This window comes from Streptomyces tendae (genome assembly GCF_014650435.1).
In the GTDB taxonomy this organism is placed as follows: domain Bacteria; phylum Actinomycetota; class Actinomycetes; order Streptomycetales; family Streptomycetaceae; genus Streptomyces; species Streptomyces tendae.
This window is the reverse complement of record NZ_BMUY01000002.1, coordinates 56,561-112,427: the sequence shown is the minus strand read 5'-3', so window position 1 is coordinate 112,427 and position 55,867 is coordinate 56,561. Positions and strand designations below refer to the sequence as shown.

Here is a 55,867-nt window from a genome sequence, read left to right as displayed (position 1 = left end):
GGTGCTGCCGCTGTCCGAGGCCGAGATCAAGGCCCAGGAGGAGGCGCGCCGCAAGGCGGAGGAGGAAGCCCGCCGCAAGGCCGAGGAAGAGGCGGCCCGCAAGGCCGAGGAGGAGCGCCTGGAGCGCGAGCGCCTCGAGGAGGAGGCGCGGGTGCGCGCCGAGGAGGAGGAGCGCAAGCGGCGCGAGCTGGAGGAGGCGCAGCGGCGCGAGGCCGAGCGGCAGGCCGAGGAGGCCAGGCAGCGGGCCGAGGAAGCCCGTCGCAAGGCCGAGGAGGAGCGGGCCCGGCTCCTCGCGGAGGAGAAGGCGCGCGCCGAGGAGGAGGCGCGGCTGCGGGCCGAGGAGGAGCGGCGCCGCAAGCAGGCCGAGGAGGAGGAGCGGCTGCGCGCCGAGGCCGAGGCCCGGCGCCTGGAGAAGCAGCGCAAGGCCGAGGAGGCCCTGCTGCGCGCCGAGGAGGCACGCCGGGCGGCGGAGCAGGCGGCGGCCGCGGCCGCGGCCGGTCCCAAGTCGGCGGCCCCCGCGGCGGCGGACGCGCCCCGTCCGAAGCCGGCCGCCTCGACCCCCACCGACGCGGCGACCGTGCCGACCCCGATCGTGACCCCGACCAACGCCTCCGGCGGTCCGGTGGAGGACACCGCCGTACTGCGGCCGGTGCGGGACACGCCCGACGACGACCGTGCCGACGACGCCGAGGACGGCACCGACGCCCGGGGAGCTCGCGGCGACGGCGGCCGGGCGTCCGGCGAGTCCGAGTCCGAGGTGACGACCGAGCTGCCCAAGCCGCCGGTGCCGTCCGGCGCCGCCGACGAGACGGCGGTGCTTCCGGCGGTGGAGCCGCGCGACGCCGAGGAGACGGCCGTACTGCCGCCCGTGGCGCCGTCGGGAGCCGCCGACGAGACGGCCGTACTGCCGCCCGTGCGCGGGGACGACCCCGCCGACCGGGTGCCGCCGGGCTACTTCCGGGAGGATTCCCCGGCCGAGGAGGCCCAGGACCGCACGCGCGAGCTGCCCCAGATCGACCCGGACGAGGCACCGCCGTCCCGCAGGCGCCGGTCCGACTGGGCCGAGGAGACCCCGCTGGACGACCTGCCGACCCTGGCGGACGAGCTGCTCGGCCCGCACGACGAGGCCGAGGGCGGCCGCGACGACGACGGCCGCGGTGGCCGGGGCCGGGGCAGGGGCCGAGGACGACGCTGAGCACCGGGACCGCCGGGGCCGTGCGTGCTCCGGCGGCCCGCCGCGTTGTCAGTGCCGACCCGCACAATGGAGGGCGCGACGCGGATCAGCGCGGCGGCTCGGTGTGACGGTTCGGTGTGACCGGCTCTGTGTGACCGGCTCTGTGTGAGGGAAGGACGGCGTGACCCATGACCGTATGGGACGACCTCGTCGGGCAGGAGAAGGTGTGCGAGCCGCTCGCCGCCGCCGCCCGGGACGCCGACGCCTTCGTCACCGCCGCCGCGGCCGAGGGCCCGCTGCCGCAGGCGACGAGCATGACGCACGCCTGGCTGTTCACCGGCCCGCCCGGCTCCGGCGTGGCGCAGACGGCCCGGGCGTTCGCCGCCGCGCTGCAGTGCGTGAGCCCCGACCGCGCCCTCGGCGGCGTCCCCGGCTGCGGCTTCTGCGACGGCTGCCACACGGCACTGGTCGGCACCCACGCGGACGTCAGCACCGTGGTCGCGCTGGGCGCCGAGATCCGCGCCCAGGACATGCGGGACACCGTCCGCAAGTCGTTCACCTCACCCGCGAACGGCCGCTGGCAGATCATCCTCGTAGAGGAGGCCGAGCGGCTGAACGAGAAGTCGGCCAACGCCGTCCTGAAGGCCGTGGAGGAGCCGGCGCCGCGCACCGTGTGGCTGCTGTGCGCCCCCTCCGTCGAAGACGTCCTGCCCACGATCCGCTCCCGCTGCCGCCACCTGAACCTGCGCACGCCGTCGGTGGAGGCCGTCGCCGACATGCTCGTACGGCGCGAGGGCATCGAACCGGACGTCGCAGCCGCGGCGGCCCGTGCCACCCAGGGCCACATCGACCGCGCCCGCCGACTGGCCACCGACAAGGCCGCCCGCGACCGCCGGGCCGCCGTGCTGAAGCTGCCGCTGCGGGTCGAGGACGTCGGCGGCGCCCTCAAGGCGGCCCAGGAACTGGTCGACGCCGCGGCGGAGGACGCCAAGCAGCTCGCCGAGGAGATGGACGCCAAGGAGACCGAGGAACTGAAGGCGGCCCTGGGCGCGGCCCAGGGCGGCCGACTCCCGCGCGGCACGGCCGGCGTGATCAAGGATCTGGAGGCCGACCAGAAACGCCGCAAGGCGCGCACCCAGCGCAACAGCCTCGACCTCGCCCTGAGCGAGCTGACCGGCTTCTACCGCGACGTCCTCGCCCTCCAGCTAGGCACCCGCGTGGCGATCGCCAACGCCGACGCGGAGGACGCCCTGGAGGGGCTCGCCCGGGGCAGCACGCCCGAGTCCACGCTGCGCCGCATCGAGGCGATCGCCGCGTGCGGAGAGGCCCTGGACCGCAACGTGCCGCCACTGCTGGCGGTGGAGGCGATGACGATGGCGCTCAGATCGGGCTGAGCATCCGCCCCCGGACCGTGCCGGGGCCCGGCCGGGCGCCGCCGACGTCCCGCCCGGTTGACGCCGTAACACGTACGAGGCACGCGAACCACGCACCGCAACGAGGTCGTCGCGGAGAGTTACGCTCGCTGAATGCACACAAGGCGCACTCACCGCAGGACCCGCACCGGCAGCACCCGTTTCCGAGGCGCGCTGCTCGCCGCCGCGCTGCTCGCCACCGCCTGCTCGGCCGGGGGCGCGTCGACGTCCGCCGGCTCCCCCGCGGCCCAGGCGGTGGGCTCGACGGAGGCGGCCACGGCGGCCCTGACCCCACTGCCGCAGGCCACGCCCTCCGAGCTGTCGCCGTACTACGAGCAGAAGCTCGCCTGGCGCGACTGCGGCGTCCCCGGCTTCCAGTGCGCCACCATGAAGGCCCCGCTCGACTACGCCAAGCCGGGCGAGGGCGACGTCCGGCTCGCGGTGGCCCGCAAGAAGGCCACCGGACCGGGCAAGCGGCTCGGCTCGCTGCTGGTCAACCCGGGCGGACCGGGCGGCTCGGCGATCGGCTACCTCCAGCAGTACGCGGGCATCGGCTACCCGGCGAAGGTCCGCGCCCAGTACGACATGGTCGCGGTCGACCCGCGGGGCGTGGCCCGCAGCGAGCCCGTCGAGTGTCTCGACGGCCCCGAGATGGACGCGTACACCCAGACCGACGTCACACCGGACGACGCGGGCGAGACGGACGAGCTGGTCGACGCCTACAAGGAGTTCGCCGAGGGCTGCGGGGCGGACGCGCCGAAGCTGCTGCGCCACGTCTCCACGGTCGAGGCGGCACGCGACATGGACGTCCTGCGCGCCGTGCTGGGCGACGAGAAGCTGACCTACGTCGGAGCGTCGTACGGCACGTTCCTGGGCGCGACCTACGCCGGTCTGTTCCCCGACCGGACGGGCCGTCTGGTCCTGGACGGCGCGATGGACCCCTCGCTGCCCGCCCGCCGCCTGAACCTGGAGCAGACGGAGGGCTTCGAGACGGCGTTCCAGTCCTTCGCGAAGGACTGCGTACGGCAGCCGGACTGCCCCCTCGGCGACAAGAACACCGCCCCCGACCAGGTCGGCAAGAACCTGAAGTCCTTCTTCGACGACCTGGACGCGAAGCCCCTGCCCGCCGGAGACGCCGACGGCCGCAAGCTCACCGAGTCCCTCGCCACCACCGGCGTGATCGCGGCGATGTACGACGAGGGCGCCTGGCAGCAGCTGCGCGAGTCCCTGACCTCGGCGATCAAGGAGAAGGACGGCGCGGGCCTGCTGATCCTCTCCGACAGCTACTACGAGCGCGAGGCCGACGGCGGCTACAGCAACCTGATGTTCGCCAACGCCGCCGTGAACTGCCTCGACCTCCCCGCCGCCTTCTCCTCCCCGGACGAGGTGCGCGACGCCCTGCCCGAGTTCGAGAAGGCGTCCCCGGTCTTCGGCGAGGGCCTCGCCTGGTCCTCCCTGAACTGCGCGTACTGGCCGGTGAAGCCCACGGGGGAGCCGCACCGCATCGAAGCGGCCGGCGCCACCCCGATCGTCGTGGTCGGCACCACCCGCGACCCGGCCACCCCCTACCGCTGGGCCGAGGCCCTCTCCGCCCAGCTCGCCTCCGGCCGCCTCCTCACTTACGAGGGCGACGGCCACACCGCCTACGGCCGCGGCAGCACCTGCATCGACTCCGCGATCAACACGTACCTGCTGCGCGGCACCGCACCGGAAGACGGCAAGCGCTGCTCGTAGCTCCACCCCGCCGCCCCGGAGCTCACGCCTCCGGGGCGGGTTCGGAGCACCCCGGGAAACTGTGTAGACTTACCGACGTTGCTGATCGCACCATGGGTGCACAGCGCGCCGCCTTAGCTCAGATGGCCAGAGCAACGCACTCGTAATGCGTAGGTCTCGGGTTCGAATCCCGAAGGCGGCTCCAGTCGAAGCCCAGCTCGGATGTTTCTGAGCTGGGCTTTTTCGTTCCGCGGCGGTGAGGGCTGCGCTGTACAAGCAGCGGTCAGTTCAGCCGGTCGGTGTAGGTGACGTAGATGACCTCGGAGACGGTGTCCAACTTCTCGCTCACGGCGTCGGCTATGAGGGACTCCCAGGCGGACGTATCGGCGAGTCCTGCAGTGGCGAAGACTTCGGAGGGGGCTGCGACGGTGATGTGCAGCCGGGACTGCCGGCGCTCGACGCCGGCGACCCGGCATCTGCGGAACATCTCCGCCTCCGTAGGTGGCATGCCCTTCTCCTTCCATTGCTGCCGGTCGAAGAGGGCGGTCCATACCTCCTGGACGGTGCGCTCCGCGTCGTTGTCGCACTGCGTGCACTGTTTCGTGCGGCCGTCAGCCTGGTCCGAGAGCCTGATCCGCTTCACCGCGGTGCACACCTGGCAGCGCACCGTCCAAGGCACGTGGTAGCCCCGGTAGCGCTCGGCGGGGGCGTAGCCCGCGGAGGACAGGAGTTGGGCGGCCTGCTCGGCTGTCACCCGCCCGGAAGGGTCCTCCGCCGCCTCGGCCTCCTGCAGGTCGAGCAGGGTTTTGGAGGCGTTGAGCTCCACGGCCTGGTGCCGTCGAACGCGTGCCCATGCCTGGAGCCATTCTGCGTGGTCCCTCTCGGGTACTTCACAGGCGCGCAGGAAGGCCACCAACTGCTCGGGTGAGCTGGGTACCTGCCGACGGCTGACGATGCGCTGGGCGGCGCTGCTGGAGAGCGTGGCTCCGGCGGAACGGGCTCGGCGCTCCATCTCGCGGCGCGAGGGTGCTCCCGCTCGCTCGTGGACATCGGCCAGTCCGGTGCCGAGGTCTGCCAGATCGCGCATCATGCGCGGCTTGGGAACGGATCGGCGCTTCGTGACGTGAGCCTCCGCGTGTTCCTCACGGCGTGCTTCCAGCCATAACCGGTCCGTTTCATCCACGTCCAGGCCACAGGCCGCGGCATACGCGCGAGCCACTTTGCGTCCCGGCACGCTCCGTCCGCCGGCCGCGCGCTGCAGTGTCGCTGCGCTGTATGCCGAAGTCCGTTGGGCCAGTACCGCGTAGCTGAGCCCTTTGCGGGATCGCCCCTCGCGCAAGAACACGGCGAGTTCGGCTCTGGCTGTGCCCGGCCAGGGCACCGCTCGTTCTGGTCTCCCCACGTCCGTTGCCCGTCACTGGCACGTCGCCGCGGCACGCCCGCAGCTCGAGGGCCGCACCCGGTCGTTGCCGGCGAGCGCTGCCAGGGCGGCGATGGCCGTCGCGGCCTGTGCGGCCACAGCGATGGTGCTGGTCAGGGTGAGGCCTGACAGCACAAGAACGATCACGACAACGACAACTGCGCCAGCGGCTGTTGCCGGCACGCACGCCTGCCTGGAGAAGCAAAGCGCTCGGCGTGACCGGGCGATGAGAGAATGCTTGGGCACGGGGTCCTCCTGACCTCTGAAAAACGGATGTCGGCAGTGGCCGCACGACCACGCTCCTGACTCCGAAGTGATCCGGCCGGTGAGGAGTAGGCGCTCCTGAACGGCTCCCGAAATCCTGCCAGGAGCAGCACCACCGCAGGACCGAGCCGGGTGTGTTGGCGCATTTCTGAGTCAGCCCGCAAATCAGACCCAGTCGTCTGGCGACCGCCACGTATGCCACCAGCAGCCCGCATTTCGCTATGGCACGGTCTGAGTCAATTCGCTGACCAGGAACTCCGCTTCATGACCGTCGGGACACACCACACCTTGATCGTTTCAGGGTCATCGGAAAAGTCACTTCGGTCCACCACCACTTGTCCCAACGCACCCCGTTTGACACGCTCATGGCTGCCGATGTCCAGAACATGGGCTCCTCCCTGACGCTCCTGGCTCCACCATCAGCGGTACGGGAACTCCCGGCAGGCCAGGTTGGCGCGTGGCTTGCTTCGGGGCCGGCCCGCGCAGTGGTCCGGCCCCGTTTTCGAGACCCGTAGGTCGGACATCCGGCCTGCGGGTCTTCTTTTTCTCCTCGGTGCTCGCGGGGCGGGCCGATCGGACCGGGAGTCTGGCCGGTTGGCAGGCGCGGGGGTGGGGTGGGGGTGCCTAGCGTCGTTCGCGTAGTCGGGGCGGAGCGCCGCGTGGTGAGGAGAGGTTCGATGGGGCAGCGAGGGACGACGGCAGATCTGGCCGGGCTCGGGGTGACGACGGAGTTCGAGCCGGACGTCATGGAGGTGCTCGTCGCGACGGTGCGCCGGGCCGTTCGGGGCGAGTCGGCGTTCGCGGGGACGGACACCCTGCTGGCGGAGCTGGTGATGGGGGACTCGGAGGCGGGGGCGGTGATCGCTCCGGGGATGCGGAAGTCCGGTGGGCTCAGTGGTTTCATCCAGGCCCGGGCGGGTCTGGGCTGGGTCAGTGAGGACGAGGCGAGCGGTGGGTCGGGCGTGCGGGCCGACGAGGTCGAGGTCGAGGCCGCCTGGCGTGAGGCGTGGTGGCGGTTCGGGCGGGGGCTGCGCGAGTCGGCGCGGGAGGGCATCCCGGCCGTGCCGCCCGTGTTGAGCGGGGCGATGCGGAGCTGCCTGCTGCGCGCGCTGGCGTCCGCGCGTGCCGAGGGCACGGTCTCCGTGCGCTGCCGGCATGTGGCCAGGGCGCTGCTGGAGCTGCCGGACAGCAGGGCGCGGGAGGCGCTGCTGCTCCGGCGACTGGACGCGTCCGAGGCGCTGACCCGCCTTGACCGGCTGGACGCCGAGGCCGCGGGGTCGGACGAGGCGAGCGAGCGGCCGGAGTCGTACGGCGTGCTGCTGCTGCGCAGGGCCGGGACGGTGGGCAGGAGCGGCAACCGGCTGTCCCGCGCGTTCACTTCGTGGACCGCTCAGTCCGGGCTCAACGGCTCACCGGTGCTGTTCGCCGTGAACGTCGAGGCCACGCGCCAGGCGGTGCGGTGCGGGCGGGACACGGCGGAACCGGTGGATCTGCTGCTGGGGGCGCTGGCCCTGGACCGGGGGTTGGCCGTGGCGGGGCATGCCCTTCCGGAGGATCTGGTGGAGGCCAATGCCGCCTCGGCCGTCCTGCGCCGGCACGGGGTGCGGCAGGTGTCTCTCGTCGCTGCGGCCGGGACTGCGATTTCGGCCGGTCCTGTCGCCTCGGCCGGTCCCGTCGCTTCGGCCGGGATTGCCGTTTCGGCCGGTTCCGGCGCTTCGGCCGCGTCGGTCGGCGGTGGGGCCGAGCAGGCCGGGGGAGAGCGGGCGAGGCTGTCCGCCGCTGCCGAACGTGTCATCGCGGGCGCCCGGCTGCGGGCCGCCGAGCGGGGGGCGCCCACCGTCGGTACCGTCCATCTGCTGTCCGCGCTGCTCGACGATGCCGGTGCCGCGGAGTTGCTGGTCGCTGCGCAGGTCGATCCGGCCGCGCTGCGGGGCGAGCTGGACGGCCTGCCGGGTGCGTGAAGGCGGGGACGGCCGGGCCGATAGCGTTCCGGGGATGCGGGTGCGTAGCAGTGGTCAGGACTCCGGCGGCGGGCACGCGCCCCGGCCGTCGGCCCGGGTGCGGCGCGCGACGGCCGGTGCGGCGCGCCGGGTGCGGCGGGAGGCGGTCGCCGGCTGGGCCGCGGTGCGTGGGGCCGGACGTCGTACGGTCGTCGTCGAGGGGCTGCTCTGTCTCCTCACGGCCGCCTTCGGGCTGGTGCCCCTGTTGCTCGTGGTACCCGCGCGGCCGGGGCTCGCGGTGGCGGAGGCCCTCTGGGCGGTACTGCTCGTAGCCTTGCGCCGCGGGAGACCGGTCGCCGCCGTCCTGGGGTCCTCCCTGCTGGTCGTGGGGGTCAACGTGTGGACGCTGGCGGTTGCGCCGCTCGTCGTGATGTCCGCGACCCGGCGCATCGCACCGACGCGGCGTGCGTGGGAGGTCGTCGGGGCGGCCTCGGCCGTGGTCGGGGTGCTGACCGTCGCCACCGTGCCGTTCCGGACCGAGCCCCTCGCGTTCCAACTGGTGGGCAACGCCATCTCGTTGGCGCTGCTCCTGGTGCTTCCCGCCCTGGCCGGGACGCTGTTGGGGCAACGGCGGCCGCTCGTCAGCCTGTTGCGTGAACGCAACGCCTATCTGGAGCGGGCACGCGCCCTCACCGCCGAGGCGGCCCGGGCGGAGGAACGGAACCGGATCGCGGGCGAGATGCACGACCTCCTGGGCCACCGGCTGAGCCTCATATCCGTGCACGCGGGGGCACTTGAACTGGCGGCCGCGCGGCAGGCGCCGGCCCTCGCCGGGCAGACCGAGCTGCTGCGTACGACCGCCGGTACGGCGATGGAGGAACTGCGCGAGATCCTCGGCGTCCTGCGGCACGCCGACTTGGCCGGTGCGGGGGACGACCGGCCCGGCGACGAGCGCGGGACCAGGGAGGACATCGCCGCGCTGGTGACGGAGTCCCGGCGGACCGGCAGCGCCGTCGAGCTGGACTGGTCCCTCCCGGACGGGGCGGAGCTGGGACCACGGACGCGGCAGGCCATTCACCGGGTGGTCCGCGAAGGGCTCACCAACGTGCTGAAACACGCCTCCGGCGCGCCCACCCGGGTGCAGGTGACGAGCGTCGGCGGCGGGATCGAGGTCTCCGTCACCAACGCCCCGCCGCCCGTGGCCGGGCCCTCCCGCGGCGGCAGTCGCAGCGGACTGGCCGGCTGCCAGGAGCGGGTCGGGCTGCTCGGCGGCACGTTCGAGGCGGGCGCCCTGGTGAACGGCGGCTTCCGCGTTGCCGCCCGGCTGCCCGCGCAGGGGCACCGGGGCCAGGGAGGCGACGGCGCCGCACAGGGTGCCGCCGACCGGGCTGTGCTTGAGCGCCCCGCGCTCGACCGCCCCGCGCTCGACTGGCCTTCGGCCAGCACGTCTGCGGCTTCTCCTCACCCCATCCTCCGCCCCGGGGCTGAAGGAGCCCGTGCCCCGCTGCCGGACGAGATCCTGACCTGGCCGCGCGTCCTCGGCTCGGGCTGCGCGGCACTGGCCGTGGTCCTGCCCACGGCGGGCTTCCTCGTCGTCCTGCTGGTGCTGGCGGTCCTGGGATGAACGGAGGACGCGGGGTCGGTACGGAGGAATGAGCGCGGATGACCGCGGATGGGCGCGAATGACCTAGCGACCTGCGGTCCTAGGATGAGCTGATGATCCGAGTCCTGGTCGCCGACGACGAGGCGCTGATGCGCGCCGGAATCCGGCTCATCCTGGAGAACGCCGACGACATCGAGGTGGTCGCCGAGGCAGGCGACGGCAGGGAAGCCGCCGCGGCCTGTCGCGACCAGGACGTCGACGTCGCCCTGGTCGACGTCCAGATGCCGGTCCGGGACGGTATCGCCGCGGCCGAGGACATCTCGCGACTCTCGCCCCGCACCTGTGTCGTGATGCTGACGGCCTTCGGGCAGGACGCGCACGTGACGCGGGCCCTGCGGGCCGGGGCCAGTGGCTTCCTCCTCAAGGACACCGGCCCCGCCGACCTGATCCGCGCCGTCCGGCTCGCCGCCAGGGGCGAGCCGGTGCTGGCCCCGCGGATCACCCGGCGGCTGCTGGAGCGGCATGTGCGGTCGGGCCGCGACACCGAGGCCGCGCTCACCCGGCTCGACGGGCTGGCCCCGGCCGAGCGCGACGTGCTGCGGTTGCTCGGCACGGGTCTGTCCAACGTGGAGATCGCCGACCGGCTGTATCTGAGCGCCGGTACGGTCAAGGCGCACATCAGCCGCATCCTCACCCGCACCGGCTGCGCCAACCGCGTGCAGGCCGCCGTCCTCGCCCACGACGCGGGGCTCCTCGACGAGCCGTAGGCCGATTCGCGCCGGCCAGGGCGCCGCTCACTTCGCGTCCGCGTAGCACTCCACCACCGCCGTCGTGAACGGGAACCGCACCGGCGTCGTCCCGAACGTCAGACGTCCCGCCAGCTCCGCCGCGTCCCGGATCGCCGCGACGACGGTCTCGGCCTCCTCCTCGGGACAGTGCACGATCACCTCGTCGTGCTGGAAGAAGACCAGCTCGGCCGCCATGTCCGCGCAGGTCCGGCGCAGCGCGGCGAGGAGCAGCAGGGCCCAGTCGGCGGCGCTGCCCTGGACGACGAAGTTGCGGGCGAAGCGGCCCCGTGCGCGGGCGTTGGTGGAGGCGTACCCCGGCACCCACTCCTGGGGGCGGTCCCCGGCGTCGGCGGGGTCGTCCTGCGGCAGGCCCGCCTCCTCGGTACCGTCGGCCGCGCCGGCCGCGGGCGGGCAGGTGCGGCCCAGCCAGGTGCGCACCAGCCGCCCCTCCTCGCCCGCGCGGGCCGCGTCGTCGACGTACGCCACCGCCCTGGGGAAGCGGCGTCTGAGCGCGGCGAGGTTCTTCAGGCCGTCGCCGGACGTCTGGCCGTAGACCGCGCCGAGCACGGCGAGCTTGGCCTTGGCGCGGTCGCCGGAGAAGGCGCGGTCGGAGACGGACTGGTAGAGGTCGCTCTCGCGGCCGGCCACCTCCATCAGACCGGGGTCCCGGGAGATCGCCGCCAGTACGCGCGGCTCCATCTGGTCGGCGTCGGCGACGACCAGCCGCCAGCCGGGGTCGGCGACGACGGCCCGCCGGATCACCTTGGGGATCTGCAGCCCGCCCCCGCCGTTGGTGACCCAGCGCCCGGTCACGGTGCCGCCGGCCAGGAACTCGGGGCGGAACCGGCCGTCGCGCACCCAGTCCTGGAGCCAGGACCAGCCGTGGGCGACCCAGATCCGGTACAGCTTCTTGTACTCGATCAGCGGCTTCACGGCCGGGTGGTCCAGCGACTCCAGCTCCCAGCGGCGGGTGGAGCGGACCTTCACGCCCGCCTGCCCGAACGCCTTGACCACGTCCGCGGGCAGGTCGGGCCGCACCCGGCGGCCGAACGCCGCCGACACCTCCTCGGCCAGCTCCGCCAGGCGGCGCGGCTCGCCCCCGCCCGCATACCGCTCGCCCAGCAGGTCGTGCAGGACCTCGCGGTGGACGTCGGCCCGCCAGGGCAGCCCCGCGCGGTTCATCTCCGCGGCCACCAGCATCCCCGCCGACTCGGCGGCCGTCAGCAGGCGCAGCCGCTCGGGCTGCGCCGAGCGGTCGTGGCGGCGCTGCTGCTCGGCGTAGACGGCGAGCAGGTCGGACAGGGGGAGGTGGACGGTCTCGGGTTCGAACAGCGAGGACTGCGCGCCGGGCTCGGCGGAGCGCTGCGGTGGGTCGGGCGGTACGGGTCCGCCGCGCAGCCGGGCCAGGGCGGCCGCCGCCGAGTGCGGCTCCCCGTACCGGCCCTCGTGGCCGAGCAGGAGGGTCTCGGCGGCCTCCATGTCGTAGCACCGCTCCACTCGCACCCCCGTGGCGAGCAGGCGCGGTGCGATCTCGGCGGTGGACCGCCACACCCAGCGCGTGACCTCCGGTCTGCTCCGCACCGCCGCGGCGAGGTCGGGCTCCCGCCGCACCGGCCCGGCGGGCAGCCCGTCGGCGCCGAGGGCGGCGACCTCCACGCCACCGCCCTCGGCCACCGCGAGCGCGCACCTCTCGGCCATGTCGCGAGTGTCGCAGGCGGGTCTGACAACGCCCGCGCGGCGCGGCCGGCCTCAGCCCTCTTCGGGCGTGGGCCCCGCCGACCCGGTCTCCACCGTCTCCTCCGCCGTCTTCTCCTGCGCGAGCTGGATCAACTCCGCCAACGCCTCGACCACGTACCGCTCGGTCGCCGCCTTGTCGAGACCGAGCCCGCTCAGCACGCCGGCGCCGTCCTCGTGCTCCAGCAGGGCGAGCAGGATGTGCTCCGTGCCGATGTAGTTGTGACCCAGGCGCAGGGCCTCGCGGAAGGTGAGTTCGAGGACCTTCTTGGCCGCGGCTCCGTAGGGCACCAGCTCCGGGACCTCCGCGGCGGCCGGCGGGAGCGCCGCGGTCGCCGCCTCGCGGATCGCGTCCAGGGTCACGCCCTGCGCGGCGATCGCCTTGGCGGAGAGGCTCTCGCGCTCGGTGACCAGGCCGAGGACGAGGTGTTCGGGCAGGCCCTCGGTGTTGCCGGCGGTCTTGGCCGCGTTGTGGGCGGTCATCACGACGTTGCGCGCGCGGGGCGTGTAGCGGCTGAAGCCCTGGCTCGCGTCCAGGTCGGCCGACTCCTTGGTCACGAAGCGCTTCTGCGCCGCCTGGCGGGTGACGCCCATGCTCTTGCCGATGTCCGTCCAGGAGGCGCCCGAACGCCGAGCCTGGTCCACGAAGTGGCCGATGAGGTGGTCGGCCACTTCGCCGAGGTGCTCGCCGGCGATGACGGCGTCCTGAAGCTGTTCCAGCGGCTCCGGGTGCACCTTCTTGATCGCGTTGATGAGTTCGTCGAGGCGTACGGAAGACGTGATGCTCGGGTTCGTCGTCATGTGTCAACCGTAGGTTGCACCCCATAGGGTGTCAACTGTCGGTTGACACCCTATGGGGTGCACTGCTCGGTCGCTGCTCGGCCTACCGCTCAATCCACCGCTCGGTCCACCGTCACTTCGGCGACGCCACCACCAGACGCACCGCCAACCCCGTGAACACCGTCCCGGAGACGATGTTGAGCCAGCGGTTCACCCGGGCACTGCGCCTGAGGTGATTCGCCAGCCGCCCCGAGAGCAGCCCGACGAAGCCGTCCCACAGGAAGCCCATCACCACCAGCGTTCCGCCGAGCACCAGCAGCTGGCCCGGCACGTGCCCGAGCGAGGGGTCGACGAACTGCGGCAGGAACGCCACGTTGAAGAGGATCACCTTGGGATTGAGCAGGTTGGTGATCGCGCCCTGCCAGAAGGCCCGCCGCATGCCCGCGACCCTCGGCGCCGCATCGTCCCCGCCCGGCACCGACCGGTCCCGGAATGCCTTCACCGCCAGATACAGCAGGTAGGCGGCGCCCGCCCAGCGCAGCACGTGGTACAGCGTGGGCAGCGTCGTGAAGAGGGCCGACAGCCCGAGTGCCGCGGCGACCGCGTGCACGAGCATCGCGCAGGCCACCCCGAACGCGGCCATCACCCCCGCCGTGGGCCCGCCCCGGCCGCCCATCGCCACGATGAACATCATGTCGGGGCCCGGAGTGATGCACAGGGCGAAGGCGGCGACGAGGAACGCCGTGTAGAGAGTTGTGTCCACCATGCCGGTCATGGTTGGCCCCGGCGGGCGCGGACCCGGCCGAATTCCGCGGAGTGAGACGGGCCGGGCTGCCGTGGCACCATCGCCGGGTGAGTACGCCCCGAACCGTCGACCGTGCCTTCGAGACCGCCCTGTACGACACCGCCGACGACGCCCTCGACACCGCCGCCTCGCTGCTCGCGGCCGATCCCGCGGCGGACGCGGAACTGGCCCGGCGCGGCGAGGAGTTCGTGGCCACGGCCTGGCGGCGCGGCTGGCAGCCCGCCGACCTCGTACGCATCGTGCGCCGCGAACTGGACGACGTGCACGTACGGCTGGTGGCCGCGCTGATCCGCGCCCAGGCGCCGCACGACCGTGCGCGCGGTCCCCGCTGGGCCGCGCAGCTCGACGACCTGCCGGACGCGGAGGCGACGGTGCCGCCCCGCGCCGACCGCTTCTCGCACGCCACCGCCGTACTCGAGCTGTACCGCCTGCTGCTGCGGCTGCCCGGCCTCGAGCCCCTGGAGACGGGGGCGGCGGGGGAGGCGCCGCGTCGGGACCGGGAGAACCGGCCGGAGTCCCGCGCCCTCGCCCGCATCCGCGCGCTGCTCGCCAAGGCGGAGGCGACCGGGTATCCCGAGGAGGCGGAGGCACTGAGCGCAAAGGCGCAGGAGCTGATGGCCCGGCACAGCGTCGACGAGGCGCTGCTGGCCGCGCAGGCGCAGGGGTCGGCGACCTCGCCCGACACGCCGGGGGCCTGCCGGATCGGAGTGGAGCCGCCCTACGAGCAGGCCAAGGCGGTGCTGCTGGACGCGGTGGCCGACGCCAACCACTGCAGGGCCGTGTGGAACGAGCCCTTCGGCTTCTCCACCGTCGTCGGTTTCGAGGCCGACCTGGAGGCGGTCGAACTCCTCTACACCTCCCTGCTGGTGCAGGCCGAGGCCGCGATGACGAAGGCGGAGGCCGGGCAGCGGGCCGGCGGTCGCAAGCGCACCAAGACCTTCCGGCAGTCGTTCCTCGCCGCCTACGCCCACCGCGCGGGGACCAGGCTGCGGGCCGCCGCGGAGGCGGCCACGGAAGCGGCCGCGACGGGGGCGGCGGACGCGAACCTCCTGCCGGTGCTCGCCTCCCGCGAGGTCGCGGTCACCGACCGCGTGGAGCGCATGTTCCCGCAGACGACCACGACCCGGCTGCGCGGCGCCGCGGACGCGGCCGGCTGGACGGAGGGCACCCGCGCGGCCGACGCCGCCCGGGTCGGCCACCACCGGCCACTGAAACAGGGCTGAGGCTGAACCGGATCCGGCCCTACAGCCGGGGGGGGGAACCAGCTCCGGCCTTACGGCCCGAGGCTGAACCGGCACCGGCCGTACGGCCCGTTCAGGACCCGAGGCCGGCGGTCGGCAGGCCGGGCGGGAGCGAGCCGCCCTCGGACCTGGTGTACGTCTCCTCGCCGAGTTCGCCCTCCCAGGCCACCGTGAGCGAGGTGGCGTCGACGGCCCCGACCTTGCCGGTCGACCGGTCGTCGTCGCCGGCGGTGCACTTGAGGTGGATCGTCCGGGTGCCGGAGGTCTCCTCCGTCGTACCGCTGCACACGGTCCCGCCGGTGGCGAACAGGGCCGCCTTGCCGCCGGTGACCATCAGGGCGACGGCCTGGCCGTCGGTGGTCGCCAGCCAGCTGCCCTCCAGCTCCCCGGCGGCACCGGCGGACGGGGACCCGCCCCCGGCGCCGCCCGGGTCCGTGCTCGCGGACGCGCCGGGCGCCGCCGAGGACTTGTCGCCGCCGGCCGAGCCCTCGCCCGAGCCGCTGTCGGAGCCCCCGTCGTCGGTGCAGGCGGTCAGGACCAGCGCGCCCGCCAGGCCGAGGCCGAGCGCCGCGGCGCGCACGGACGGGCGGCGCGCCCGCCGGTGCGGGGCCCCGCCGCGCGGAACGTCCGCACGCGGCACGGTCGCCGTACCAGCCGCAGCCGCACCAGCCGTACCAGCGGTATCCGCTGTATCCGCCGTATCTGCCGTACCCGCCGCATTCGCCGCACCCGTGACCCGCGCCGCCCCCGTGGTCGGCATCGTGCGCGTCGTGTTCTCCGTGCTCGCCCTGTTCCCCGCAGTCACCCACGTCACCGGAAGCTCCAAGCTGTAGCCGGACGGCCGTTCGGCCCCGAACAGCCGCAAGCTACCAGGAGGACTTGCGCACCCCGGGAAGATGCCCGGCATGCGCCTGCTCGCGCAGATTCACCCGGGAGAGCCCGAAGACGCGGAAGTATCCGCGCGGGCGTCCGTCCACCTGGTCGCGGTTGCGCACCCGCGTGGGGCTCGCGTCGCGCGGCTGCCTGCGCAGTTCCCGCTGGGCGGCGAGCCGTTCGGCCTCCGTCGACGAGGGCCGGCGGAGGATCTCTTTCAGCTCGGCCCGGCGTGCCGCGTACCGCGCGACGATCTCCCGCCGCTGCTCGTTCTTCGCGATCTTGCTCTTCTTCGCCATCAGATCCTCACCCCACGGGCACGGATGCGCGCCACGGCCGCCTCGACGCCGATCGAGTCGACCGTCCGGATCCCCTTCGTGCTCAGCCGCAGCCGTACGTGCCGGTTCTCGCTCGGCAGCCAGTAGCGCTTGGTCTGGATGTTGGGGTCGAAGCGGCGCGAAGTGCGCCGGTGGGAGTGGGAGATGCGGTTGCCGAAGCCGGGCCGGGCCCCGGTCAGCATGCAGTGGGCGGACACGGTGACGTACCTCTCCTCCGGGCCGGACGGGCCCTAGCTGTTAATGGAATTCATTTTCAGTAAGATAGCAGCATGGCACGCACCGAACTCCGCCCGGTCGTCAAGCTCCGGTCCACCGCCGGGACCGGCTACACCTACGTCACCCGCAAGAACCGCCGCAACGATCCGGACCGCCTGGTCCTGCGCAAGTACGACCCGATGGCCGGCCGCCACGTCGACTTCCGAGAGGAGCGCTGAGACGCCGTGCGCAAGGGAATCCACCCCGAGTACCGCCCCGTCGTCTTCCGGGACCGGGCCGCGAACTACGCCTTCCTCACCCGCTCGACCATGACCAGTGAGCGCACCGTCGAGTGGGAGGACGGCCGCACCTACCCGGTCGTCGACGTCGAGGTCTCCCACGTCAGCCACCCCTTCTACACCGGCACCGCCCGCGTCCTGGACACCGCCGGACGCGTGGAGCGCTTCGAGCGCCGGTACGGGAAGCAGGACGGGGCATGAGCGGGCAGGGCCGCTTCCCCGAACCGCCGGTGGTGATCGTCGGCGGGCTGCACGCCGACGCGCGCAGGGCGGCCGTGGCCCGGCTGCTCGCCGACGTGCCGGGCAGCGTCGTCCTCCACCACGACCTGGCGACGGCCACCGCGGGGACGGTCGTACGGACCGTGCGGGACGCCACCGGCATCCTCGCCGCGGGCGAGGCGCCCCTGGTCAACGACTGCGCGTGCTGTGCGCTGCGCGAGGACCTCGTCCCCGAGCTGGTCCGGCTCGCGGAGGCCGGGGGCACCCCGCTGGCGGTCGTCGAGCTGTGGGACTCCGTCGAGCCCAAGGCGATGGCGGAGGTGGTGACGGCCGGCGGCTTCACCGTCGCCGGCGTGATCACCGCCGTCGACCCCGCCCTGGTCCTGCCGTACCTCGGCAACGGCGACGACCTCGCCGAGGGCGGCCTCGCCGCCGCGGCCACCGACCAGCGCACCGTCGCCGACACCTTCGCGCGGCAGCTGGAGTACGCCTCCGTCCTGGCGCTCGCCGACTCCCTCCCCGGCTCGCCGGAGGCCGACGAGGAGGACCGCGAGCTGCTGGCCCAGCTCCATCCGACGGCCCGCCGGGTCCCGATCGGCCACGGGAACCCGGCGGGCGCACCCCACGCGAGCCCGGAGCTGGCGCGGGCCGCCCTCGCCGGGTTCGACGTGGAGGCCGCGGCAGCCGCCCAGCACCCGGCCTGCGCCCTGCTGCCCGCCGAGGCCGACGCGCACGGCGTCGCCACCCTGGTCTGGCACCGCCGCCGCCCCTTCCACCCGGAGCGGCTGTACGCGGCGCTCGAGGACCTGACCTGCGCCGCGGCCCGCAGCCGGGGGCGGTTCTGGCTGGCCGGCAAGGGGGACACGCTGCTGCACTGGGACGCCGCCGGCGGTGCGCTGTGCGTGGAGAGCGCGGGACCGTGGCTCGCCTCGCTCCCCGACGCCGCGTGGGAACTGGTGCCGCCCGTGCGCCGCGCCGCCGCCGCGCTGGACTGGCACCCCGAGCACGGCGACCGCTGCCAGCACCTGGTCTTCACCTCCCCCGGCCTCGACCGGGACGGCCTGGAACGGCTCCTGGAGTCCTGCCTGCTGACCGACGCCGAGTACGCCGCGGGGCAGGCCGCCTGGGACCGGCTGCCGCCCGCCTTCGACACCCTCCTGGAGGTCTGACCCCCATGCCCCGACCCCGCAAGAACGACCGCACGCCCGCCCGGCAGCGTCCCAACCCCCTGGACCAGGCGGGAGTGACGTACGTCGACTACAAGGACACCGAGCTGCTGCGGAAGTTCATCTCCGACCGCGGCAAGATCCGCAGCCGTCGCGTCACCCGCGTGACCTCCCAGCAGCAGCGGCAGCTGGCCAGGGCGATCAAGAACGCCCGCGAGATGGCGCTGCTGCCGTACGGCACGCGCTGACCCGCCCGCCGTACCTCACGCACCAGCGACAACACCGGGGCGCGCCCGTACCGGTCGGGCCCCGGTGTTGTCGCATGTTGTTGCATATTCTTCGAATTCGGGGGCACATGCGGGAACGACTTCCCGGGCCCCGGCGTCGTAGAGGGCAGGGCTCGGTAAAGCGGTCGTCAAAGCTGTAACCGCGGGAACACCGCGCGTGCACGTGCATTTGCTCATGCATCTGCACGTGAACAGGGTTATGATCCGGATCAGTTGACCACTGCATCAATGGCCACATCAGCCAGTGCACACCGGGGAGCGACCTGTGGACCACGACGTGTACGACGTGTACAACGGCATGGCCGCCACGCAGTTGCACGATGCGGCCTGGCAGAAGAGCCGGCGCAGCAACTCGCAGGGATCGTGCGTGGAGTTCGCGCGCCTGCCCGACGGCGCGGTGGCGGTGCGCAACTCCCGCTTCCCCGACGGTCCCGCGCTCGTCTACACGCGTGCCGAGATCGAGGCCATGCTGCTGGGCATCAAGGACGGCGAGTTCGACCACCTGATCGCGAGCTGACCCGGGCGTCCGGCCCGCCCGGACAGGTCCTAGACGCGGAACAGCGCCCAGACCACCTTGCCGTTGAGCGTCCCGGCGAGCGGGTGCCAGCCCCAGCTGTCGCTGAAGGAGTCGACGAGGAACAGGCCCCGGCCCGATTCCGCCGAGAAGTCGTCGGTCTCGCGGGCCACCGGGCTGTCGTGGCTGGGGTCGCGCACCGCGCACACCAGCCGCTCGGTCCAGCGCATCAGGTGCAGCCGCACCGGTCCGTGCTGTTCGTCGTGGCGCGGGGTGTCCGCCGGCAGCGCGTGCCGCAGGGCGTTGGTGACCAGTTCCGAGACCACCAGGCAGACGTCGTCGAAGCGGTCGCCGGTCTCCCAGCCGTCGAGCGTTCTGCGGGTGAACCTCCGGGCCTCGCGCACCGCTTCGAAACGGGGTGGCAGGGCGCAGGAGGCGGCGTTGGACACGGCCGCGGGGTCGAGTGGCGGAAGGCCCTGCCGTAACGGCTCGAGCATGGTCGATCCATTCGTCCCCATGCGAGGCACTCCCGGGAATTCGCGGTCGTAGCGATGCGGCGCGGTGGTGCGGGGACCATGGTTTCGGATGCGTACCTCAGATGCAAGGGCAGATGCACGTGCACGTGACCGAAATGGACCTGCCCGTACCGCTTGTTGGTCAATTTTTCCGTCGTCTTCGCCTCCCTTTCATCTCCTGCGGAGGCCGGTTCCGACCCGCGGCGTGCATGATCCTGCCCATTTCCTTTGGCTCGATTCCGTTTCCGTAACCGGACGAGTACTGCTCGAAGTGTTTTAGTGGCAGACTGCGGCCCCTGAAGACGGTTGGGGAGGCTGGCGAACGTGAGCGCGGGAGAGCCCGGATCGGTGGTGCGGCGCATGCTGCTCGGATCACAACTCAGGCGACTGCGTGAGACGCGGGGGATCACGCGAGAGGCCGCGGGCTACTCGATCCGCGCCTCCGAGTCGAAGATCAGCCGGATGGAGCTGGGCCGGGTGAGCTTCAAGACGAGGGACGTCGAGGACCTGCTGACGCTGTACGGCATCACGGACGAGCAGGAGCGCGCCTCCCTGCTCTCCCTGGCCAAGGAGGCCAATGTCGCGGGCTGGTGGCACAGTTACTCGGATGTGCTGCCCAGCTGGTTCCCCACCTACGTGGGGCTGGAGGGCGCCGCCTCGCTGATCCGTGCCTACGAGGTGCAGTTCGTGCACGGCCTGCTGCAGACCGAGGAGTACGCCCGCGCGGTCGTCCGGCGCGGCATGAAGGGCGCCGGCGAGGCGGACGTCGAGCGGCGGGTGGCGCTGCGCCTGGAGCGGCAGAAGCACCTGGTCGCGGAGAACGCCCCGGAGTTCCACATCGTGCTGGACGAGGCCGCCCTGCGCCGCCCGTACGGCGACCGCGAGGTGATGCGCGGCCAGCTCCAGCACCTGATCGAGGTGTCCGAGCGCCCCAATGTGCGCCTCCAGGTCATGCCGTTCGGCTTCGGCGGGCACTCCGGCGAGAGTGGCGCGTTCACGCTCCTCAGCTTCCCCGAGTCCGACCTCTCGGACGTCGTCTACCTGGAGCAGCTCACCAGCGCGCTGTACCTGGACAAGCAGGAGGACGTCACCCAGTACGAGACGGCGCTGAAGGAACTCCAGCAGGACAGCCCGGGGCCGGACGAGAGCCGGGACCTTCTGCGGGGACTCCTCCAACTCTCCTGAAACGTCAGTACGATGACGCCCAATCAGGCGGCTCGCTCGCGGCGGCTGCGGCAGCTAAGGGGATTGAGGAACACATGTCGTCGTACTTCACCGACCTCGCCCAGCAGTACATCGACGGCGAGTGGCGTCCGGGCACCGGCTCCTGGGACATCATCGACTTCAACCCGTACGACAACGAGAAGCTCGCCTCGATCACGATAGCCACGGCCGACGAGGTCGACGCCGCCTACCGGGCCGCCGAGCGCGCGCAGAAGCAGTGGGCCGCGACGAACCCGTACGCGCGCCGCGCGGTGTTCGAGAAGGCGCTGCGCCTGGTGGAGGAGCGCGAGGCCGAGATCAGCGAGGCGATCGTCGCCGAACTGGGCGGCACCCGGCTGAAGGCCGCCTTCGAACTGCACCTCGCCAAGGAGTTCCTGCGCGAGGCGGTCCACCTGGCGCTGCGCCCCGAGGGCCGGATCATCCCCTCCCCGGTCGACGGCAAGGAGAACCGTGTCTACCGGGTGCCGGTCGGTGTCGTGGGCGTCATCAGCCCCTTCAACTTCCCCTTCCTGCTCTCCCTGAAGTCGGTCGCCCCGGCCCTCGCCCTGGGCAACGGCGTCGTCCTCAAGCCGCACCAGAACACGCCCATCGTCGGCGGCACGCTGGTCGCGAAGATCCTTCAGGACGCGGGACTGCCGGGCGGCCTGCTCAACGTCGTGGTCACCGACATCGCGGAGATCGGCGACGCCTTCATCGAGCACCCGGTCCCCAAGGTGATCTCCTTCACCGGCTCCGACAAGGTCGGCCGCCACGTGGCCACGGTCTGCGCCGCCAACTTCAAGCGCTCGGTCCTCGAACTGGGCGGCAACAGCGCGCTGGTGGTCCTGGACGACGCCGACGTCGACTACGCGGTCGACGCCGCCGTCTTCAGCCGCTACGTCCACCAGGGCCAGGTCTGCATGGCCGCCAACCGCGTGCTGGTCGACCGCGCGGTGGCCGACGAGTTCACCGAGAAGTTCGTCGCCAAGGTGAGCACCCTCAAGACCGGCGACCCGCGCGACCCCGAGACCGTCATCGGCCCGGTGATCAACTCCTCGCAGGCGGACGCGCTCTCCGGCGTCGTCGAGCAGGCCCTCGCCGAGGGCGCCACCGCCCTGGTGCGCGGCACGGTCACCGACAACCTGGTCGAGCCGTCGGTCCTCACCGGCCTGCCCGCCGACTCCGCGCTGTTGCGGCAGGAGGTCTTCGGACCGGTCGCCTTCCTCGTCCCCTTCGACGGCGAGGAGGAGGCCGTACGCCTCGTCAACGACACGCCGTACGGGCTGAGCGGCGCCGTGCACACCGGGGACGTCGAGCGCGGGGTCAACTTCGCCAAGCAGATCGACACCGGCATGTTCCACGTGAACGACGGGACCGTGCACGACGAGCCGATCGTGCCCTTCGGCGGTGAGAAGCACTCCGGCATCGGCCGTCTCAACGGCGACACCATGATGGACGCCTTCACCACCCAGAAGTGGATCTCCGTGCAGCACGGGCGCAGCGGCTTCCCGTTCTGAGGCGCGTTCCGACGCCTGCCGCGGGCGGACACCGGCGCCGGGGAGCGACGGGCGGGTCATAGGCTGGAGCCATGTCAGCGATCCGTCTCCTCGTGCTCGGCGCCGTCCGCCAGCACGGGCGGGCCCACGGCTACCAGGTGCGCAACGACCTGGAGTACTGGGGCGCGCACGAGTGGTCCAACGCCAAGCCCGGTTCGATCTACCACGCGCTGAAGCAGATGGCGAAACAGGGGCTGCTCCTCGCGCACGAGATCGCGCCGTCCACGGCGGGCGGGCCGCCGCGGGTGGAGTACGAGATCACGGAGCAGGGCACCGAGGAGTACCTCACCCTGCTCCGCGCCTACCTCACCGCCTACGACCAGCGGCCCGACGTGCTCACCGCGGCGCTCGGCTTCATGGTCGACCTCCCGCGCGAGGAGGCGCTCGCTCTCCTCGAGGAGCGGGTGCGGAAGATCGGGGAGTGGCGCGCCGCCGTCACCGAGTACTACATGCCCGCGGAGGGGCCCGGACAGTACGGGCACATCGGCGAGATCATGAACTACTGGGTGCATTCGGCGGACTCGGGTGCCGAGTGGACCCGCGGCCTGATCGAACGCGTCCGGGGCGGCGCGTACACCTTCGCCGGCGAGGGCGAGCCGTTCGTCGGTGTGCTGGCGGAGGGGGAGGAGAACCCCTTCGCGGCGGGGCGGCCGCACTACGGGGAAGCTCGCTAATCAAGTTTGACCAATGGAAGGGCGGAGACTATCTTCTGGGTCAGTAGTCAAATTTGCTTAGCTGAGTGGGTCCTTCCGAGGGCCGGATGGGGGAGCGACAGTGGCCGACACGGCGATCACCGTCGAAGGCGCACGCAAGAGGTACGGCAACAAGAACGCACTGGACGGGCTCGACCTGACCGTCGCACGCGGCACGGTGCACGGTGTGTTGGGCCCGAACGGAGCGGGCAAGACGACCCTGGTCCGCATCCTGTCCACCCTGCTGCGCCCCGACGCGGGCCGCGTCGAGGTGGCCGGGCACGACGTCGTCGCCGAGGCGTACGCGGTACGGCTGCGCATCGGCCTGCTCGGCCAGCACGCGGCGCTCGACGAGGAGCTGGGCGGTCGGCAGAACCTGGAGATGTTCGGCCGTCTCCACCACCTGGGCGCACGACGGGCACGCGCGCGTGCCGACGAACTGCTCGCCCGCTTCGACCTCGCCGACACCGGACGCAAACCGGTCACCGCCTACAGCGGTGGCATGCGGCGCCGCCTCGACCTGGCCGCGTCCCTCATCACCGAACCGGAGGTGCTCTTCCTGGACGAGCCGACCACCGGCCTCGACCCGCGGGGCCGCGCCGAGGTGTGGGACTCGGTCCGCTCCTTGGTCGGCGCCGGTACGACGGTCCTGCTCACCACCCAGTACCTGGAGGAGGCCGACCAGCTCGCCGACCGCATCTCGGTCGTCGACGCCGGCCGCGTCGTCGCCGACGGCACGGCGGACGAACTCAAGGCCGCCACCGGCGGCGACCGCGTCGACGTCGTCCTGCGCGACGCCGGCCAACTGGGCGCCGCGGTGGCCCTGCTGCCGCTCACCGGCGTCCGCGTGGATGCCGACCGCCGACTGCTCAGCGCCCCGGTCACCGACCGGATGGCGGCGCTCTCCGGCGTCGTACGGGCGCTGGAGGAGGCCGGTATCGAGGCCGAGGACGTGGCGCTGCGCCGGCCGACCCTGGACGAGGTGTTCCTGCACCTCACCGACCGCACGAAGGAGGCCGCGTGAGTACGAGCACCCTCACCCCCATGACCCACGCCCTTTCCGACTCCTGGACCATGACCCGCCGCGAGCTGGCCCGCTGGGGACGGCAGCCGGTGGCGGTCGTCGTCAACCTGGTCTTCCCGGTGATGCTGCTGCTGATGTTCGGCTACCTGGTCGGCGGCGGCCGGGGCCTGAGCGGCGACTACGTCGACTACCTGGTCCCCGGGATGCTCGCCCTCACCATGGCCTTCGGCCTGGAGGGCACGATGATCGCCGTCACCCGGGACCTCGACAAGGGCGTCGTCGACCGCTTCCGCTCCCTCCCGATGGCCAATGGCGCGGTCCTGGTGGGCCGTTCCGCCGCCGACATGCTCCAGTCGGTGCTCGGACTGGTCGTGATGATCGGCGTCGGGTACGCGCTCGGCTGGCGTGCCCACGGCGGCCCCGGCGCCTTCCTGGGTGCGGTCGGCCTGCTCCTGCTCTTTCGCTTCGCCATGCTCTGGATCGGCATCTTCCTGGCCCTGGTGGCCGGGAAGCCGGAGCTGGTGCAGGCGGTGCAGATCCTGGTCTGGCCGGTCGGTTTCCTCTCCAACGCCTTCGCCACCCCCGACTCCATGCCCGGCTGGCTGGGCACGGTCGTCGAGTGGAACCCGATGTCGCAGACCGCCACGGCCGTCCGCGACCTCTTCGGCGGCCCCGGCGGCGAGGCGGGGCACGTCTGGGCGGCCGTCGCCTGGCCGCTGGCACTGCTCGCGGTGTTCTTCCCGCTGGCGGTGGCCAGGTTCGGGCGGCTGAGCCGCTGACGACCCCGGCCCGGGACGGGCGCTAGTGGTGGAATCCGGTGGCCGCGCCCTTGTCCCGGGTCAGTGGGTGCGGCTGCCGGCGCAGCTCCGGCAGCAGCCGTTCCAGGTCGTCCAGGAGCAGGTCCGCCATGTCGGCCGAGAAGCCGTTGCGGCACACCACCCGCAGCACGGAGAGGTCCTCGCGGTGCGGCGGGAAGGTGTACGCCGGCACCAGCCAGCCGCCCTCGCGCAGCCGCCGGGAGACGTCGAAGACGTCGTACGCCGTCACGTCGTCGGCCGTCGTGAAGGCGAACACCGGCAACTGGTCGCCGTGGGTCACCAACCGGAAGTCGCCCAGCGCCGCCACCCGCCGGGCGACGGAGCCCGCGATGTCGCGCGCGTTCTGCTGCACGGCCCGGTAGCCCTCGCGGCCCAGCCGCAGGAAGGTGTAGTACTGCGCCACCACCTGTGCGCCGGGCCGGGAGAAGTTCAGCGCGAAGGTCGGCATGTCGCCGCCCAGGTAGTTCACGCGGAACACCAGCTCCTCGGGCAGCGCCTCCGCATCCCGCCACAGCGCCCAGCCCACGCCCGGATAGACCAGCCCGTACTTGTGCCCAGAGGTGTTGATCGAGGCGACCCGGGGCAGCCGGAAGTCCCACACCAGGTCCTCGTCCAGGAAGGGCGCGACCATGCCGCCCGAGGCGCCGTCGACGTGTACCGGGACGTCCAGTCCGGTCCGCTCCTGGAGGGCGTCCAGGGCGGCGCACAGGTCGGCGACCGGCTCGTAGGAGCCGTCGAAGGTGGAGCCGAGGATGCCGACGACCCCGATGGTGTTCTCGTCGCACAGCTCCGCGGCCGCCTGCGGGTCCAGGTGGAAGCGGTCGCCCTCCATCGGGACCTGGCGGGCCTCCACCTCCCAGAAGTTGCAGAACTTCTCCCAGCAGACCTGGACGTTCACGCCCATCACCAGATTGGGCCGCACGTCCTTCGCCGGGTACCGGTCGGCGTTGCGCAGCGCCCAGCGCCGCTTCAGCGCCATCCCGGCCAGCATGCACGCCTCGCTCGACCCGGTCGTCGAGCAGCCCACGGCCGCCGACGGGTCGGGCGCGTGCCACAGGTCGGCGAGCATCGCCACGCAGCGCCGCTCCAGCTCGGCGGTGCGCGGGTACTCGTCCTTGTCGATCATGTTCTTGTCCCGGCACTCGCTCATCAGCACCCCGGCCTGCGGTTCCATCCAGGTGGTGACGAAGGTGGCCAGGTTCAGCCGTGCGTTGCCGTCCAGCATCAGCTCGTCGTGGACGAGGCGGTACGCGGTCTCCGGCGGCAGCGGGGAGTCGGGCAGCCGGTGGGAGGGCGGGGCCTCGGTCATGCCGCCGAGCGGGTTCGCCGCCGCGTGGAAGGGGTTCACGGCGAGCCGGCGCCGGTCGCGGTCGTCGCCGTGGGGCGGGCGGGGACCCTTGTGCAGTGACATGCGACCGACGGTAGGCCCGGGCCCCGTACCCCGCATCCGGGACGGGATCGTGCCGGACTCGTGCCGGACCTTCAGCGGACCGGTGCGAGACGGTCGGCGTCCGGGCGTCCGGCGCCCAGGTGGGCGGTGAGGAAGCGGGCGGCGCGGTCGAGTGCGGCGTCCGCCTCCTCGAGGCGGCCGTAGTGGAGCTGGTAGACGTGCGGGAGGCCCGGGCCGACTTCGAGTGTGACCTCGACGTCGTCGGCGCCCGCACGGCCGGCCAGCCGGACCGCGTCGTCGAGCAGCACCTCGTTCGCACCGGCCTGCACGAGCAGCGGGGGCAGTCCGGCGAGGTTGGCGAAGACCGGGCTGGCCAGGGGGGCCGCCCGGTCGCCCGCGCCGACGTAGAGATCGGCGTACGCGCGCACGTCGGCCTCGGTGAAGATGGGGTCGGCGCCCTCCTTGGAACGGATGCTCCCTCCGGCGAGGGTGAGGTCGGCCCAAGGGGAGAAGAGGGCCACGGCGGCGGGCTGCGGCAGCCCTGCTTCCCTGGCCGCGAGCAGTGTGGCTATGCCCAGTCCGCCACCTGCGGAGTCACCGGCCAGGACGAGGTCCCGTGGGTCGGTCCCCTTCGACAGCAGCTCGCGGTAGGCGGCGAGCCCGTCGTCCACGGCCGCGGGGAAGGGGTGCTCGGGCGCCAGGCGGTAGTCCACCGACACCGTGCGCAACCCGGCGCGGCGGGCCAGTTCACCGGCCAGCCCCGCGTGGGTGGCCGGTGAACCGACGACGTAGCCGCCGCCGTGCAGGTAGAGCAGCCGGCCGGGGCCGGAGGCCGTGTCCGGCTCGAGCTCCAGGGCCGGCCGCCCGCCCAGGACGGTCCTGCGGGTGGCCACTCCTTCCGGGGCGGGGCGGGCGAGGGCCGCGGCGAAACCCTCGCGCTGCTCTTCGGGAGTGGGCGGCGTCTCGGCGCGAGGGGCGGAACGGAGTATGGCGTCCAGGGCGTCGCGCTGCTGTCGGGACATGCGGGGCCTCCATGGGTCGGCGTGCGAGAATGGATTCCTAGGAATCCATCTGTTCGGGCCAACCGTATTCCGAGGAATATGATTCTCAGGAATCTATTGGAGGATTTGTGAACTACGTCACCCCGGCCTTCGTCGACCTGGTCCGCGTCGAGACCCGTCTCTACAACGCGGTGAGCGCCCGGCTGCGGGCCGAACAGGGGGTGACTCTGGGACAGTTCGAATTTCTGGAGATCATCGACCGCGTGCCGGGGTGCCGTGTGCTCGACATCGTCGGCGAACTGGCGATCACCGTGGGTGCCGTCAGCAAGGCGGTCGACCGGCTGGTCGCCGCGGGCTGGTGCGTGCGGGCCGTGAACCCCCAGGACCGCCGCTCGTCCGTGCTCCGCCTCACCTCCGAGGGCGATCGGCGGCTGGCGGCTTCCCGCCCGGTGGTCGAGAGCGCGCTCGTCTCGTTGACCGCGGGGGTTTCGCCCGAGGATCTGCGCCGTGTCGCCTCGACCCTGGCCGTGCTTCGCGCGAGCCTCGAAGCGGGCTCCCACGGCTGCCCGGGCTGACGGAGCCCCTTCCGGCGACGGGTGTTCAGCGGCGCCCGCGGCGCATGGGGACCAGGTTGCCGCGCCGGTGGGCGGCGACGAGCATGGGGATCGCGATCAGCAGGCTGACGACGACGGGCACGATCGACGCCTCCAGGCCGAAGTCTCCGCCGGTCAGCAGCTCGGGGCCGGTCGGGTTGGTGGTCATCAGACCCTCCGAGGCGTGGCCGGAGACCGGGATGCCGATCAGGCCCAGGGTGGTGTTCCAGGCGAAGTGCAGGCCCACGGCGAACCAGATGTTGCGCGTCCACAGGAACGCGGCGCCGAGCAGGACGCCGGCCTCGACGGCGATCGCGGTCGAACTCCACAGGGTGGCGTCCGGGTTGGCCAGGTGCAGCCCGCCGAACAGCACCGCGGTGATCGCCAGAGCCGCCCAGCTGCCGCACAGCTTCTCCAGTGCCTGGAGGGCGAGGCCGCGGAAGATCAGTTCCTCGGTCACGGCGGCGCCGAGCTGCATCGCGGCCATGCTCGCCACGATCGACAGGGCGCTGCCGGGCCGTTCGGTGAACGAGAACTCGGTGAGGAGCATGAGCATCGACACGGTGATGAACCCGAAGCCGATCGCGGCGCCGGACAACGCCTGTGCCACGGCTCCCGGCCTCGCGATCTCCGGCATGCTCCGCCGGGCGACGAAGCGCATGACCGCCCAGTAGGCGGCGACCGCCACGACCGCGCCGACGACGGCGACCACCCCGCCGGCCGAGGCCAGCCCGGAGGCCAGACCCACACCCACGATCCCGGTCAGCATCCAGACGAGGGGAGACTGGACGAAGCGGCCACCCTCCCGGCGGGTGGGCAGGGGCGAAGCGGTGCGAGTCGTACTCATGGTGACCTCCGGGTGGCATCGGCCGCGTGCCTTCCGGCGACCTGCCGAGAACGCTACGGAGACGGCCACGTTCCCGAATCACCCCCGAGTGGACAGTCCCCCGTAGCTCCCGCGGGGGACACGGGGCGGCGGGTGCCGAGAAGGGCGGGGCCGGTCACGGCGTGGCTCGCGGAACGTCCCGGCTTGCACCTCACGTCACGTGAGGAGGCAGCGTGGAGGACGTCAGAGAAGGGAGCGGAAGTGAGCTACTCCGTGGGACAGGTGGCCGGCTTCGCCGGAGTGACGGTGCGCACGCTGCACCACTACGACGACATCGGCCTGCTCGCACCCGGCGGGCGCAGCCACGCGGGCCACCGGCGCTACAGCGACGCCGACCTCGACCGGCTGCAGCAGATCCTGTTCTACCGGGAGCTGGGCTTCCCCCTCGACGAGGTCGCCGCCCTGCTCGACGACCCGGCCGCGGACCCGCGCGCGCACCTGCGCCGCCAGCACGAGCTGCTGACCGCCCGGATCGAGAGACTGCAGAAGATGGCGGCGGCCGTGGAGCAGGCCATGGAGGCACGCAGCATGGGAATCAATCTCACGCCGGAGGAGAAGTTCGAGGTCTTCGGCGACTTCGACCCCGACCAGTACGAGGAGGAGGTCCAGGAACGCTGGGGCGACACCGACGCCTACCGCCAGTCCAAGCAGAAGACCGCCTCCTACACCAAGGAGGACTGGCAGCGCATCCAGGACGAGGCCGACGAGCTGACCCGCCGCTTCGTCGCCCTGATGGACGCGGGCGAGCCCGCCGAGTCCGAGGGGGCCATGGACGCCGCCGAGGACCACCGGCAGGGCATCGCCCGCAACCACTACGACTGCGGGTACGAGATGCACACCTGCCTGGGCGAGATGTACGTCTCGGACGAACGTTTCACGCGAAACATCGACGCCGCCAGGCCGGGCCTCGCCGCCTACATGCGCGACGCGATCCTCGCCAACGCCGTCCGGCACACCCCCTGAGCGGTGGTCGTGACCCGGGGACTCGTTCCGGGGGGCCCGGCCCCTGGGGGCTCACTCCCGGGTCACGACCACCGCCGTCCCGTACGCGCACACCTCGGTGCCCACGTCCGCCGCCTCCGTCACGTCGAAGCGGAAGGACAGCACCGCGTTCGCGCCACGCGCGCGTGCCTGCTCGACCAGCCGGTCCATCGCCTGGTTGCGGGTCTCGACCAGTGTCTTGGTCAGGCCGCGCAGCTCACCGCCGACCAGCGACTTCAGCCCGGCCCCGATCTGGCTCCCCAGGTGCCGGGAGCGCACGGTCAGCCCGAAGACCTCCCCGAGCACCTCCTGCACCCGGTGGCCCGGTAGATCGTTCGTGGTCACCACGAGCACATCGGGCTGCGGGTCCTGGCCGCCGCCGTATTCTTCAATACCCATGGTTCTCAGGTTTCCCCGGGGAACGTCACAGCGCACCCCAAGAAACCCCGTGGAACCTGGGACACCGCGGCTGCGTTGTACGTTTGGGCAGCCAGGTCCAGCCCGCCTCCCCCAGCAGCAGGAGCCACAATCCCGTGACCACCCTTGCGCTCGGTCCCGAGTGGATCAGCCCGGACTATCTGATCGAGACGTTCAGCCTGCCCGGCATCCTGCTCATCGTCTTCGCCGAGTCAGGACTCTTCGCGTTCCTGCCCGGCGACTCGCTGCTCTTCACCGCGGGCCTGTTCGTCGCCCAGGGCGAGTACATCAGCCAGCCGCTGTGGCTGGTGTGCACCCTGATCGTGGCCGCCGCCGTCATCGGCGACCAAGTCGGTTACATGATCGGCAAGTTCTTCGGCCCGAAGCTCTTCAGCCGCCCCAACTCCAAGCTCTTCAAACAGGAGAACCTGGAGAAGGCGCACGAGTTCATGGAGAAGTACGGCCCCAAGGCGATCGTCCTGGCCCGCTTCGTGCCCATCGTGCGCACCTTCGCCCCCATCGTGGCGGGCGCCGGCCGCATGAAGTACCGCACCTTCCTCACGTACAACGTGATCGGCGGCGTGGCCTGGGGCACCGGCGTCACCCTCGCGGGCTACTGGCTCGGCCAGATCGAGTTCATCCGGACCAACGTCGAGGCCATCCTCGTCCTGATCGTCGTGGTCTCGGTCGTCCCGATCGCCATCGAGTACCTGCGCGAGCGCAAGAAGAAGCGGCGCGCCGCGGCTGCGGAACCGACCCTGGCCGTGTCCCAGCAGCACCAGCCCCAGCCGCAGTACCCGGTCATGGACGACGCCACGACCCAGCTCCGCCGGCTGGACCCCTACGACCAGCCGCAGCAGTACCAGCAGCCGCACCAGCAGTACCAAGAGCCTCAGCAGTACCAGGAGCCTCAGCAGTACCAGCAGCCCCCGCAGCAGCCGTACGCCCAGCAGTACCCGCAGGGCTACGGCGACCAGCCTCAGCAGTACGGCGACCAGTACCCGTACAACCAGGGGCGCTAGAACCCCCGCGTCCGCTTGGCTGCCCGGCGTCCCGCCGCACTCGCGGCGCCGGGCACCTTCAGGAACAGCCGGGAGATCTCCCCACCCAGGTTCACCCCGATCGCGATGGCCATCGCCAGGGCGACCGCGTTGGACAGCGACAGCAGTCCCGAGTCGACCTCGCCCTGCGCGATGCCCAGCAGACCGAAGTACGTCGCCGAACCGGGCAGCAGCGGCCCGATCGCCGCGGTCGTGTACGGCAGCGCCGACGCGAACCGGTACCGGGACATCAGCTGCCCGAACAGGCCCACGAGCCCCGCCGCGGCGGCCGTGGAGGCCACCGGCGAGATGTCGCCGGCGTAGTGCATGGCGCCGTACACGCACCAGGCGATGCCGCCGTTCAGGGTCACCGCGAGGACGGTGGCCCGTTCCTGCTGGAGCAGGATCGCGAAGGCCAGCGAGAGCAGCATCGAGGCGAAGATCTGCACGAACGGTTCGTCACCGGTGCCGAGCTTGGCGTCCGGATTCAGCTCGGCACCCAGCTGGACCCCGAAGTACAGCACCACCAGCACCCCGGCGACGATGCTGACGAAGAAGTACATGACCTCCAGCAGACGGGCGGCGGCGGTGATGTAGAACCCGGTCAGACCGTCCTGCACCCCCGCCACCAGCGCCCGTCCGGGCAGCAGCGCGAACAGCCCACCGGTGATGACCGCGGACGCCTTCACGTCGACGTGCGTCACGGTCAGCGCGACGCCCATCGCGGCGGGCGGCATCGCCGCCACCGCGAACTGGTAGAACTCCGGCAGCCCGCGCCCGGCGCACAGCCACGCCAGCCGGTCGCCGAGCATCGAGCCGAACATCGCCGCGAAGAACACGGTCAGCCCACCGCCGACGAGCAGCGAGGCCCCGCCCGCGAGGAGCCCGCTCGCCATGGTCAGCACCCAGGTGGGGTAAGGGTGCCGGTTGCGGCGGATCTCCGCGAGGCGCCGGTATGCCTCCTCCAGGGAGATGCTCGTGTCGGGGTCGCTGAGGTCGTCCACCAGGTGGAAGACGGCCGCGAGCCGCGTGTAGTCGGTGCCGCGGCGGCGTACCGTGCGCGACGCCGTCACCGGGTCGTCCACCAGGGACGGCTGGTGGGAGATCGACAGCAGGGTGAAGGTGACGTTCGGCTCGCAGCGGTCCAGGCCGTAGGACCGGCAGACGGCGAACATGGCCGCCTCCACGTCCTCGGCGCCCTCACCGCCCGCCAGCAGCAGCTCCCCGATACGCAGCGTCAGGTCCAGCACGCGCGGCACGGCGGGGCCGGTCTCGTCGTCGTGCTTCTGCGAGGGCTCCGGCGCGGGCCGCTCGGCCACCGGCATGCGCAGCATGGCGCGCATCCGGTCCTGCCAGGGCACGTCCGTCAGGTTCACCGCCGGGAAGCCGCTCGCCGGGGTGAAGGCGGCCGGCGCCGTCCAGGCACTGTGGGTGCTCGGCATGGTGAACGCCGAGCCCTCGGCGTCGGCGGGCGGGGCCTGCGGGACCTCCAGGCCGTCGGGGAGCGAGAACTCCGAGGTCGTCTCGGACTCGGTACCGGCGTGCCGCGGGACCGCGAGCCCCTGCGGGATCTCGAACTCGGACGTCGTCGACGACTCGCCGTCGATCGACGCCGCGATCCCACTGGGCTGCCGGAAGGCACTGCGGGCCTCGTCCGACTGCGGTTTGGGCTCCTCCGCCTCCGTCACCTGCGCAACGCTCCCTGGTACCGACACACCCTCCTGTTGACCTCAGTATGGTCACTCAAACACGAACGGGCCGCACGCGTGTGCGTGCGGCCCGTTACGGGTGTCCGGACTGCTCAGTGGCCGCCCTGGTCCTTGAAGCGCTTGTAGGACCGCTCGATCTCGGCCTCGGCGTCGGTGCGGCCCACCCAGTCGGCGCCCTCGACGGACTTGCCGGGCTCCAGGTCCTTGTAGACCTCGAAGAAGTGCTGGATCTCCAGGCGGTCGAACTCCGAGACGTGGTGGATGTCACGCAGGTGCTCCACACGCGGGTCGGTCGACGGCACGCACAGCAGCTTGTCGTCGCCGCCGGCCTCGTCCGTCATCCGGAACATGCCGATCGCGCGGCAGCGGATGAGGCAGCCAGGGAAGGTCGGCTCGTCCAGGATGACCAGCGCGTCCAGCGGGTCGCCGTCCTCGCCGAGGGTGTTCTCGACGAAGCCGTAGTCGGTCGGGTAGGCGGTCGAGGTGAACAGGCGGCGGTCCAGGCGGATACGACCGGTCTCGTGGTCCACCTCGTACTTGTTCCGCGAACCCTTCGGGATCTCGATCGTGACGTCGAACTCCACCGGACGCTCCTCCATGATCAGCACATAGTTCTGGTGGTTAAGTGTCCCTCACGCAGGTGTGTGATCGCGAAAGGGGCTGGTGACAGTGCCAGAGCTGAGGCCTTGGCGGACCGCGGGACCGCACGTGGCGCGGGCCGCGAGTGCCGTTCGTCCCCGTCTGGCACGCTTCGCCCGGACCGCCAAACCGCGGGTCGCACGGTTCGCGCGGGCCACGGGACCGCAGCTCGCCCGGATCACGGGGCCGAAGACCTGGCAGTACACCGCCGGTGCCGCCACTGCCGGGCTGGCACTGGCCGCCGGTGTGGTGACCGCCGCCGGCCCCTGGGACTCCACGGGTCAGCGTACGGCCGAGCGGGACCGGGCCGTCGCCCTGGAGCAGACGGGTGGCACAGATCACGGCAGCGGATCCGGGGCCTCCGGTACGTCGTCCGGTTCGCCCCGTCCCGCCCCCAGCGCCGGGGCGGTACTGACCGGACTCGGCGGCACCACCACACCCGGCGGCGTCAAGGCGGCACCCGGCGGCAAGGACCTCGCCGGCCTCCTCGACCCCCTGCTGAAGGACGACCCCGCGCTCGGCGAGCACCGCGCGGCGGCCGTCGTCGACCTCACCACCGGCAAACGCCTGTACGGCCTCGGCGGCGACGCCCCGCTCATCCCCGCCTCCACCACCAAGATCGCCACCGCCGTCGCCGCCCTCACCGCCCTCGGCCCCGACCACCGCCTCACCACCCGCACCGCCCTGGAGGCCGACACCGGCGAACTCGTCCTGGTCGGCGGCGGCGACCCCACCCTCACCGCGCGCAAGGACCCCCGCGGCCTGGCGAGTCTGCGCACCCTCGCCGAGAAGACCGCCGCCGCCCTCAAGAAGCGCGACGTGCGCAAGGTGACGCTGTCGTACGACACGACGCTCTACGCCGGTACCGAGATGCACCCGATCGGGGTCAACGACAACCTCGCCCGCGTCACCGCCCTGATGGCCGACGAGGGCCGCACCGACGACTCCACCAGCGGCCCCGCACCGCGCGTGCCCGACCCGGCCGCCGACGCCGCCCGCACCTTCGCCGGCCTCCTGAAGGAGCACGGCGTCACCGCGTCGGCCCCCGGCCCCTCCAAGGCCACGGCCCGCGCCGACACCCTCGCCACGGTCTCCTCGCCCCCGCTGTCGGCGCTGGTCGAGCGGATGCTGACCAACAGCGACAACGACCTCGCCGAGGCCCTGGCCCGCCACACCGCCGTGGCGACCGGCAAACGCGCCGACTTCGACGGTGCGGGCGCCGCCGTCACGGCCCGCCTGGGGCAGCTCGGCCTACCGGTGCAGGGGGCACGCTTCCACGACGGAAGCGGCCTGGACCGCACCGACCTGATCAGCGCCGACCTGCTCACCGCCCTGCTGGCCGAGGCGGCCGACCCGGCCCGACCCCAGCTGCGCCCGGTCCTCACCGGTCTGCCCGTCGCCCACTTCACCGGCACCCTGGCCGGCCGTTACACGGACGGAGCAGCGGGCCTGGTCCGCGCCAAGACCGGCACCCTCACGGGCGTGAACACCCTCGCCGGCACGGTCGCCACCCCCGACGGCCACCTCCTGGGCTTCGCCTTCCTGGCCAACGCCACGACGGACCCCTGGACGGCCCAGACAACCCTGGACCGAGCGGCAACAGCACTGGCGTCGCCGATGCCCTAGCTGCGGGCAGTCGCCTGCCGCCCCAGCTGCGGGCAATCGTGCCGCTGGGGCGATGGGGGTCCCCCCGCTCGAGCGAAGCCGAGAGTGGGGGAGGGTGGGCGCAGCGGCACCGCAACGCCGGGCGCCCAGGCAACGGACCTCAAGCCCGCCGACCTGGCACCCGGCACCCACCCCGCCGCACGACTGCCCCCCAGCGGCAGCGCTCCCGTACCGTTGACCCATGACGAGCATCGGCGCAAATTCCGGCATGGTCGACTGGAACCTCGCGGTGGCGACCGCGACCCGGCTCGTACGGCCGGGCCCCGAGGTGAGCCGCGACGAGGCCAGGGCCGTCGTCGCCGAGCTCCGCCGCCATGCCAAGTCCTCGGAGGAGCACGTCCGCGGTTTCACCCGGATGGGTACCGAGGAGACCCACGACACCCCCGTCCTGGTGGTCGACCGGCCCGGCTGGGTCCGGGCCAACGTCGCCGGGTTCCGGGAGATCCTCAAACCCCTGCTGGAGAAGATGCAGGAGCGGCGCGGCGGCGGCGCGGGCAACGCGGTCCTCGGCGCCGTCGGCGGCAAGGTCACCGGCGTGGAGCTGGGCATGCTGCTGTCGTTCCTGTCCTCCCGCGTCCTCGGCCAGTACGAGACCTTCGCCCCCGCCACCCGCGAACTGCCCGCCGGCGCGAACGGCGGCGGACGGCTGCTCCTGGTCGCGCCGAACATCGTGCACGTCGAGCGCGAACTCGACGTGGAGCCCCACGACTTCCGCCTGTGGGTGACCCTGCACGAGGAGACGCACCGCACGCAGTTCACCGCCGTGCCCTGGCTGCGCGACCACCTGGAGGGCGAGATCCAGTCGTTCCTGTCCGAGACCGACGTCGACCCCATGACCGTCCTCGAACGGGTCCGCGAGGCCGCCCAGACGCTGGCCGGGGGCCGTCCCGAGGCGGAGGAGGACGACGGCGGCCGCTCGCTCGTGGAACTGGTGCAGACCCCGGCCCAACGGGAGGTTCTCGGCCGCCTCACCGCCGTGATGTCCCTCCTGGAGGGGCACGCCGACTTCGTGATGGACGGCGTCGGACCGGCGGTCGTGCCGAGCGTCGGGGAGATCCGCGAGAAGTTCCAGCAGCGCCGCGCCAAGGGCGCCTCCCGCCTCGACATGGCGCTGCGCAAACTGCTCGGCCTGGACGCCAAGCTCCGCCAGTACCGGGACGGCGAACGGTTCGTGCGGGCCGTCGTGGAGGAGTGCGGCATGGACGGCTTCAACCGCGTCTGGACCTCGCCCAACACACTCCCCACCAAGTCGGAGATCGCCAAACCGGCGGACTGGATCGCGCGGGTGCACCGCAAGCCGGAGGCGTGAGCCGCGCGGGCGGGGCGTGAAACGATTCCGGCCGACGGCAGGCGAACGACCCTCCAATCACCCGTCCGAGGGACCGTGAGCCATCGGCAGGCGTGCGATGCTCAGGGAACGGCCCGTTTCTGTCACCATCTACACACTCTGCGTGACCGAACCTCGGGCTCACCCCCGACAACTTCATGAAGGGCACCGGACATGGGTCCCCATCCTGCGGTCGCGGCGATACGCCTGGCGGTCCGCCGCGTCCTCCACGACATCCTCACCGAACTGAACACTCCGGCCGGCGTCCCCGCCGCGACGGCCGTCGAGCGTACGCCCGAACGCCCGCCCGGACTTCCGACGGCACCGCTCGTGCTCGTGGCCTGCTCCGGCGGTGCCGACTCCATGGCGCTCGCCTCCGCCCTCGCCTTCGAGGCCCCCCGGCTCGGCGTCCGGGCCGGCGGGGTCACCGTCGACCACGGCCTGCAGAGCGGCTCCGACCTGCGCGCCGAGGAAGTCGTCCTGCGCCTGCGCGAGTTGGGCCTCGACCCCGTGGAGGCCACCGCCGTGACCGTGGGCCGCGAGGGCGGCCCGGAAGCCGCTGCCCGCGACGCCCGCTACGCCGCGCTGGACGCCGCCGCCGCCCGTCACGGCGCCGCCGCCGTGCTGCTCGGCCACACCCGCGACGACCAGGCCGAGACCGTCCTGCTGGGCCTCGCCCGCGGCTCCGGCATCCGCTCCCTGTCGGGCATGGCCGCGGTCTCGGGGGCCGGCGGCCGTTACCGGCGCCCCTTCCTCCAGGTCGACCGCCAGACCGCTCGCAAGGCATGCATGGTCCAGTCCCTGCCCGTCTGGGACGACCCCCACAACGCCGACCCCGCCTACACCCGCTCCCGGCTGCGCCACGAGGGCCTGCCCGCCCTGGAGAAGGCGCTCGGCAAAGGCGTCGTCGAGGCCCTCGCCCGTACGGCCCAGCTCTCCCGGGACGACGCCGACGCCCTCGACACCTGGGCCCGCCAGGCCGAAGCCGGCGTCCGCGACGCCGCCGGCGGACTCGAATGCGCCAAGCTGTACGCCCTGCCGCCCGCCGTACGCCGCCGGATCCTGCGCCGCGCCGCCCTCGAAGCCGGTGCCCCCGGCGGCGCCCTGTTCGCCCGCCACATCGAGGAAGTCGACCGGCTGATCACCGGCTGGCGCGGTCAGGGGGCCATCAACCTCCCCGGCAAAGTCGTCGCCCGGCGGCAGGGTGGCAGACTGGTGATTCGGCAAGGCTGAATCCGGACCCTCCCACCGATCCGCACACGGATCGCCGGGGTGCTCCGGTGTGGCCGGTGGGACGACCGAAAGTGATGCGGGTGGACGCGAACGACATGGGTGCCGACCTCGAGAAGGTACTCATCACCAAGGAAGAGATCGACGCGAAGCTGGCCGAGCTGGCCGCGAAGATCGACGCGGAGTACGCGGGCAAGGACCTGCTCATCGTCGGCGTCCTCAAGGGCGCCGTGATGGTCATGGCCGACCTGGCGCGCACGCTGTCCACCCCCGTCACGATGGACTGGATGGCGGTGTCCTCGTACGGCGCGGGCACCCAGTCCTCCGGTGTGGTGCGGATCCTCAAGGACCTCGACACCGACATCAAGGGCCGCCACGTCCTGATCGTCGAGGACATCATCGACTCCGGCCTGACCCTGTCCTGGCTGATCTCCAACCTCGGCTCGCGCGAGCCCGCCTCCCTCAAGGTGTGCACGCTGCTGCGCAAGCCCGACGCCGCGAAGGTCGCCATCGACGTGGAGTGGGTCGGCTTCGACATCCCCAACGAGTTCGTCGTCGGCTACGGCCTCGACTACGCCGAGAAGTACCGCAACCTCCCGTTCGTCGGTACGCTCGCGCCCCACGTGTACGGCGGCTGACGCAGCCCTGTAACGGGCTTCACGGTGTTTCGGCGGGTCACCCGGGAACCCCTCGGGGCCCCGCGCCGTTGGAGCATGCAGACGGGACGTCGGCCCGCCCGTGCGGCTGAGGGCCGCCACGCTGGGGTACCGTCAGAAGAACTGTCTTATCAAACTCACTATGGCAGGAGGGACGGGGCGACACCGCTCCGTGTGGATGGACGTGAAGCGATACTTCCGTGGGCCAATCATGTGGATCGTGCTGGCCGTCCTTGCCGTGGTCGTGTTGATGCAGGTCGTGGGCTCGTCCGGTGGCTACAAGACGGTGGACACGGGCCAGGTCGTCCAGGCGATCAACGACAACCGGATCGAGTCGGCCAAGCTGACCACCGGTGACGAGCAGACCATCAAGGTCCAGCTCAAGGACGGCCAAAAGGTCGAGGGCAGCTCGAAGATCCAGGCGAGCTACATCGGCGACCAGGGCGTGACCCTCGCCAACACACTTCAGAACAAGTACCAGGACAAGCAGATCCCCGACGGCTACACCGTGTCGCCGTCGAAGCAGAACCCGTTCGTCGGGATTCTGCTCTCCCTGCTCCCGTTCGTCCTCATCGTCGTCGTCTTCCTGTTCCTGATGAATCAGATGCAGGGCGGCGGCTCCCGGGTCATGAACTTCGGCAAGTCGAAGGCGAAGCTCATCACCAAGGACACCCCGAAGACGACGTTCTCCGACGTCGCGGGGTCCGACGAGGCCGTCGAGGAACTCCACGAGATCAAGGAGTTCCTCCAGGAGCCGGCCAAGTTCCAGGCCGTCGGCGCCAAGATCCCCAAGGGCGTGCTGCTGTACGGCCCGCCCGGCACCGGCAAGACCCTGCTCGCGCGTGCCGTCGCGGGCGAGGCCGGCGTGCCGTTCTACTCGATCTCCGGGTCCGACTTCGTCGAGATGTTCGTCGGTGTCGGTGCCTCCCGAGTGCGCGACCTGTTCGAGCAGGCCAAGGCGAACGCCCCGGCCATCGTCTTCGTCGACGAGATCGACGCGGTCGGCCGCCACCGCGGCGCCGGCCTCGGCGGCGGTCACGACGAGCGCGAGCAGACCCTGAACCAGCTGCTCGTCGAGATGGACGGCTTCGACGTCAAGGGCGGCGTGATCCTCATCGCCGCGACGAACCGGCCCGACATCCTCGACCCGGCGCTGCTGCGCCCCGGCCGCTTCGACCGGCAGATCGCCGTCGACCGGCCGGACATGCAGGGCCGTCTGGAGATCCTCAAGGTCCACCAGAAGGGCAAGCCGGTCGCGCCCGACGTCGACCTGTCGGCCGTCGCCCGCCGTACGCCCGGCATGACCGGTGCCGATCTGGCCAACGTGCTGAACGAGGCCGCCCTGCTGACGGCCCGCAGCGACCAGAAGCTGATCGACAACCACATGCTGGACGAGGCGATCGACCGCGTGGTCGCGGGCCCGCAGAAGCGGACCCGGATCATGTCGGACAAGGAGAAGAAGATCACCGCGTACCACGAGGGCGGCCACGCCCTGGTCGCGGCGGCCTCACCGAACTCCGACCCGGTCCACAAGATCACGATCCTGTCCAGAGGCCGGGCCCTCGGCTACACGATGGTCCTTCCGGACGAGGACAAGTACTCGACCACGCGCAACGAGATGCTCGACCAGCTCGCCTACATGCTGGGCGGCCGCGCGGCCGAGGAGCTGGTCTTCCACGACCCGACGACCGGCGCGGCCAACGACATCGAGAAGGCCACCGGCCTGGCCCGTGCGATGGTCACGCAGTACGGCATGACCGAGCGCCTCGGCGCCATCAAGTTCGGCGGCGACAACAGCGAGCCGTTCCTCGGGCGTGAGATGGCTCACCAGCGCGACTACTCGGAAGAGGTCGCCGCGCTGGTCGACGAGGAGGTCAAGAAGCTCATCGAGACGGCGCACAACGAGGCCTGGGAGATCCTGGTCGAGAACCGCGACGTCCTCGACAACCTCGTCCTCGCGCTGCTCGAGAAGGAGACGCTGGGCAAGGAGGAGATCGCCGAGGTCTTCTCCCAGATCGTCAAGCGCCCCTCCCGGCCCGCCTGGACCGGTTCCTCCCGCCGCACGCCCTCGACGCGTCCGCCGGTGCTCTCCCCCAAGGAGCTGGCACTGACGAACGGTGCGAACGGCGCGACGGCGGCGATCTCCACCACCAAGAGCACCACGGTGGAGCCCGCTCCGGCACCCGAGCGGGCCCCGGAGGACCGCCCGGAGAGCTGACACCCGGCCCACCCGGCCCGGAATGTATGCCGCGCCCCCCAGGTTCTAGCCTTGGGGGGTGCGGCATTTTCGTATGCCGTCGCAGGACGGATCAGGAACGAGGCATCAGATGACCGACCCCGTGACGCTGGACGGCGAGGGCCAGATCGGCGAGTTCGACGAGAAGCGTGCCGAGAACGCCGTACGCGAACTGCTGATCGCGGTCGGCGAGGACCCGGACCGCGAGGGCCTGAGGGAGACACCGGCGCGCGTGGCGCGGGCGTATCGGGAGCTTCTGGCGGGACATGAGCAGGAGCCGGAGGACGTACTGACGACGACGTTCGACATCGGCCACGACGAGATGGTGCTGGTGAAGGACATCGAAATCGTCAGTCTGTGCGAGCACCACATGCTGCCGTTCCACGGTGTGGCACACATCGGCTACATCCCGGCTGCGAGTGGCAAGATCACCGGTCTGTCGAAGCTCGCACGGCTGGTGGAGGTCTTCGCGCGCCGCCTGCAGGTGCAGGAACGTCTCACTACGCAGGTCGCCGACTCGCTGATGCGGATCCTTGAGGCCCGGGGCGTGATCGTCGTCGTCGAGGCCGAACACATGTGCATGTCGGTACGCGGGGTTCGCAAGCCCGGCGCCAAGACCACGACGTCCGCGGTGCGCGGTCAGCTTCGGGATGCGACGACGCGTGCCGAGGCAATGAGCCTGATACTGGCGCGCTGACCCGATTGTCGGTGGTGCCCGATACCGTCCTTGATCAGTGAGTGGGTCACTGATCAAGGGGGGGCGCTGTGGGGTACGGGCTGCCCAGCAAGCAGACGGTGAACGCGGTCGAGGGGCGCCTGCGGGCGCGGGATGTGCGAGTGGGCTGCCGGCTGTGGACGGTGGACGGTCAGCGCACGGTTCCGACCACGGTGACGGCCGTCGCCACGGCCCGAGCTCGTGAAGTCATGGACGTCGTTACCGACAGTGTCAGCTTCACCGTGGCGCCCGACCAGATGCTGGGTACGCCCGACGGCTGGGTTCACGCGAGGGACGCCACCGGGACCGTGCTCGCCTGGACGCATGCGCGGAAGCTGTGCCGCACGAGGCTGACCATCAAGCCGGGCTACGAGCTGGGCTACCTGATCGGAGCCAACTGCGCGGACGGGACCGTCGGCAGAAACTACGTCTCGTTGGTGGTCAATGACGAGGCATTCGCCTCGCGCTATGCGGCGTGCCTCACGGCGGTGACCGGACTGCCCGCCCGCCTGGAGGCGGTGACGCGACCTTCTGGTTACCTCCAACGGGACGTTCCGGGCCTTCGCGTCCGTGTCGTGTCGTCCTACCTGGCCGATCTGATGAGGCAGTACGTGGGTGGCGATGCGCACCACATGCGGCAGCGGTTTCCCAGGGTGGTCCTTCGGGACAGGGAAACCTTCGAGGGCTTCCTGGACGGCTACACGGACGGCGACGGGTTCCGTTCCAAGAGGTGGGCGGGTCGAGTGCTCGTGAGCGGGAACGTGGCGTTCCTTTCGGACCTGGCGCAGGTGCTGGGCGCGCGGTTCACTCCGCGGACCAATGGTCTGGCGTCACATCTGGTCGTGGTCGACGGTTGGTCCTCGCGCGGTGCGTTCAAGGCCGAGCGGCACCCTCTGCAACTCCGGGAGTCCTGCTGGACCCAGGTTCACGAGGTGCGGCTGCGGACCACCGTGAACAAGCCGTTCACCCTCTACAGCTACCGACTCGACCCCCGTCCCGGATTCCTGGTCAACGGACACCTGGCCCGCCAGCCCTGGTGAGCCGCGTGCGTCACGCCGCTGTTGCTGCGCCCGGGTGGTCGTCGTCCTCGTCTTCCGGGAGTTTGCAGACGCGTTCCATGAAGACGGCGGCCGCTATCACGGCGATGCCTGCGACGACCGAGGCGCCCGCGTAGATGGCCTGGTCGCGGCGGGCCGGGATGTCGAGGTACTCCAGCAGGAAGACGCCCGTGCCGCCGTACATGCCGGCGACCAGGGCGGCCACCAGGGCGCTCGCCTGGCCGAAGACCACGGCGCGGGCCGCCATCATCGGGTCGACGCCCTTGGCGCCGGGGACGCGGTCCCGCTGGGCCTTGAGGCGGGCGCGGATCGAGAGGGCCGTGGCCAGCAGGATCACCGCGATCAGGGCGAGGACGACGGGGGCGGCCAGGGGGACGCTCGGGAGGGTCCCCACCGAGTTCCACAGGCGGGCGCCGGCCCAGGACAGGATTCCGGCGACGACGAACACGCCGGCCAGCACCCTGATGCGCAACTCTTTCACGGTGTCCCGGTGTCCCTTCGGCTTCCCGGCGCGGTCGTCCTGACCTCGTCGTCCTCGTCGACCTTAACGACTACTCGGGCAGCCGGAGTTCCAGATCGGTGCGGAGCGCGACGCCGTCGCGCGTGACGGCCGACAGGAGGTCGGCGACCCTGCCCTGCCCGGGCAGCGCGGCTTCGGGGTCCACGTCCAGCCAGGGGGCCAGCACGAAGGCGCGTTCGTGGGCGCGCGGGTGGGGGAGGGTGAGCTGCGGATCGTGGGAGACGACCTCGGCGTAGGCGACGATGTCGACGTCCAGGGTGCGCGGGCCCCAGTGCTCGTCGCGGACCCGGTGGAATGCCTCCTCGACCGCGTGCGCCCGCTCCAGGAGGGAGGACGGGGGCAGGGTCGTCTTCACGATCAGGACCGCGTTGAAGTAGGAGGGCTGGCTGTCGGGTGCGACGCCCCACGGCTCGGTCTCGTAGACCGGCGAGACCCCTTTGACGCGTACGCCCGGGGTGTCCTCCAGGGCGTCGATCGCGCCCTGGAGGGTTTCCAGGCGGTTGCCGAGGTTGGCGCCGAGGGCGATCACCGCGCGCTTGGGGTTGGACAGGGTGGTGTCCGCGGCGTCGACCTGCTCGATGACGGAGGCGGGCACGGGCTGTACGGTCGGGTCGCTCGAACCCTTGGCGAAGGGGGCGCTCATACACGGCTCCGGATGATGGTGACGGTCACGTCGTCGAAGGGGACGGTGATCGGCGCGTCCGGCTTGTGGACGCAGACCTCGACCTCCTGGACCCCTTCGTGCTTCAGACAGACCTGGGCGATGCGTTCGGCGAGGGTCTCGACGAGGTTGACCGGCTCGCCCTCGACGACGGCCACGACCTCTTCGGCCACGATGCCGTAGTGCACGGTCTTCGCCAGGTCGTCGTCGGCCGCGGCCGGGCGGGTGTCCAGGCCAAGGACGATGTCCACGAGGAAGGTCTGGCCGTCCTCGCGCTCCTTGGGGAACACACCGTGGTGCCCACGGGCCTTCAGGCCGCGCAGCGCGACACGATCCACGCGAATCACTCCTGCAGTCGTCGGTCTCGGCCGGTCGTGCCACGTGCGGGTGGTACGGCGGCCCCAGTCGAATCTACCCGCGTGCACCGACAGCGCCGGGACACGGGGTGTGGGGCGGGGTGGGGCGCCGGCAGGTTTCACCGGGCGTTTTCCCTGGCGGTCCCGGTGGATCACGGGTTGGTAGGCGCGCATACCCGCCGGGTCGTGATTCCAACCACTTCCCCGCCCTGCCCGGTCAGCCTGTCAGCCCGGTCAGCCTGTCTGCCCGGTCAGGGTGGGGTGTCCTCGCCGTCCTCGTCCTCGGTTTCCGCGAGTACGGGGGAGGCGTGGTGCGACCAGAGTTTCCAGCCGGCGGGAGTGCGGCGGAAGGTGTTGGTGGCGACGACGAGCTGGCCGACGAGCGGGCCCAGCTCCTCGCCGCCGTCGGGGGCGGGGCCGCCGCTGAGGATGTTCTCCGTGCAGGTGACCAGGGCGGTGTCGCCGGTGACGGAGACGTGCACGTCGGTGAGGAAGAACTGGATGTAGTCCGTGTTCGCCATGATCAGGGCGTACGAGCGGAGGACCTCGCCGCGGCCGGTGAGCACCGGCCAGCCGGGGTGCACGCAGGAGACCACGCCGGCGTCGGCCGGGTCGTGGTACGACTCGTCGACGCCCAGGTCGGAGGGGGTCAGCCAGAACTCGGAGACCTTCTCGAAGTCGCCCTCCTCGAGTGCCTCGTAGAAGGCGGTGTTCGCGGCCTCGACCTGTTCGACGTCGAGGTGGGGCGCGTTCACCGGGCTCCTTCGACGGCGCGGGCGACCCGGACGGCGTCGGCCGTGGCGCGGACCTGGTGGACGCGGACCGCCCACGCACCGGCGTGCGCCGCGAGGGCGGAGACGGCGGCGGTGGCCGCGTCGCGCTCGCGCGCGGGGGGCGGGGTGGCTTCCGGGCGGCCTGCCAGGACCCGGCCGAGGAAGCGCTTGCGCGAGGCGGCGACGAGGAGGGGGTGGCCGAGGGCCAGCAGGCGGTCGAGGTGGGCGAGGAGGACGAGGTCGTGCTCGGCGTCCTTGGAGAAGCCGAGGCCGGGGTCGACGACGATGCGGTCGGGGGCGATGCCGCCGTCGAGGACGGCCTCCACGCGTGCGTGCAACTCGTCGACGACCTCGGTGACGACGTCGGTGTAGGTGCCCCTGACGTTGCCGCCCTCCAGGAGGCCGCGCCAGTGCATGACGACGAAGGGGGCGCCCGCGTCGGCGACGACCGGGATCATCCGGGGGTCGGCAAGACCGCCGCTCACGTCGTTGACCAGGGCGGCGCCGGCGGCGAGGGCCTGCTCGGCGACGGAGGCGCGCATGGTGTCGACGGAGACCGTCACGCCCTCGGAGGCGAGGCCGCGCACGACCGGGACGACGCGCCTGAGCTCCTCGTCCTCGTCGACGCGGGTGGCGCCGGGGCGGGTGGACTCGCCGCCGACGTCCACCAGGTCGGCGCCCTCGGCGACCAGGTCGAGGCCGTGTTTGATGGCGGCGGTGGTGTCGAAGAAGCGGCCGCCGTCGGAGAAGGAGTCGGGGGTTACGTTGACGACTCCCATGACCGCGCAGCGGTCCCATGCGGTCAGTCCCGCCAGATGGCGTCGGCGGCCGGTCTGCTTGCTCATGTGTTCAGCGTAGGCGGTGGGCTGCGGCGGCTGCGCGGGTGCCTGCGGCGCCTGTGCGGGTTGGGTGGGGGTGCGCGTAGCGCGGTGCGTCCGGTGGGTGGGTCGGGGCCGCGCCGGGGGGTGTTCGTCCTCGGAACGGCGCGGAATCGGTCGGCCAAGTAGTCCCCGGCGTTGACGCGCCAACCGCTGCGGGCGAACACCCCCCGACACGTCCCCTTCCCGCCGTACGCGCCTGCGGGCCGTCGCCCCCTAGCCGCGGGCAGTCGTGCCGCTGGGGCGGCACGGGTGGGCGCGGCGGCACCCCGGCAGCGCCGGGACGCGCGACCCACCCCCGCGGCCACACCCGCGCCGGGAGCACGCCGGGCCACCGTCCCTCACGCCGCCCGCGCGGGCGCCTGGTGGGCGCAGGGGCGGCGTGCCGGCGTCCGGCGGCGCAGGGCTCGCGGCAGCGACACCGTGACGAACCCCTCCGCCTGCATCGCGGCGAAGCCGATGCGCGGGAGGTCGGCGGAGCGGCGGTAGACGACGAAGCGCGGCTCCCACCGGGGCCGGAACTTCGCGTTGAACTTGTACAGGGACTCGATCTGGAACCAGCGGGAGAGGAAGACCAGCAGGCCGCGCCATGCGCGCAGGACGGGGCCCGCGCCGATCTTCTCGCCCCGTGCGAGCGCCGCGCGGAACATCGCGAAGTTCAGGGACACGCGGGCGATGCCCAGCTTCGGGGCGGCCTGGAGCGCGGCCACGATCAGGAGTTCGTTCATGCCGGGGTCGGCCGTGCGGTCGCGGCGCATGAGGTCGAGGGACACCCCGTCCGGCCCCCACGGCACGAAGTGCAGGACCGCCTTCAGGTCGCCGTACTCGCCGGGTTCCGAGTCCTGTTTGTGGGCTGTCGCTATCAGGCAGTCCCCGTCGGACGGGTCGCCGACGCGGCCCAGGGCCATGGAGAAGCCGCGCTCGGTGTCCGTGCCGCGCCACGCGTCGGCGGCGCGGCGGACGCGGTCCAGTTCGGCGTCGGACAGGTCAGCCACGCGCCGTACCCGGGTCTCGTAACCGGCGCGCTCGATGCGCTTGACCATCTGGCGCACGTTGCGCATCGCGCGGCCGGCGAGGGAGAAATCCGCCACGTCCACCACCGCCTCGTCGCCCAGTTCGAGGGCGCCGAGGCCCGTTTCGCGGGTCCAGACCTCGCCGCCGGTCTCGGAGCAGCCCATCACGGCCGGGGTCCAGGAGTGGGCGCGGGCCTCGTCCATGAAGCGTTCGATGGCGCCCGGCCATGCCTCGACGTCGCCGATCGGGTCGCCGCTGGCCAGCATCACGCCCGAGACGACGCGGTAGGTGACGGCGGCCTTGCCGCTGGGGGAGAAGACGACGGCCTTGTCGCGGCGCAGCGCGAAGTGGCCGAGGGAGTCGCGGCCGCCGTGCCGGGCGAGGAGGGCGCGCAGGCGGGTCTCGTCGTCCTCGGTGAGGCGGGCGGCGGGGTGCTCGGGGCGGAAGGCCAGGTAGATCGTGGTGATGGCGGTCAGGAGGCCCAGGGCGCCCAGGGAGAAGGCGACCGTCCAGGAGGTGTTGCCCCGGTAGTCGACCGGGCCCTCGACGCCGAACAGGCCGTACAGGACCTGGGTGAGGCGGTCGGCCAGGCTCGGGTCGCCGAGCATGCGGTGCGGGTGGGCGTTGACGACGAGCAGGCCGAGCAGGACGGAACCCGCGCTCATGAGGACGAAGTTGGCGAGTGCCCGCCAGCGGCTGCGCGGGTCGGGGAGCGCCGCGAACTGGTCGCGGTGGCGCAGCAGGGGGGCGAGCAGGGCCAGGGAGATCAGTACGCCGAGGAGGGAGTGGCGGTAGGTGAACTGCGCGACGGCGCCCAGGGGGAGGAGGGCCACGGCCGCCCGCCAGGCCCGGCGCTTGCGGCGCTTGAGGCCGTGGGCGAGCAGGAGCAGCAGGACGCCGGCGCTGAGCGAGAGGGCCGCGGCGAAGGGGCCGAAGGAGCCGGGCAGGACCTCGGCGAGGGCGTGCATGCGGCTGTGCCGGAAGCGCGGGAAGGAGCCGGCCGCGATGTCCAGCAGGCCGACGAGCACGCAGGCACGGCCGACGAGGAGGGGGATCCGGTCCGGGCGGGGGGCGCGCAGTGCGCGGCGTATGCGGGTGGGCCTCGTCGGAACCTCGCCCGACATTTCCTCATCTGTCCTGACAGACATCGCACCTGTTTGTTCTGCGAGAGACCGTGGATCCGGGCCCGTTTCGGGCATCCGGCGACATTGCGCCCTCTAGGACGGTGTCTCGGAGGGAGAGGTTCACTCCCCTGATCGGAAAGCCCGGACGGACGGGCGTAGGGAAAGCGCGGGCAGGTAGCAAGACATGGGGCTCACGAGCGACAAGGTGCTCGCGCTGGCTGTGGCGGTCGGCGTGCTGCTGTTCGCCGGGACGGTGTGGCTGTGGCCGCGGCTGGCGCGGCGGAGCGTGCGGGCCGTTCTGGGGAGGGTCGGGCTGCTGTTCGCCACCCAGGTGGCGGTCTTCGCGGCGGTGGGGCTGGTCGCCAACCAGTCCTTCGGGTTCTACGGCAGTTGGGCCGACCTGTTCGGGCGGGAGGACGGGCAGGGAGTGGTCGTGGACCACTCGGCCGGTGGGGGAGGTGGGCCGCTGCGGGTCGTCGGGGACCGGCGGGTGACGCCCGCGGGCGGGGCGCGGCCGGACGTCTCGGGGCGGGTGGAGGAGATACGGGTGGTCGGGCGTACGTCGCGGATCGCGTCACCGGCGTATGTCTATCTGCCGCCGGAGTACTTTCAGGCGCGGCACCGCGGCCGTACGTTTCCCGCGGCTGTCGTCCTGACCGGTTATCCGGGGACCGCCGAGGCGCTGGTCGACAAACTCCATTACCCGCGAACGGCGCTGGAGCTGGCGAAGGCCGGTCGGATGCGGCCGATGATCCTGGTGATGCTGCGGCCCACGGTGGCACCGCCGCGCGACACGGAGTGCGTGGACGTACCGGGCGGACCGCAGACGGAGACGTTCTTCGCCAAGGACCTCCCGCAGGCGGTGAGCGCTCACTACCGGGTGGCCAAGGAGCCGCGGAGCTGGGGCGTCGTCGGCAACTCGACCGGCGGCTACTGTGCCCTGAAACTCGCCGCGCACCATCCGGAGGTGTACGCCGCCGGGGCCGGGCTGTCGCCGTACTACGACGCGCCGAACGACCCCACCACGGGTGATCTCTTCCAGGGGGACGAGGGGCTCGAGAAGCGGGCCAGTCTGTGGTGGTACCTCAAGAACGCGCCCGCGCCCGACACTTCACTGCTCGTCACCAGCAGCAGGACCGGCGAGACGAACTACAGGGACACGCTGAAGTTCATTGATCTGGTGAAGGGCAAGAGGCCGACCCGGATCTCGTCGATCATCCTGGAAAGCGGCGGGCACAACTTCAATACCTGGCGGCGGGAGATTCCCGCGACCCTGCGGTGGCTCGATGAGCGGCTGGGTGGCGGGCGGGACTCTTGAATGATCTTGGAATCCGTGGCTAATTCGTCCGTCGTCGGGGATGTGGATTCCCCGCTCCCTGTGAACACGTCGGAGATGGCCGTGTTTTTACGGGGCGGGGCGCCAAGATTCGCCTACGCGCGGTAAGTTTCTGGCCATGCCACGTGGACGTCATCGCCATTCCCCGCCTCTGCACAGGCTGCTTCCTCCGTCGGCGATCGCAGGTGTTTCGGTCGTCTGCGCCCTCGGGCCCTGGTTGTTCAGCGAGACCATGCTCCTTCGCGTCCTCGCCGCGGCCGCCGCGGTGACGGCCGTGGTCGGCGCGGTCGTCATGCGGCACTGGGACGCGCAGGCGGGCCGGCAGGTCGCCGACCTCACCCGGGCGCGTGCGAGCGACGAGTGGCGCTTCGAGGAGCGGGTCGCCGAACTGGAGTCCGACCTGGAGGAGTCGCGCGAGCTGCGGCAGAAGCTGGAGCACCGGCTGCGGGCCAAGCGCACTGAGCTGGCGGGGCTGCGCAACGAGCACGCCTCGCTGCTGCGGCGCTACGCCACGGCGGAGACCGAGCGCGCCAGTGCGCTGGAGGGCCGTCGGCTGCTGGAGATCGAGGCCGCGCCGCAGGCACCCGCGCTGCCGGCCGCCCGGACCGCCCCGGCTCAGGAGACGCCGGAGACGGAGACGCCGGCGAGGGAGACGTCGGAGGCGGAGACTTCCGAGCAGGTCGTGCCCGGCGAGGAGAGTCCGGGCGAGGAGAGTGGCGGCGGCGACGAGGTTTCCGCTCCCGCGGTGTTCTCGCCCGAGGGGTCCCGGCTGTTCCTGCGTGCGAACGCGGCACTGGCCCGCCTCGACGGTGACGCGCCCGCCGACCCGGACGGTGGCGACCGGGGCGACCGTGCCGACGCCTCCGACGCCTCCGACGGCTCCGACGGTGACGGTGGTGGGGACGGCGGCGGCGAGGGCGCCGCGGCGGCCGAGGCGGGGCGGGAGGACGAGGCACAGGGGCAGCCCGAGGCGGCCGACGGCCACGAGCGCACCGCCGCCGCCTCCCCGACCAGCTCCGCCGACGAGCGGCCCGCGCAGCCCACCCAGTCCACGCAGCCCACCCGGCGGGCCGACGGGCACTTCACGGTGCCGACCGCGGTGGCCGTCGTACCGCCGGCTCCGGCGCGGCGTCCGGTGGTCGAGGGCGGCTTCGACTTCTTCGGCACGAAGGACCCGGAGGGTGCGGTGGGCGCGGCGGGCGGCGCCGACGCCGCGCTGGAGACCGTCCAGAACGAGGACCTCGCCGACGTGGTCGGCCAGGAGGCGCTCGCCCTGCACAAGGCCGAGGCCGAGGTCTCCTTCAAGCAGGCCGGTGAGGAGTCCCGGGGCGTGGGCCAGGTGATCGACCTGACGGCCCACGACGAGACCGAGCAGATCGACGTACAGGGGCTGCGCAGCGCCGTCTCCTGAGCCTGGGTGGTCCCTTCCTGGCCCAGGGGCCCGGCTCAGGCCATCCAGCGGTCCGGCGGGGCGTCCCGGCGGCCGGTCCTGGACCGTTCCGCCTGGGCCCGCAGCAGCTCGGCGGCCTCGTCCGCGTCGCGGAGGCGGGCGGTCACGGTCTTGTTCGCGCCCGTGTCCACGTGGACGTCGGCCAGTCGCAGGGCGCGCCGCCAGGGCCCTTGAGCCAGGCGGACGCTCTGCACCTTGGCGTGCGGCACGAGGGCCAGGCTGCGGCGCAGCAGGCCGTACCGGGCGGCGAAGACCGCGTCGGTGACGGCGAGCCCGTGGCCGCGCCACCACAGCGGTCGGCAGCGCGCGGCCCGGCGCGGCGGACGCGACAGCTCCGGTCCGGTCGGCACGCTCACCCCGGGCAGTACGCGCGCCACGACCGACTCGGCGATCTCCCGCGGGGCGACCGGCAGCAGGACCGAGTTGGACGACCCGGCCACGTCCAGCTCGACCCGTACCCAGCGGCGGCGCCGCCACAGCAGCGGTTCCACGAGGCGTACGGTCTGCACCCGGCCCGGCGGCACCGTCTCGTGGGCGCGGTCCAGCAGGCCGTGGTCGATGCGGAGCCCGTCCGGGGACTCGGCCACCGTCCAGTCGTACTCCCCGACGAACCGGCCGGCGCTGCTCGCGCCCGCGGCGCCCACCAGCGGCAGGGCGGTCGCCAGCACCGTCCACAGGTTGTGGGTGGCCAGCCACAGCAGTGTCGGTACGACGGCGGCGGCGATCAGCGTCCCCCAGGTCGCGCCGGTCAGCAGGAGGGAGACGGCGAGGACGCCGGGCGGCACCCGCAGCAGTTGCCGCGCGGGGGCCTCGCCGACCTCGTGCGCGGTCTCGGGGGCGAAGCCGGCCGCGCGCGCGAGCAGCTCGGCCCGCAGCGCACGCGCCTCGTCGGCGCCCAGGAAGGCCAGTTCGTCCTTCTTGCCGGTGCCTATGACGTCGAGCTTGAGCTTGGCGACCCCCGCGACCCGGGCCAGCAGGGGCTGGGTGACGTCGATCGCCTGGATGCGTTCGAGGCGGATGTGCGCGGTGCGCCGGAACAGCAGTCCGGTGCGGATCCGCAGCTCGGTGTCGGTCACCGCGTAGTGGGTGAACCACCAGGTGAGGAAGCCGTAGAGGGCGGCGGCCGGGATCAGTACGGCGAGGCCGATCAGCAGGTGGGTCGTGGTCAGCCGGGTCAGCTGGCGCTGCGCCTGGTCCGGATCGTGCACGGCCCATCCGACGAGCACGGCGACGGGCGCCCAGGCCCGCCGCAGGGGCGTGACCGGGTGCAGGCGGCGCTCGACGAGCTCACCGCCGGGCGGGGGCGCGGCGGCGCCGGTGGCGGGCGCGGCGATGCCGGTGGCGGGGGCGGCGGCCACAGCGTTCTCGGTGGGCCGGGCCGGGTCGGGCCCGGCGACCGGGGCGTCGTGCGGGCGTTCGGTCGCGCCGCCTTCCGTCGTCGCCGTACCGGCGGGTGGTTCCTCCGTGGAGTCCAGGACCGCGGTGGGGGCCCTTCCGGGATCCTTCCGGCCACCGTTCCCGTGCGGGGTGTCCTCGTGCGGGGTGCCCGTGCGGTCCGCTGGGCCGCTCGTGTCGGGTCCGTGTCCCGCCGTTCCGGCGTCGGTGGTGTCGCGGTCGGTCTTCGTGGTGCCGGGTGCGGTGTCCGCCGTACCGGTGGTCGGCCTCTCGGTGGGGTCGGGGGCGGCGGGTGGCCTTCCGGGGTCTTTTCGGTTACCGGTGACGTGCGGGGTGCCCGTGCGGTCCGCCGGGCTGCTCGCGCCGGGCCCGTGCCCCGCCGTGCCGGCGTCGGGCGTGGCCTTCTCGGCCCCCGGGCCGCTCACAGTCCCGCCGATCGGGCCTCGCCCAGTTCGGTGAGGCGGTCGCGGAGGCGTTCCGCCTCGGCCGGGTCGAGGCCGGGGATGGTGGCGTCGGTCGCGGCGGCGGCCGTGTGCAGCTGCACGCTGGCCAGGCCGAAGTGCCGCTCGACCGGTCCGGACGTCACCTCGACCAGCTGCATGCGCCCGTACGGGACGACGGTCTCCTCGCGCCACAGCACGCCCCGGCTGATCAGCAGGTCGTCGGCGCGCTCGGCGTACCGCCAGGAGCGCCAGTTGCGCCCCAGCATCACCCAGCCCCAGGCCAGCAGGGCCAGCGGCAGGAGCGCCAGGGCGGCCCAGAGAGGGGCCAGGAACAGTGCGGGCAGCACACCGGCGGCGAGTGTCAGCAGGCCGAGCCACACCACCAGCAGCAGGCGGCGCATGCGCAGCAGTCCCGGCGGCAGGCCGGTCCACACCGGCTCCTCCCGCGCCGGACCCGCCGGACCCGCCGGACTCGGCTGGTCCGCCGGACCCGCCCGGTCCGCCGCTCGCGTCGCCCCCGCCGTGCCCGGGTCGTCCGGGCTCCCCGTCTCCATGGGGCCAGCGTACGTAGGGGAGACTGTGTTCATGACTCCTACGACGGAGACCACGGTCGGAATCGGCGGTGCCGCGGAGAGCACCGACATGGTGCTCAACATCGGGCCCCAGCACCCGTCCACCCACGGCGTGCTGCGGCTCAAGCTGGTTCTGGACGGCGAGCGCATCACCAGCGCGGAGCCGGTGATCGGCTACATGCACCGCGGCGCGGAGAAGCTGTTCGAGGCCCGTGACTACCGTCAGATCATCATGCTCGCCAACCGCCACGACTGGCTGTCGGCCTTCTCCAACGAGCTGGGCGTCGTCCTCGCCGTCGAGCGGATGCTCGGCATGGAGGTCCCCACGCGCGCGGTGTGGACGCGGACGCTGCTCGCCGAGCTGAACCGGGTGCTCAACCACCTGATGTTCCTGGGGTCGTACCCGCTGGAGCTGGGCGGCATCACCCCGGTGTTCTACGCCTTCCGCGAGCGGGAGGTCCTCCAGAACGTGATGGAGGAGGTCTCCGGCGGGCGTATGCACTACATGTTCAACCGCGTCGGCGGGCTCAAGGAGGACCTCCCGGCGGGCTGGACCACGCGCGCGCGTGCCGCCGTCGCCGCCGTGCGCCCGCGCATGGACGTCTTCGACGACCTGGTGCTCGGCAACGAGATCTTCCGCGGGCGGACGCGCGGCGTGGGCGCCCTGAGCGCCGGGGCCGTGCACGCCTACGGCGTCAGCGGACCGATCGCGCGCGCCTCCGGCGTCGACTTCGACCTGCGCCGCGACGAGCCGTACCTCGCCTACGGCGAGCTCCAGGACACGCTGAAGGTCGTCACCCGCACCGAGGGCGACTGCCTGGCCCGCTTCGAGTGCCTCCTGGAGCAGACGCACAACGCCCTCGACCTCGCCGACGCCTGTCTGGACCGGCTGGCCGAGCTGCCGCCCGGCCCGGTCAACCAGCGGCTCCCGAAGGTGCTGAAGGCGCCCGAGGGCCACACGTACGCCTGGACCGAGAACCCGCTCGGCATCAACGGCTACTACCTGGTCAGCAAGGGCGAGAAGACCCCGTACCGGCTGAAGCTGCGCTCGGCGTCGTACAACAACATCCAGGCGCTGGCGGACCTGCTGCCCGGGACGCTGGTCGCGGACATGGTGGCGATCCTGGGGTCACTGTTCTTCGTGGTCGGCGACATCGACAAGTAGCGCGGCCGCGTCGAGCGCCCCCACCGGCTGGAGCAGCCACCAGAAGTCGCCCAGGCCGCCCGGCGCGGTGAGTTCGGCGGCCTCGGAGGCGCTCGCGAGGGCGCGCACGTACGCCGCCGGGTCGGTGGAGGCCAGCGCGAGCGGGGGGCGTGCGCCGGTGACGCCGAGGGCGTGCAGGGCCTCGCGTTGGGGGCGCATGAGCGCATCCGGGGGCGCGTGCCCCGGAGTGCACCTCGCGGTGTGGGCGGCCGCGCACGCGTCCAGTGCGACGTGCGCGGTGATGTCGCACGACCCGTCGGGCACCGGCGCCGTCTCCCGCCCCTCCCGGAAGCCCGTGAGCGTCCCGAACGGCGGGCGGGCGGCCGCGGTGTGCGCGTAGTCGACGGCCACCGCGAGCCCGCCGTCCCCGCCGTCCAGCGCCGCCACGGCGGACGCCCAGGCCGCGTCGCGGGGCAGGCCGATCTCCGCCCGCAGGCCCTCCTCGCCGGGCAGCGGCCACCACCGGGCCAGCCAGGCGGCCTCCGCCCCGGCCACCGGCTCCCCGAGCCGCTCTGCCCCGTCGTCCCGCACGAGCACCCGGCGTGCCACGCCCGCGGCGTCCACCTCCGCCACCTCCAGCGGCACGTTGTCCAGCCACTCGTTGGCGAACAGCAGCCCGGTGACGCCGTCCGGTGGCCGAGCGAGCCACTGGACCCGCCGGTCGAACCCTTCCGGGCGGGCGGCGACCTCGACGGCGTACGCGCGCGTGCGGGCGGCCACGTCGGCGGGCAGGGCCGCCAGGACCCCGGTGACCAGCTCGCCCCGTCCGGCCGCCATGTCCACGAAGTCCAGCACCGCGGGCCGGCCCAGCGCCTCGTCGACCCGGCACAGCAGCCGCGCGACGGCCCCCGCGAACAGCGGCGACGCGTGCACGGACGTCCTGAAGTGCCCGGCCGGGCCCCGGGACCCCGTGCGGTAGAAGCCCTCCGGTCCGTAGAGCGCCTCGTGCGTGGCCTCCCGCCAGCCCCGCCATGTCCCGTGCGTCTCCGGAGCCCCTCTGAACCCCGCCGTCCCTGGTGTCACAGGGACAGGCTAGGGGCACAGAAGAGCGGAGCCTCCACCTTGCGGAGTATGCGCGGCCGGTGCGGATCGGCCCTCCGGTTGACCCCTGCACCTATTCGGCTTCCCTACGCTGGGTTACGTGCAGCGCCTCTACGACTTCCTCCGCAGACACCCGACCGGTGTCGACTCCTTCTGGGCCCTCGTGGTGCTCGGAATCGCCCTGGTGTCCTCGGTGACTCCGGGGACGCGGGCGGACGGGACGGACAACGTGGCGCTGATCGTCCCCTTCGTGGTGCTGCTCAGCGTCGTGATCGCGCTGCGCCAGCGTGCACCGGAGCGGATGCTGCTGCTCGCCGTCGCACTCGGCGTGGGGCAGCTGGTCTTCGACGTCGCGACGATGCCCGCCGACTTCGCCTTCCTGGTGATCATCTACACGGTGGCCGCCACCGGCGCCCGCTGGGCCTCCAGGACCGCGCTGGCCACCGGCCTGTGCGCGGCGCCGCTGGCCCAGCTGCGCTGGTCCGACAGCGAGCTGGGCATGGGCACCACCATCGCCGTGACGGTCTTCCAGGCCGTGCCCTTCGCGCTGGCCTGGGTGCTCGGCGACTCCATCCGCACCCGGCGCGCCTACTTCGCGCAGCTGGAGGAGCGCGCGACCCGGCTGGAGAAGGAGCGCGAGGCGCAGGCCAAGGTCGCGGTCGCCGCCGAGCGCGCCCGGATCGCGCGTGAGCTGCACGACGTCGTCGCGCACAACGTCTCCGTCATGGTGGTGCAGGCCGACGGCGCCGCCTACGTCCTGGACGCTGCGCCCGACCAGGCGAAGAAGGCCCTGGAGACCATCTCCTCCACCGGCCGGCAGGCGCTCGCGGAGATGCGCCGCCTGCTCGGCGTGCTGCGCACCGGCGAGCACAAGGAGGCCGGGGAGTACGTGCCGCAGCCCGACGTCGAGCAGATCGAGGACCTCGTCGAGCAGTGCCGCACCTCCGGGCTGCCGGTCGACTTCAAGGTCGAGGGCACCCCCCG

At 72.3% G+C, this 55,867-nt stretch carries 55 protein-coding genes, 1 tRNA gene and 1 pseudogene (2 of these 57 cut by a window edge); 32 read left to right on the top strand and 25 right to left on the bottom strand.

Translation table 11 applies throughout. The features are described from left to right. The 4 genes from tmk to IE258_RS05295 form a co-directional block, all read left to right on the top strand. Window positions 1-1,195 carry the final stretch of a dTMP kinase gene (gene tmk / locus IE258_RS05310; RefSeq protein ID WP_189739549.1) on the top strand. It extends 2,120 nt beyond the left edge of the window, so the window shows 1,195 of its 3,315 coding nt (coding positions 2,121-3,315); its start codon lies off the left edge, out of view; the stop codon is at window positions 1,193-1,195. Window positions 1,196-1,362: 167 nt separating this feature from the next. After that, entirely contained in the window at window positions 1,363-2,568 is a 1,206-nt protein-coding gene (locus IE258_RS05305; RefSeq protein ID WP_189739546.1) for a DNA polymerase III subunit delta', read from the top strand. A gap of 132 nt (window positions 2,569-2,700) precedes the next feature. Further along, window positions 2,701-4,320 carry an alpha/beta hydrolase gene (locus tag IE258_RS05300; protein ID WP_189739543.1) on the top strand — a complete coding sequence of 540 codons (1,620 nt, stop codon included), beginning with the start codon at window positions 2,701-2,703 and terminating at the stop codon, window positions 4,318-4,320. A gap of 107 nt (window positions 4,321-4,427) precedes the next feature. Continuing rightward, a tRNA-Thr gene (locus tag IE258_RS05295) sits at window positions 4,428-4,504 on the top strand. Window positions 4,505-4,582: 78 nt separating this feature from the next. Here IE258_RS05295 and IE258_RS05290 read toward each other — a convergent pair. From IE258_RS05290 to IE258_RS05285, 3 genes and pseudogenes are all read right to left on the bottom strand, one after another. Next, window positions 4,583-5,389, bottom strand: a complete 807-nt coding sequence (locus IE258_RS05290; protein WP_229891938.1) for a hypothetical protein — start codon at window positions 5,387-5,389, stop codon at window positions 4,583-4,585. An 84-nt stretch (window positions 5,390-5,473) separates the two neighbouring features. Continuing rightward, window positions 5,474-5,644, bottom strand: a pseudogene (locus IE258_RS41995) (helix-turn-helix domain-containing protein); the annotation flags it as partial. Between the two features lie 69 nt (window positions 5,645-5,713). Then, a complete protein-coding gene (locus tag IE258_RS05285) occupies window positions 5,714-5,866 on the bottom strand; it encodes a hypothetical protein (RefSeq protein WP_189739537.1) in 153 nt (50 codons plus the stop codon). A 794-nt stretch (window positions 5,867-6,660) separates the two neighbouring features. Here IE258_RS05285 and IE258_RS05280 point away from each other — a divergent pair. From IE258_RS05280 to IE258_RS05270, 3 genes are all read left to right on the top strand, one after another. Then, entirely contained in the window at window positions 6,661-7,944 is a 1,284-nt protein-coding gene (locus tag IE258_RS05280) for a Clp protease N-terminal domain-containing protein (RefSeq protein ID WP_229891937.1), read from the top strand. Window positions 7,945-7,978: 34 nt separating this feature from the next. After that, window positions 7,979-9,547, top strand: a complete 1,569-nt coding sequence (locus IE258_RS05275) for a sensor histidine kinase (protein WP_189739534.1) — start codon at window positions 7,979-7,981, stop codon at window positions 9,545-9,547. A gap of 92 nt (window positions 9,548-9,639) precedes the next feature. Further along, entirely contained in the window at window positions 9,640-10,293 is a 654-nt protein-coding gene (locus IE258_RS05270; RefSeq protein ID WP_189739531.1) for a response regulator transcription factor, read from the top strand. A gap of 27 nt (window positions 10,294-10,320) precedes the next feature. Here IE258_RS05270 and IE258_RS05265 read toward each other — a convergent pair whose 3' ends face one another. From IE258_RS05265 to IE258_RS05255, 3 genes are all read right to left on the bottom strand, one after another. Beyond that, window positions 10,321-12,012, bottom strand: coding sequence for a bifunctional 3'-5' exonuclease/DNA polymerase (locus IE258_RS05265; protein ID WP_189739528.1), 1,692 nt, complete (start codon window positions 12,010-12,012; stop codon window positions 10,321-10,323). Window positions 12,013-12,063: 51 nt separating this feature from the next. Then, window positions 12,064-12,849, bottom strand: coding sequence for a Clp protease N-terminal domain-containing protein (locus IE258_RS05260; RefSeq protein ID WP_189739525.1), 786 nt, complete (start codon window positions 12,847-12,849; stop codon window positions 12,064-12,066). A gap of 112 nt (window positions 12,850-12,961) precedes the next feature. After that, entirely contained in the window at window positions 12,962-13,594 is a 633-nt protein-coding gene (locus IE258_RS05255; protein WP_189739521.1) for a LysE family translocator, read from the bottom strand. Between the two features lie 86 nt (window positions 13,595-13,680). On the opposite strand from IE258_RS05255, the gene IE258_RS05250 reads away from it, so the two are divergent. Continuing rightward, window positions 13,681-14,856 carry a DUF2786 domain-containing protein gene (locus tag IE258_RS05250; protein ID WP_189739518.1) on the top strand — a complete coding sequence of 392 codons (1,176 nt, stop codon included), beginning with the start codon at window positions 13,681-13,683 and terminating at the stop codon, window positions 14,854-14,856. 91 nt (window positions 14,857-14,947) lie between these two features. Here the strand turns inward: IE258_RS05250 and IE258_RS05245 are convergent, their stop codons facing one another. From IE258_RS05245 to rpmB, 3 genes are all read right to left on the bottom strand, one after another. Then, window positions 14,948-15,514 carry a hypothetical protein gene (locus IE258_RS05245; RefSeq protein ID WP_373309720.1) on the bottom strand — a complete coding sequence of 189 codons (567 nt, stop codon included), beginning with the start codon at window positions 15,512-15,514 and terminating at the stop codon, window positions 14,948-14,950. 226 nt (window positions 15,515-15,740) lie between these two features. Beyond that, entirely contained in the window at window positions 15,741-16,046 is a 306-nt protein-coding gene (rpsN, locus tag IE258_RS05240) for a 30S ribosomal protein S14 (protein ID WP_127896913.1), read from the bottom strand. Beyond that, the gene (gene rpmB / locus IE258_RS05235; protein WP_011028971.1) at window positions 16,046-16,282 is read right to left on the bottom strand and encodes a 50S ribosomal protein L28; all 237 of its coding nucleotides are present in this window, start codon (window positions 16,280-16,282) and stop codon (window positions 16,046-16,048) included. Before rpmB ends, rpsN begins: the two co-directional genes overlap by 1 nt. Window positions 16,283-16,354: 72 nt before the next feature. On the opposite strand from rpmB, the gene rpmG reads away from it, so the two are divergent. From rpmG to IE258_RS05210, 5 genes are all read left to right on the top strand, one after another. After that, complete coding sequence (gene rpmG / locus IE258_RS05230; RefSeq protein ID WP_189739515.1) at window positions 16,355-16,519, top strand: 50S ribosomal protein L33; 165 nt, start codon at window positions 16,355-16,357, stop codon at window positions 16,517-16,519. 6 nt (window positions 16,520-16,525) lie between these two features. After that, on the top strand, window positions 16,526-16,780 hold the full coding sequence (locus IE258_RS05225; RefSeq protein WP_159327256.1) for a type B 50S ribosomal protein L31: 255 nt from the start codon (window positions 16,526-16,528) through the stop codon (window positions 16,778-16,780). After that, window positions 16,777-17,967: a CobW family GTP-binding protein gene (locus tag IE258_RS05220; protein ID WP_161377047.1), complete on the top strand. Its 1,191-nt coding sequence runs from the start codon at window positions 16,777-16,779 to the stop codon at window positions 17,965-17,967. Before IE258_RS05225 ends, IE258_RS05220 begins: the two co-directional genes overlap by 4 nt. Before the next feature lie 5 nt (window positions 17,968-17,972). Next, entirely contained in the window at window positions 17,973-18,212 is a 240-nt protein-coding gene (rpsR, locus tag IE258_RS05215; RefSeq protein WP_189739512.1) for a 30S ribosomal protein S18, read from the top strand. Between the two features lie 304 nt (window positions 18,213-18,516). Further along, on the top strand, window positions 18,517-18,768 hold the full coding sequence (locus IE258_RS05210; protein ID WP_059301673.1) for a DUF397 domain-containing protein: 252 nt from the start codon (window positions 18,517-18,519) through the stop codon (window positions 18,766-18,768). A gap of 29 nt (window positions 18,769-18,797) precedes the next feature. Here the strand turns inward: IE258_RS05210 and IE258_RS05205 are convergent, their stop codons facing one another. After that, on the bottom strand, window positions 18,798-19,262 hold the full coding sequence (locus IE258_RS05205; RefSeq protein WP_159327259.1) for an ATP-binding protein: 465 nt from the start codon (window positions 19,260-19,262) through the stop codon (window positions 18,798-18,800). Between the two features lie 366 nt (window positions 19,263-19,628). Between IE258_RS05205 and IE258_RS05200 the strand changes: the two genes are divergently transcribed. From IE258_RS05200 to IE258_RS05180, 5 genes are all read left to right on the top strand, one after another. Beyond that, the gene (locus IE258_RS05200; RefSeq protein ID WP_016326540.1) at window positions 19,629-20,465 is read left to right on the top strand and encodes a Sco1979 family transcriptional regulator; all 837 of its coding nucleotides are present in this window, start codon (window positions 19,629-19,631) and stop codon (window positions 20,463-20,465) included. A 74-nt stretch (window positions 20,466-20,539) separates the two neighbouring features. Beyond that, the gene (locus IE258_RS05195; protein WP_189739506.1) at window positions 20,540-22,000 is read left to right on the top strand and encodes an aldehyde dehydrogenase family protein; all 1,461 of its coding nucleotides are present in this window, start codon (window positions 20,540-20,542) and stop codon (window positions 21,998-22,000) included. 71 nt (window positions 22,001-22,071) lie between these two features. Further along, entirely contained in the window at window positions 22,072-22,713 is a 642-nt protein-coding gene (locus IE258_RS05190; RefSeq protein ID WP_189739503.1) for a PadR family transcriptional regulator, read from the top strand. 100 nt (window positions 22,714-22,813) lie between these two features. After that, a complete protein-coding gene (locus IE258_RS05185; protein ID WP_189739500.1) occupies window positions 22,814-23,755 on the top strand; it encodes an ATP-binding cassette domain-containing protein in 942 nt (313 codons plus the stop codon). Between the two features lie 20 nt (window positions 23,756-23,775). Then, on the top strand, window positions 23,776-24,534 hold the full coding sequence (locus IE258_RS05180; protein WP_189741057.1) for an ABC transporter permease: 759 nt from the start codon (window positions 23,776-23,778) through the stop codon (window positions 24,532-24,534). 22 nt (window positions 24,535-24,556) lie between these two features. On the opposite strand, the gene gad is transcribed toward IE258_RS05180, so the two are convergent. Both gad and IE258_RS05170 read right to left on the bottom strand, forming a co-directional pair. Beyond that, window positions 24,557-25,984, bottom strand: coding sequence for a glutamate decarboxylase (gene gad, locus IE258_RS05175; RefSeq protein ID WP_189739497.1), 1,428 nt, complete (start codon window positions 25,982-25,984; stop codon window positions 24,557-24,559). A gap of 71 nt (window positions 25,985-26,055) precedes the next feature. After that, a complete protein-coding gene (locus IE258_RS05170; RefSeq protein ID WP_189739494.1) occupies window positions 26,056-26,985 on the bottom strand; it encodes an alpha/beta hydrolase in 930 nt (309 codons plus the stop codon). A 107-nt stretch (window positions 26,986-27,092) separates the two neighbouring features. Here IE258_RS05170 and IE258_RS05165 point away from each other — a divergent pair, with 107 nt between their 5' ends. Then, window positions 27,093-27,539, top strand: coding sequence for a MarR family winged helix-turn-helix transcriptional regulator (locus IE258_RS05165; protein WP_189739491.1), 447 nt, complete (start codon window positions 27,093-27,095; stop codon window positions 27,537-27,539). Between the two features lie 25 nt (window positions 27,540-27,564). On the opposite strand, the gene IE258_RS05160 is transcribed toward IE258_RS05165, so the two are convergent. After that, window positions 27,565-28,404, bottom strand: coding sequence for a CPBP family intramembrane glutamic endopeptidase (locus IE258_RS05160; protein WP_189739488.1), 840 nt, complete (start codon window positions 28,402-28,404; stop codon window positions 27,565-27,567). Between the two features lie 240 nt (window positions 28,405-28,644). Between IE258_RS05160 and IE258_RS05155 the strand changes: the two genes are divergently transcribed. After that, complete coding sequence (locus IE258_RS05155) at window positions 28,645-29,406, top strand: MerR family transcriptional regulator (RefSeq protein ID WP_189739485.1); 762 nt, start codon at window positions 28,645-28,647, stop codon at window positions 29,404-29,406. Window positions 29,407-29,457: 51 nt separating this feature from the next. Here the strand turns inward: IE258_RS05155 and IE258_RS05150 are convergent, their stop codons facing one another. Beyond that, the gene (locus IE258_RS05150; RefSeq protein WP_127893805.1) at window positions 29,458-29,823 is read right to left on the bottom strand and encodes a YbjQ family protein; all 366 of its coding nucleotides are present in this window, start codon (window positions 29,821-29,823) and stop codon (window positions 29,458-29,460) included. A 134-nt stretch (window positions 29,824-29,957) separates the two neighbouring features. Between IE258_RS05150 and IE258_RS05145 the strand changes: the two genes are divergently transcribed. After that, a complete protein-coding gene (locus tag IE258_RS05145) occupies window positions 29,958-30,863 on the top strand; it encodes a DedA family protein (RefSeq protein WP_189739482.1) in 906 nt (301 codons plus the stop codon). On the opposite strand, the gene IE258_RS05140 is transcribed toward IE258_RS05145, so the two are convergent. Both IE258_RS05140 and IE258_RS05135 read right to left on the bottom strand, forming a co-directional pair. Beyond that, complete coding sequence (locus IE258_RS05140; RefSeq protein WP_189739479.1) at window positions 30,860-32,569, bottom strand: threonine/serine exporter family protein; 1,710 nt, start codon at window positions 32,567-32,569, stop codon at window positions 30,860-30,862. The genes IE258_RS05145 and IE258_RS05140 overlap by 4 nt on opposite strands. A gap of 113 nt (window positions 32,570-32,682) precedes the next feature. Then, window positions 32,683-33,174, bottom strand: coding sequence for an inorganic diphosphatase (locus tag IE258_RS05135; RefSeq protein WP_007452023.1), 492 nt, complete (start codon window positions 33,172-33,174; stop codon window positions 32,683-32,685). A 79-nt stretch (window positions 33,175-33,253) separates the two neighbouring features. On the opposite strand from IE258_RS05135, the gene dacB reads away from it, so the two are divergent. From dacB to IE258_RS05100, 7 genes are all read left to right on the top strand, one after another. After that, window positions 33,254-34,855, top strand: coding sequence for a D-alanyl-D-alanine carboxypeptidase/D-alanyl-D-alanine endopeptidase (gene dacB, locus IE258_RS05130; RefSeq protein WP_189739476.1), 1,602 nt, complete (start codon window positions 33,254-33,256; stop codon window positions 34,853-34,855). 220 nt (window positions 34,856-35,075) lie between these two features. Then, complete coding sequence (locus IE258_RS05125; protein WP_127893802.1) at window positions 35,076-36,203, top strand: Rv3626c family coenzyme F420 biosynthesis-associated protein; 1,128 nt, start codon at window positions 35,076-35,078, stop codon at window positions 36,201-36,203. A gap of 192 nt (window positions 36,204-36,395) precedes the next feature. Beyond that, window positions 36,396-37,454 carry a tRNA lysidine(34) synthetase TilS gene (tilS, locus tag IE258_RS05120; protein WP_189739473.1) on the top strand — a complete coding sequence of 353 codons (1,059 nt, stop codon included), beginning with the start codon at window positions 36,396-36,398 and terminating at the stop codon, window positions 37,452-37,454. A gap of 74 nt (window positions 37,455-37,528) precedes the next feature. Beyond that, complete coding sequence (gene hpt, locus IE258_RS05115; RefSeq protein WP_007452004.1) at window positions 37,529-38,089, top strand: hypoxanthine phosphoribosyltransferase; 561 nt, start codon at window positions 37,529-37,531, stop codon at window positions 38,087-38,089. A gap of 196 nt (window positions 38,090-38,285) precedes the next feature. Further along, window positions 38,286-40,325, top strand: a complete 2,040-nt coding sequence (gene ftsH, locus IE258_RS05110; RefSeq protein WP_159327269.1) for an ATP-dependent zinc metalloprotease FtsH — start codon at window positions 38,286-38,288, stop codon at window positions 40,323-40,325. Between the two features lie 109 nt (window positions 40,326-40,434). Continuing rightward, the gene (gene folE / locus IE258_RS05105) at window positions 40,435-41,040 is read left to right on the top strand and encodes a GTP cyclohydrolase I FolE (RefSeq protein WP_127895340.1); all 606 of its coding nucleotides are present in this window, start codon (window positions 40,435-40,437) and stop codon (window positions 41,038-41,040) included. Window positions 41,041-41,108: 68 nt separating this feature from the next. Continuing rightward, a complete protein-coding gene (locus tag IE258_RS05100; RefSeq protein ID WP_229891936.1) occupies window positions 41,109-42,098 on the top strand; it encodes a hypothetical protein in 990 nt (329 codons plus the stop codon). Window positions 42,099-42,108: 10 nt separating this feature from the next. Here IE258_RS05100 and IE258_RS05095 read toward each other — a convergent pair whose 3' ends face one another. From IE258_RS05095 to IE258_RS05070, 6 genes are all read right to left on the bottom strand, one after another. Then, a complete protein-coding gene (locus IE258_RS05095) occupies window positions 42,109-42,597 on the bottom strand; it encodes a DUF3180 domain-containing protein (protein ID WP_127895341.1) in 489 nt (162 codons plus the stop codon). A gap of 70 nt (window positions 42,598-42,667) precedes the next feature. After that, window positions 42,668-43,279, bottom strand: a complete 612-nt coding sequence (folK, locus tag IE258_RS05090) for a 2-amino-4-hydroxy-6-hydroxymethyldihydropteridine diphosphokinase (RefSeq protein ID WP_189739470.1) — start codon at window positions 43,277-43,279, stop codon at window positions 42,668-42,670. After that, window positions 43,276-43,635, bottom strand: a complete 360-nt coding sequence (gene folB, locus IE258_RS05085) for a dihydroneopterin aldolase (protein ID WP_052836365.1) — start codon at window positions 43,633-43,635, stop codon at window positions 43,276-43,278. Before folB ends, folK begins: the two co-directional genes overlap by 4 nt. 269 nt (window positions 43,636-43,904) lie before the next feature. Next, on the bottom strand, window positions 43,905-44,408 hold the full coding sequence (locus IE258_RS05080) for a nuclear transport factor 2 family protein (RefSeq protein ID WP_003975434.1): 504 nt from the start codon (window positions 44,406-44,408) through the stop codon (window positions 43,905-43,907). Next, window positions 44,405-45,271 carry a dihydropteroate synthase gene (folP, locus tag IE258_RS05075; protein ID WP_159327272.1) on the bottom strand — a complete coding sequence of 289 codons (867 nt, stop codon included), beginning with the start codon at window positions 45,269-45,271 and terminating at the stop codon, window positions 44,405-44,407. Before folP ends, IE258_RS05080 begins: the two co-directional genes overlap by 4 nt. A 374-nt stretch (window positions 45,272-45,645) precedes the next feature. Beyond that, entirely contained in the window at window positions 45,646-47,442 is a 1,797-nt protein-coding gene (locus tag IE258_RS05070; protein WP_189739468.1) for a phosphatidylglycerol lysyltransferase domain-containing protein, read from the bottom strand. A gap of 184 nt (window positions 47,443-47,626) precedes the next feature. Between IE258_RS05070 and IE258_RS05065 the strand changes: the two genes are divergently transcribed. Continuing rightward, window positions 47,627-48,760 carry an alpha/beta hydrolase gene (locus IE258_RS05065; protein ID WP_189739465.1) on the top strand — a complete coding sequence of 378 codons (1,134 nt, stop codon included), beginning with the start codon at window positions 47,627-47,629 and terminating at the stop codon, window positions 48,758-48,760. Window positions 48,761-48,896: 136 nt separating this feature from the next. Continuing rightward, window positions 48,897-50,189, top strand: coding sequence for a hypothetical protein (locus IE258_RS05060; RefSeq protein ID WP_189739462.1), 1,293 nt, complete (start codon window positions 48,897-48,899; stop codon window positions 50,187-50,189). Window positions 50,190-50,224: 35 nt separating this feature from the next. Here the strand turns inward: IE258_RS05060 and IE258_RS05055 are convergent, their stop codons facing one another. Both IE258_RS05055 and IE258_RS05050 read right to left on the bottom strand, forming a co-directional pair. Next, window positions 50,225-51,562 (bottom strand): PH domain-containing protein, encoded by a 1,338-nt coding sequence (locus tag IE258_RS05055; RefSeq protein WP_189741051.1) that lies wholly within the window; start codon window positions 51,560-51,562, stop codon window positions 50,225-50,227. A gap of 482 nt (window positions 51,563-52,044) precedes the next feature. Continuing rightward, the gene (locus tag IE258_RS05050; RefSeq protein ID WP_189739459.1) at window positions 52,045-52,620 is read right to left on the bottom strand and encodes a PH domain-containing protein; all 576 of its coding nucleotides are present in this window, start codon (window positions 52,618-52,620) and stop codon (window positions 52,045-52,047) included. 31 nt (window positions 52,621-52,651) lie between these two features. Between IE258_RS05050 and IE258_RS05045 the strand changes: the two genes are divergently transcribed. After that, window positions 52,652-53,803: an NADH-quinone oxidoreductase subunit D gene (locus IE258_RS05045; protein WP_127896323.1), complete on the top strand. Its 1,152-nt coding sequence runs from the start codon at window positions 52,652-52,654 to the stop codon at window positions 53,801-53,803. Here the strand turns inward: IE258_RS05045 and IE258_RS05040 are convergent. After that, on the bottom strand, window positions 53,768-54,865 hold the full coding sequence (locus tag IE258_RS05040) for an SAM-dependent methyltransferase (protein WP_189739456.1): 1,098 nt from the start codon (window positions 54,863-54,865) through the stop codon (window positions 53,768-53,770). The two genes, IE258_RS05045 and IE258_RS05040, sit on opposite strands and share 36 nt — an antisense overlap. 118 nt (window positions 54,866-54,983) lie before the next feature. Between IE258_RS05040 and IE258_RS05035 the strand changes: the two genes are divergently transcribed. Further along, on the top strand, window positions 54,984-55,867 hold the 5' portion of the coding sequence (locus IE258_RS05035) for a sensor histidine kinase (protein WP_159327278.1). It continues 322 nt past the right edge of the window; 884 of the gene's 1,206 nt are visible here — the first part of the coding sequence; it begins with the start codon at window positions 54,984-54,986; the stop codon falls past the right edge of the window.

Bases quoted from the DNA above. Each gene is read 5' to 3' on its own strand.
- IE258_RS05065 (WP_189739465.1), top strand. From the start codon at position 47,627: ATGGGGCTCACGAGCGACAAGGTGCTCGCGCTGGCTGTGGCGGTCGGC.
- IE258_RS05050 (WP_189739459.1), bottom strand. From the start codon at position 52,620: ATGGAGACGGGGAGCCCGGACGACCCGGGCACGGCGGGGGCGACGCGA.
- folE (WP_127895340.1), top strand. From the start codon at position 40,435: ATGACCGACCCCGTGACGCTGGACGGCGAGGGCCAGATCGGCGAGTTC.
- folK (WP_189739470.1), bottom strand. From the start codon at position 43,279: ATGAGCGCCCCCTTCGCCAAGGGTTCGAGCGACCCGACCGTACAGCCC.
- IE258_RS05060 (WP_189739462.1), top strand. From the start codon at position 48,897: ATGCCACGTGGACGTCATCGCCATTCCCCGCCTCTGCACAGGCTGCTT.
- IE258_RS05190 (WP_189739503.1), top strand. From the start codon at position 22,072: ATGTCAGCGATCCGTCTCCTCGTGCTCGGCGCCGTCCGCCAGCACGGG.
- hpt (WP_007452004.1), top strand. From the start codon at position 37,529: ATGCGGGTGGACGCGAACGACATGGGTGCCGACCTCGAGAAGGTACTC.
- IE258_RS05280 (WP_229891937.1), top strand. From the start codon at position 6,661: ATGGGGCAGCGAGGGACGACGGCAGATCTGGCCGGGCTCGGGGTGACG.
- IE258_RS05270 (WP_189739531.1), top strand. From the start codon at position 9,640: ATGATCCGAGTCCTGGTCGCCGACGACGAGGCGCTGATGCGCGCCGGA.
- rpsN (WP_127896913.1), bottom strand. From the start codon at position 16,046: ATGGCGAAGAAGAGCAAGATCGCGAAGAACGAGCAGCGGCGGGAGATC.
- IE258_RS05255 (WP_189739521.1), bottom strand. From the start codon at position 13,594: ATGGTGGACACAACTCTCTACACGGCGTTCCTCGTCGCCGCCTTCGCC.
- folP (WP_159327272.1), bottom strand. From the start codon at position 45,271: ATGAGCAAGCAGACCGGCCGCCGACGCCATCTGGCGGGACTGACCGCA.
- IE258_RS05290 (WP_229891938.1), bottom strand. From the start codon at position 5,389: ATGATGCGCGATCTGGCAGACCTCGGCACCGGACTGGCCGATGTCCAC.
- IE258_RS05260 (WP_189739525.1), bottom strand. From the start codon at position 12,849: ATGACGACGAACCCGAGCATCACGTCTTCCGTACGCCTCGACGAACTC.
- IE258_RS05125 (WP_127893802.1), top strand. From the start codon at position 35,076: ATGACGAGCATCGGCGCAAATTCCGGCATGGTCGACTGGAACCTCGCG.
- tilS (WP_189739473.1), top strand. From the start codon at position 36,396: ATGGGTCCCCATCCTGCGGTCGCGGCGATACGCCTGGCGGTCCGCCGC.
- IE258_RS05195 (WP_189739506.1), top strand. From the start codon at position 20,540: ATGTCGTCGTACTTCACCGACCTCGCCCAGCAGTACATCGACGGCGAG.
- IE258_RS05305 (WP_189739546.1), top strand. From the start codon at position 1,363: ATGACCGTATGGGACGACCTCGTCGGGCAGGAGAAGGTGTGCGAGCCG.
- IE258_RS05275 (WP_189739534.1), top strand. From the start codon at position 7,979: ATGCGGGTGCGTAGCAGTGGTCAGGACTCCGGCGGCGGGCACGCGCCC.
- ftsH (WP_159327269.1), top strand. From the start codon at position 38,286: ATGGACGTGAAGCGATACTTCCGTGGGCCAATCATGTGGATCGTGCTG.
- rpmG (WP_189739515.1), top strand. From the start codon at position 16,355: ATGGCACGCACCGAACTCCGCCCGGTCGTCAAGCTCCGGTCCACCGCC.
- IE258_RS05170 (WP_189739494.1), bottom strand. From the start codon at position 26,985: ATGTCCCGACAGCAGCGCGACGCCCTGGACGCCATACTCCGTTCCGCC.
- IE258_RS05220 (WP_161377047.1), top strand. From the start codon at position 16,777: ATGAGCGGGCAGGGCCGCTTCCCCGAACCGCCGGTGGTGATCGTCGGC.
- IE258_RS05205 (WP_159327259.1), bottom strand. From the start codon at position 19,262: ATGCTCGAGCCGTTACGGCAGGGCCTTCCGCCACTCGACCCCGCGGCC.
- IE258_RS05160 (WP_189739488.1), bottom strand. From the start codon at position 28,404: ATGAGTACGACTCGCACCGCTTCGCCCCTGCCCACCCGCCGGGAGGGT.
- gad (WP_189739497.1), bottom strand. From the start codon at position 25,984: ATGTCACTGCACAAGGGTCCCCGCCCGCCCCACGGCGACGACCGCGAC.
- IE258_RS05265 (WP_189739528.1), bottom strand. From the start codon at position 12,012: ATGGCCGAGAGGTGCGCGCTCGCGGTGGCCGAGGGCGGTGGCGTGGAG.
- rpsR (WP_189739512.1), top strand. From the start codon at position 17,973: ATGCCCCGACCCCGCAAGAACGACCGCACGCCCGCCCGGCAGCGTCCC.
- IE258_RS05045 (WP_127896323.1), top strand. From the start codon at position 52,652: ATGACTCCTACGACGGAGACCACGGTCGGAATCGGCGGTGCCGCGGAG.
- IE258_RS05150 (WP_127893805.1), bottom strand. From the start codon at position 29,823: ATGGGTATTGAAGAATACGGCGGCGGCCAGGACCCGCAGCCCGATGTG.
- IE258_RS05070 (WP_189739468.1), bottom strand. From the start codon at position 47,442: ATGTCGGGCGAGGTTCCGACGAGGCCCACCCGCATACGCCGCGCACTG.
- IE258_RS05180 (WP_189741057.1), top strand. From the start codon at position 23,776: ATGACCCACGCCCTTTCCGACTCCTGGACCATGACCCGCCGCGAGCTG.
- IE258_RS05300 (WP_189739543.1), top strand. From the start codon at position 2,701: ATGCACACAAGGCGCACTCACCGCAGGACCCGCACCGGCAGCACCCGT.